The sequence below is a fragment of the Inquilinus sp. Marseille-Q2685 genome, from assembly GCF_916619195.1.
In the GTDB taxonomy this organism is placed as follows: domain Bacteria; phylum Pseudomonadota; class Alphaproteobacteria; order DSM-16000; family Inquilinaceae; genus Inquilinus.
In genome coordinates this window covers 1-56016 of sequence record NZ_CAKAKL010000001.1, presented here as the reverse complement: position 1 = coordinate 56016, position 56016 = coordinate 1, and the positions used below count along the sequence as shown (strand labels likewise).

Annotated in this window: 50 protein-coding genes; 33 read left to right on the top strand and 17 right to left on the bottom strand. The window is 70.3% G+C overall.

Annotated elements, in window-relative coordinates; translation table 11 throughout:
* Window positions 1–53: 53 nt before the first annotated feature.
* The 4 genes from LG391_RS00250 to LG391_RS00235 all read right to left on the bottom strand — a co-directional run bounded on the left by LG391_RS00250 (window position 54) and on the right by LG391_RS00235 (window position 4808).
* Window positions 54–899: a carbohydrate ABC transporter permease gene (locus LG391_RS00250; RefSeq protein WP_225764290.1), complete on the bottom strand. Its 846-nt coding sequence runs from the start codon at window positions 897–899 to the stop codon at window positions 54–56.
* A 3-nt stretch (window positions 900–902) separates the two neighbouring features.
* The gene (locus tag LG391_RS00245) at window positions 903–1859 is read right to left on the bottom strand and encodes a carbohydrate ABC transporter permease (RefSeq protein ID WP_225764288.1); all 957 of its coding nucleotides are present in this window, start codon (window positions 1857–1859) and stop codon (window positions 903–905) included.
* 187 nt (window positions 1860–2046) lie between these two features.
* Window positions 2047–3297, bottom strand: coding sequence for an ABC transporter substrate-binding protein (locus LG391_RS00240; protein WP_225764286.1), 1251 nt, complete (start codon window positions 3295–3297; stop codon window positions 2047–2049).
* A gap of 47 nt (window positions 3298–3344) precedes the next feature.
* Window positions 3345–4808, bottom strand: a complete 1464-nt coding sequence (locus LG391_RS00235) for an alpha-glucosidase/alpha-galactosidase (RefSeq protein WP_225764284.1) — start codon at window positions 4806–4808, stop codon at window positions 3345–3347.
* A 96-nt stretch (window positions 4809–4904) separates the two neighbouring features.
* Here LG391_RS00235 and LG391_RS00230 point away from each other — a divergent pair, with 96 nt between their 5' ends.
* Window positions 4905–5834 carry an AraC family transcriptional regulator gene (locus LG391_RS00230; protein ID WP_225764282.1) on the top strand — a complete coding sequence of 310 codons (930 nt, stop codon included), beginning with the start codon at window positions 4905–4907 and terminating at the stop codon, window positions 5832–5834.
* Here the strand turns inward: LG391_RS00230 and LG391_RS00225 are convergent.
* From LG391_RS00225 to LG391_RS00215, 3 genes are all read right to left on the bottom strand, one after another.
* On the bottom strand, window positions 5831–7153 hold the full coding sequence (locus tag LG391_RS00225) for a hypothetical protein (RefSeq protein ID WP_225764280.1): 1323 nt from the start codon (window positions 7151–7153) through the stop codon (window positions 5831–5833). The two genes, LG391_RS00230 and LG391_RS00225, sit on opposite strands and share 4 nt — an antisense overlap.
* A gap of 217 nt (window positions 7154–7370) precedes the next feature.
* The gene (locus tag LG391_RS00220) at window positions 7371–9503 is read right to left on the bottom strand and encodes a glycoside hydrolase family 3 N-terminal domain-containing protein (RefSeq protein WP_225764271.1); all 2133 of its coding nucleotides are present in this window, start codon (window positions 9501–9503) and stop codon (window positions 7371–7373) included.
* Window positions 9504–9627: 124 nt separating this feature from the next.
* A complete protein-coding gene (locus LG391_RS00215) occupies window positions 9628–11208 on the bottom strand; it encodes a DegQ family serine endoprotease (RefSeq protein WP_225764269.1) in 1581 nt (526 codons plus the stop codon).
* Window positions 11209–11622: 414 nt separating this feature from the next.
* Between LG391_RS00215 and LG391_RS00210 the strand changes: the two genes are divergently transcribed.
* Window positions 11623–11778 (top strand): hypothetical protein, encoded by a 156-nt coding sequence (locus LG391_RS00210; protein ID WP_225764267.1) that lies wholly within the window; start codon window positions 11623–11625, stop codon window positions 11776–11778.
* A 21-nt stretch (window positions 11779–11799) separates the two neighbouring features.
* On the opposite strand, the gene LG391_RS00205 is transcribed toward LG391_RS00210, so the two are convergent.
* Entirely contained in the window at window positions 11800–12393 is a 594-nt protein-coding gene (locus LG391_RS00205; RefSeq protein ID WP_225764265.1) for a hypothetical protein, read from the bottom strand.
* 240 nt (window positions 12394–12633) lie between these two features.
* Window positions 12634–15144, bottom strand: coding sequence for an FAD-dependent oxidoreductase (locus LG391_RS00200; RefSeq protein WP_225764263.1), 2511 nt, complete (start codon window positions 15142–15144; stop codon window positions 12634–12636).
* Window positions 15145–15343: 199 nt separating this feature from the next.
* Between LG391_RS00200 and LG391_RS00195 the strand changes: the two genes are divergently transcribed.
* Entirely contained in the window at window positions 15344–16330 is a 987-nt protein-coding gene (locus tag LG391_RS00195; RefSeq protein WP_225764261.1) for a D-2-hydroxyacid dehydrogenase, read from the top strand.
* A 153-nt stretch (window positions 16331–16483) separates the two neighbouring features.
* Window positions 16484–17473 carry an aldo/keto reductase gene (locus tag LG391_RS00190; protein ID WP_225764259.1) on the top strand — a complete coding sequence of 330 codons (990 nt, stop codon included), beginning with the start codon at window positions 16484–16486 and terminating at the stop codon, window positions 17471–17473.
* Window positions 17474–17645: 172 nt separating this feature from the next.
* Here the strand turns inward: LG391_RS00190 and LG391_RS00185 are convergent, their stop codons facing one another.
* Window positions 17646–18875, bottom strand: coding sequence for an aminotransferase (locus LG391_RS00185; protein WP_374200694.1), 1230 nt, complete (start codon window positions 18873–18875; stop codon window positions 17646–17648).
* Between the two features lie 168 nt (window positions 18876–19043).
* Here LG391_RS00185 and LG391_RS00180 point away from each other — a divergent pair, with 168 nt between their 5' ends.
* Window positions 19044–19184, top strand: coding sequence for a hypothetical protein (locus LG391_RS00180; protein WP_225764257.1), 141 nt, complete (start codon window positions 19044–19046; stop codon window positions 19182–19184).
* A 6-nt stretch (window positions 19185–19190) separates the two neighbouring features.
* Here the strand turns inward: LG391_RS00180 and LG391_RS00175 are convergent, their stop codons facing one another.
* Window positions 19191–19586: a helix-turn-helix domain-containing protein gene (locus LG391_RS00175; protein WP_225764256.1), complete on the bottom strand. Its 396-nt coding sequence runs from the start codon at window positions 19584–19586 to the stop codon at window positions 19191–19193.
* Between the two features lie 89 nt (window positions 19587–19675).
* Here LG391_RS00175 and LG391_RS00170 point away from each other — a divergent pair, with 89 nt between their 5' ends.
* Window positions 19676–20317, top strand: a complete 642-nt coding sequence (locus LG391_RS00170; protein ID WP_225764254.1) for a flavodoxin family protein — start codon at window positions 19676–19678, stop codon at window positions 20315–20317.
* A gap of 96 nt (window positions 20318–20413) precedes the next feature.
* Window positions 20414–21625: a lytic murein transglycosylase gene (locus LG391_RS00165; protein WP_225764252.1), complete on the top strand. Its 1212-nt coding sequence runs from the start codon at window positions 20414–20416 to the stop codon at window positions 21623–21625.
* A gap of 39 nt (window positions 21626–21664) precedes the next feature.
* On the opposite strand, the gene LG391_RS00160 is transcribed toward LG391_RS00165, so the two are convergent.
* Window positions 21665–21976 (bottom strand): DUF736 family protein, encoded by a 312-nt coding sequence (locus tag LG391_RS00160; RefSeq protein ID WP_225764251.1) that lies wholly within the window; start codon window positions 21974–21976, stop codon window positions 21665–21667.
* 373 nt (window positions 21977–22349) lie between these two features.
* Between LG391_RS00160 and LG391_RS00155 the strand changes: the two genes are divergently transcribed.
* From LG391_RS00155 to LG391_RS00145, 3 genes are read left to right on the top strand one after another with little or no spacing between them, the layout of a single operon-like run.
* The gene (locus tag LG391_RS00155) at window positions 22350–22994 is read left to right on the top strand and encodes a response regulator transcription factor (RefSeq protein ID WP_225764249.1); all 645 of its coding nucleotides are present in this window, start codon (window positions 22350–22352) and stop codon (window positions 22992–22994) included.
* 55 nt (window positions 22995–23049) lie between these two features.
* Window positions 23050–23607 (top strand): hypothetical protein, encoded by a 558-nt coding sequence (locus LG391_RS00150; RefSeq protein WP_225764248.1) that lies wholly within the window; start codon window positions 23050–23052, stop codon window positions 23605–23607.
* Window positions 23604–24893, top strand: a complete 1290-nt coding sequence (locus LG391_RS00145) for a sensor histidine kinase KdpD (protein WP_225764246.1) — start codon at window positions 23604–23606, stop codon at window positions 24891–24893. The genes LG391_RS00150 and LG391_RS00145 overlap by 4 nt, the downstream gene beginning before the upstream one ends.
* Here the strand turns inward: LG391_RS00145 and LG391_RS00140 are convergent.
* The 3 genes from LG391_RS00140 to LG391_RS00130 all read right to left on the bottom strand — a co-directional run bounded on the left by LG391_RS00140 (window position 24885) and on the right by LG391_RS00130 (window position 27793).
* Window positions 24885–25445 carry a GNAT family N-acetyltransferase gene (locus LG391_RS00140; protein WP_225764244.1) on the bottom strand — a complete coding sequence of 187 codons (561 nt, stop codon included), beginning with the start codon at window positions 25443–25445 and terminating at the stop codon, window positions 24885–24887. The genes LG391_RS00145 and LG391_RS00140 overlap by 9 nt on opposite strands.
* A 78-nt stretch (window positions 25446–25523) precedes the next feature.
* Entirely contained in the window at window positions 25524–26618 is a 1095-nt protein-coding gene (locus LG391_RS00135; protein ID WP_225764242.1) for an ABC transporter ATP-binding protein, read from the bottom strand.
* Window positions 26619–26647: 29 nt separating this feature from the next.
* Window positions 26648–27793, bottom strand: a complete 1146-nt coding sequence (locus tag LG391_RS00130; RefSeq protein WP_225764240.1) for a PLP-dependent aspartate aminotransferase family protein — start codon at window positions 27791–27793, stop codon at window positions 26648–26650.
* Window positions 27794–27883: 90 nt separating this feature from the next.
* Between LG391_RS00130 and LG391_RS00125 the strand changes: the two genes are divergently transcribed.
* The 5 genes from LG391_RS00125 (at window position 27884) to cysW (ending at window position 32068) form a co-directional block, all read left to right on the top strand.
* Window positions 27884–28081 (top strand): DUF3553 domain-containing protein, encoded by a 198-nt coding sequence (locus LG391_RS00125; protein ID WP_225764230.1) that lies wholly within the window; start codon window positions 27884–27886, stop codon window positions 28079–28081.
* A gap of 149 nt (window positions 28082–28230) precedes the next feature.
* A complete protein-coding gene (locus LG391_RS00120; RefSeq protein ID WP_225764229.1) occupies window positions 28231–29295 on the top strand; it encodes a sulfate/molybdate ABC transporter ATP-binding protein in 1065 nt (354 codons plus the stop codon).
* A 20-nt stretch (window positions 29296–29315) separates the two neighbouring features.
* On the top strand, window positions 29316–30314 hold the full coding sequence (locus tag LG391_RS00115; protein ID WP_225764227.1) for a sulfate ABC transporter substrate-binding protein: 999 nt from the start codon (window positions 29316–29318) through the stop codon (window positions 30312–30314).
* Window positions 30315–30327: 13 nt separating this feature from the next.
* On the top strand, window positions 30328–31182 hold the full coding sequence (gene cysT / locus LG391_RS00110) for a sulfate ABC transporter permease subunit CysT (protein WP_225764225.1): 855 nt from the start codon (window positions 30328–30330) through the stop codon (window positions 31180–31182).
* Window positions 31166–32068, top strand: a complete 903-nt coding sequence (gene cysW / locus LG391_RS00105; RefSeq protein ID WP_225764223.1) for a sulfate ABC transporter permease subunit CysW — start codon at window positions 31166–31168, stop codon at window positions 32066–32068. The genes cysT and cysW overlap by 17 nt, the downstream gene beginning before the upstream one ends.
* A 39-nt stretch (window positions 32069–32107) precedes the next feature.
* Here cysW and LG391_RS00100 read toward each other — a convergent pair whose 3' ends face one another.
* Window positions 32108–32944: an SDR family oxidoreductase gene (locus LG391_RS00100; protein ID WP_225764221.1), complete on the bottom strand. Its 837-nt coding sequence runs from the start codon at window positions 32942–32944 to the stop codon at window positions 32108–32110.
* Window positions 32945–33036: 92 nt separating this feature from the next.
* Here LG391_RS00100 and LG391_RS00095 point away from each other — a divergent pair, with 92 nt between their 5' ends.
* From LG391_RS00095 to LG391_RS00035, 13 genes are all read left to right on the top strand, one after another.
* Window positions 33037–33933, top strand: a complete 897-nt coding sequence (locus tag LG391_RS00095; protein ID WP_225764211.1) for a LysR family transcriptional regulator — start codon at window positions 33037–33039, stop codon at window positions 33931–33933.
* Between the two features lie 142 nt (window positions 33934–34075).
* Complete coding sequence (locus LG391_RS00090) at window positions 34076–35116, top strand: IS110 family transposase (protein ID WP_225764209.1); 1041 nt, start codon at window positions 34076–34078, stop codon at window positions 35114–35116.
* Window positions 35117–35593: 477 nt separating this feature from the next.
* Complete coding sequence (locus LG391_RS00085; protein ID WP_225764207.1) at window positions 35594–36706, top strand: NADH:flavin oxidoreductase/NADH oxidase; 1113 nt, start codon at window positions 35594–35596, stop codon at window positions 36704–36706.
* Between the two features lie 19 nt (window positions 36707–36725).
* The gene (locus tag LG391_RS00080) at window positions 36726–39068 is read left to right on the top strand and encodes a penicillin acylase family protein (protein ID WP_225764205.1); all 2343 of its coding nucleotides are present in this window, start codon (window positions 36726–36728) and stop codon (window positions 39066–39068) included.
* 165 nt (window positions 39069–39233) lie between these two features.
* The gene (locus LG391_RS00075; RefSeq protein ID WP_225764202.1) at window positions 39234–40295 is read left to right on the top strand and encodes a LacI family DNA-binding transcriptional regulator; all 1062 of its coding nucleotides are present in this window, start codon (window positions 39234–39236) and stop codon (window positions 40293–40295) included.
* A 64-nt stretch (window positions 40296–40359) separates the two neighbouring features.
* A complete protein-coding gene (locus LG391_RS00070; RefSeq protein ID WP_225764200.1) occupies window positions 40360–41634 on the top strand; it encodes an ABC transporter substrate-binding protein in 1275 nt (424 codons plus the stop codon).
* Between the two features lie 268 nt (window positions 41635–41902).
* Complete coding sequence (locus LG391_RS00065; protein WP_225764199.1) at window positions 41903–42751, top strand: carbohydrate ABC transporter permease; 849 nt, start codon at window positions 41903–41905, stop codon at window positions 42749–42751.
* Entirely contained in the window at window positions 42748–43596 is an 849-nt protein-coding gene (locus tag LG391_RS00060; RefSeq protein WP_225764197.1) for a carbohydrate ABC transporter permease, read from the top strand. Before LG391_RS00065 ends, LG391_RS00060 begins: the two co-directional genes overlap by 4 nt.
* Before the next feature lie 14 nt (window positions 43597–43610).
* Window positions 43611–44651, top strand: coding sequence for an ABC transporter ATP-binding protein (locus tag LG391_RS00055; RefSeq protein WP_225764195.1), 1041 nt, complete (start codon window positions 43611–43613; stop codon window positions 44649–44651).
* Window positions 44652–44691: 40 nt separating this feature from the next.
* Window positions 44692–45972, top strand: a complete 1281-nt coding sequence (locus tag LG391_RS00050) for an amylo-alpha-1,6-glucosidase (RefSeq protein ID WP_225764193.1) — start codon at window positions 44692–44694, stop codon at window positions 45970–45972.
* Between the two features lie 2 nt (window positions 45973–45974).
* Window positions 45975–47024 carry a zinc-binding dehydrogenase gene (locus LG391_RS00045; protein ID WP_225764191.1) on the top strand — a complete coding sequence of 350 codons (1050 nt, stop codon included), beginning with the start codon at window positions 45975–45977 and terminating at the stop codon, window positions 47022–47024.
* On the top strand, window positions 47021–48007 hold the full coding sequence (locus LG391_RS00040) for a Gfo/Idh/MocA family protein (RefSeq protein WP_225764179.1): 987 nt from the start codon (window positions 47021–47023) through the stop codon (window positions 48005–48007). Before LG391_RS00045 ends, LG391_RS00040 begins: the two co-directional genes overlap by 4 nt.
* A complete protein-coding gene (locus tag LG391_RS00035) occupies window positions 48007–49836 on the top strand; it encodes a glycoside hydrolase family 36 protein (RefSeq protein WP_225764177.1) in 1830 nt (609 codons plus the stop codon). Before LG391_RS00040 ends, LG391_RS00035 begins: the two co-directional genes overlap by 1 nt.
* Window positions 49837–49979: 143 nt before the next feature.
* Here the strand turns inward: LG391_RS00035 and LG391_RS00030 are convergent, their stop codons facing one another.
* Window positions 49980–50663, bottom strand: a complete 684-nt coding sequence (locus LG391_RS00030) for a GntR family transcriptional regulator (RefSeq protein ID WP_225764169.1) — start codon at window positions 50661–50663, stop codon at window positions 49980–49982.
* Window positions 50664–50829: 166 nt separating this feature from the next.
* Between LG391_RS00030 and LG391_RS00025 the strand changes: the two genes are divergently transcribed.
* The 5 genes from LG391_RS00025 to LG391_RS00005 form a co-directional block, all read left to right on the top strand.
* Window positions 50830–51867, top strand: a complete 1038-nt coding sequence (locus LG391_RS00025) for a 4-hydroxythreonine-4-phosphate dehydrogenase PdxA (protein ID WP_225764168.1) — start codon at window positions 50830–50832, stop codon at window positions 51865–51867.
* A 39-nt stretch (window positions 51868–51906) separates the two neighbouring features.
* On the top strand, window positions 51907–52890 hold the full coding sequence (locus LG391_RS00020) for a tripartite tricarboxylate transporter substrate binding protein (protein ID WP_225764166.1): 984 nt from the start codon (window positions 51907–51909) through the stop codon (window positions 52888–52890).
* A gap of 200 nt (window positions 52891–53090) precedes the next feature.
* Window positions 53091–53594 carry a tripartite tricarboxylate transporter TctB family protein gene (locus LG391_RS00015; RefSeq protein WP_225764164.1) on the top strand — a complete coding sequence of 168 codons (504 nt, stop codon included), beginning with the start codon at window positions 53091–53093 and terminating at the stop codon, window positions 53592–53594.
* Window positions 53595–53610: 16 nt separating this feature from the next.
* A complete protein-coding gene (locus LG391_RS00010) occupies window positions 53611–55128 on the top strand; it encodes a tripartite tricarboxylate transporter permease (protein WP_225764162.1) in 1518 nt (505 codons plus the stop codon).
* A gap of 326 nt (window positions 55129–55454) precedes the next feature.
* The coding region (locus LG391_RS00005) for a hypothetical protein (RefSeq protein WP_225767655.1) at window positions 55455–56016 on the top strand (562 nt) is incomplete at its 3' end.

The following is a 56016-nucleotide window of genomic DNA, read 5'->3' as shown; positions in this document are numbered from 1 at the left end:
GCGCGCCTCGCCATGACGGGTTATTTTTTTGGGAACGCTGGTGTACTCCGGCCCTACCCCTTCACCGCCCCGGCCGACAGCCCCTCGACCAGGAAGCGCTGGAGATAGACGAAGCCGAGCGCGATCGGCACCACGGCGAGGACCGAGGCGGCCATCAGCCCGCCCCAGTCGGTCAGATGCGAGCCCTTGAACAGCATGATGCCGGGCGTGAGCGTCCGCCGCGCGTCGCTGTTGATCAGCACATAGCCGAACATGAACTCGTTCCACGCCGTGACGAAGGCGAAGACCGCGGTGGCGAAGATGCCGGGCGCCGAGACCGGCAGCAGCACCCGCAGGATGAAGCCGGTGCGGGAGCAGCCATCGATCTCCGACGCATCCTCCAGCTCGCGCGGCACGGCGTCGAAGAAGCCCTTCAGCATGAAGGTGCAGAGCGGGATGGTGAAGGTGCAGTAGACGATGATCAGCGCCGCATAGGTCGACAGCAGGCCGAGGCGCTGCATCAGGATATAGAGCGGCACCAGCAGCAGCACGCCCGGGATCATCTGCGACAGCAGCAGCGCGCCGCCGACCAGGCGAGACAGCGTCAGATAGGCCCAGCGGCTGAGCGCGTAGCTGCAGAACACCGAGACAGTGATGGTCAGGATGGTCGACCCGGCGGCGACGATCAGGCTGTTGCGGAAATAGGTCAGGAACTCGCTGTCCAGCAGCACCCGGGTGAAGTTCGACAGGGTCGGCGCGTCGATCCAGAAGCTGGGGTCGGCGCTGCGCACCTCATCCACCGGCTTCAACGCCGTGTCGACCATCCACAGGAAGGGGAACAGGCTGTAGGCCGCGAACAGGATCAGCGTGCCGTAGGTCACGAGACTGCGCAGCGACCGCTGGGAGGAGCCGACGACCATGGCTCAGCCCTCGTTTCGGCGCCGGGCGACGCCGTAGTGGTAGACGAAGAACAGGGTGGCCAGGAACGCCATCGACATCGAGGCCACGGCGCAGGCGGCGCCGACGTCGAAATCCTGCATGGCGTAGCGGTAGATCATGATCGGCAGCGTCTCCGACGCGTTCAGCGGGCCGCCTTCGGTCATCACCCAGATGAAGTCGAAATTGATCGCGGTCCAGACGATGTGGATGAAGATCAGGGTCAGCGACACGGTGCGCAGATGCGGCAGGGTGATGACCCGGAAGCGGCGCCAGGCCCCTGCCCCGTCCACCGCCGCGGCCTCGTGCAGCTCGCGCGGGATCGCCTGCAGCGCGGCCAGCAGGCTGAGGGTGTAGAAGGGATAGCTGCGCCAGATGTTGACGAAGGTCACGGTCAGCAGCGCCGTGTCCATCTGGCCGAGCCAGGGATAGGGCGCGTCGAGCAGACCCAGCTTCACCATCCAGATGTTCAGGATCCCGTAATCCGGCGTCAGCATCCAGGTCCAGTTCAGCCCGGCGACGGCGATCGGGATCACCCAGGGGATGATGATCAGGCCGCGGAAGATCGCCCGGAACCGCACCGGCTGGGCCAGCGCCACGGCCGAGGCGAGGCCGAGCGCGTATTCGCCCGCCACCGACAGCCCGGTCCAGATGGCGGTGTTCCAGAGGGCCGGCAGGAAGTCGCCGTCCTCCCACACCGTCAGGTAGTTGTCCCAGCCGGCGAAGCCGGTGACCGAGGGATTGACCAGGTTGACGTATCGCAGGCTGTCCCACAGCACCCGCAGCAGCGGATAGGCGACCAGGACCAGGACCAGGATCGCGGCCGGCGCCAGGAAGACCAGCGCGGCGCGCCGGATCCGGGCGGCGCGGGTCGGGGGACGGCGGGTGTCGACAGGCCGCGGCGGCGCCGATGCGCGTATCCCGATCTCGGCCGCAGCCTTCATGACGCTAAATCTCCCTGGTGCTTCGTCACTGAAGGGCCGGAGCCCGCCCCCTCACCCGAAATCGCTCCGCGATTTCGACCTCTCCCCGAGGGAGAGGTAAGTTTCCCTCTCCTCGGGGAGAGGGAGGGGCCCGACGCCGAAGGCGGCGGGAGGGTGAGGGGGTGACGCCGGCCGAGCCCCCCTTCTGCTACGACGAGCTCAGCTCGCCGGACTGGCGCAGCGCGCGGTTGACCTGCTTGCCGAGCCAGGCGGCCACCTCGGCCGGATCCTCCTTCTTCAAGAGCACACGGCCGATCGATTCTTCCATCGCCCGGGTGATCTGGCCCAGCGCCACCGGCGGGAAGACCACGCCGGTCGGCGCCAGCGAGGAGAAGCCCTCGCCCCACACGCCGGGGCTGACCACATCCTTGCGGATCGAGGTCGTCGGCCGCCCCGCCGCCTGGTAGTCGCGGCCGGTCATGAAGGCGGCGAAGGCCCAGGCCTCCTTCGGGTGCTGCGTCGACTTGTAGAGGAAGAAGGGGTTGATCTCGAAGAAGGTCGCCGGCTTCAGCTTGTAGGGCGGCGGCGCCACCTTCACATCGGCCATGGTCTGCGGGTTCTGCTGGGCGCGCGACTGCATCCAGGCGCCATCGACCGCCATGGCGTATTTGCCGAGGGCAAAGTTGCTGTCCTCCTGCTCCCAGCCCCAGCCGGCGGCTTCGGGCTGCATCGCGCCCTCGTCCAGCAGGCGGCGGTAGAAGGCGAAGACCTCGGTGGCCCGCGCCAGCTCCGCCGGGTCGTCGGCCCAGCTGTTCTTGTAGCCGCCGTCCGGCTGGCGCCGGGCGATGGCGACGTCGTTCTGGGCCAGGTACATGACCAGTTCCTGCGGCGCCCGCACGCCGGTGCCGGCGATGGCGAAGCCGTACTGCCCGGTGGCCGCCTTGACCTTCTGGGCAGTCGCGATCAGCTCGTCCCAGGTCTTCGGCGGCTCGGCGATGCCGGCCTTCTTCAGCATCTCCTCGTGATAGAGCAGCGCGCGGATGCCGAGGTAATGCGGCATCGCCATCAGCTTGCCGTCGATGGTCAGCGCCTCGATCACGTTGGGATAGATCCCGTCGCGCCCCGGCCAGTCGGCGGCATAAGGGGTGAGGTCGAGCAGCGCGCCCATGCGGTACAGCTCGCCGAACCATTCCGCCAGGCCCCAGGAGATGTCGGGCGCGTCGCCGCCGGCGACCGCCGTCACCAGCTTGTCGTGCAGGGCCCCGAAGGCGATGTTCTGGGTCTCGATCCTGATGTCCGGATGCGCCTGCTCGAAGGCGGCGATCTGCGCCTGCATCGCCTTGGCGTCGGGCTGGGCGGGGTCCCACGCCACCCAGAAGCGCAGGGTCACCGGCTCGGCCATGGCGGGCAGCGCCAGCAGCACCCCCGCCAGCATGAGCACGATCCTGGTCAATCTCATCATCGCCTCCCCTCGTTGATGGTCCGCCGGGGCGTTGATCGCCCCGGTCAGCTCGCGGCCTTGGCCGTGGCCCGAGCCTCGCGCAGCTGGTCGACGCTGCGCACCGACAGGCGGGCGGCGCCGCCCCAGTCGCGCGTCGCCACGCCGCCGCGGGCCAGGCGCTGCTTCGCGCCGTCGATCGCCTCGGCGTATTGCGGCAGCCACCCCGCCCGGGCCACCAGCAGCTCGTCGACCATCTGCCAGACCTCGTCCGGGTTGCAGACGGCGCCGACCAGCGGGTCGTGCAGCACGGCCAGGCGCAGCAGATCGAGGTCGCCGGTCACTGCCGCCTTGACCGCCATGCGCTGGACGTTGACCGAGGCGCTGCAGGTGGCCGCACAGCCCAGCGGCAGCTCCAGCCCCGCGGCCATGTTCAGACCGAAGCGGTCGACGAAGCCCGGCGTCTCGACGATGCAGTCCTGCGCCAGGTTGGTGATCAGCCCCTCGTTGCGCCGGTTGAAATGGCCGCGATAGACCCGGCCGGTCTCCAGCGCCTCGATGATGTAGCTGCCGTGCTCGTCGGAGCGGCGGTAGTCGGACAGCGGCGCCCCGGCCTCGGACAGCCAGCGCGGGAAATCGGTCTCGAACCAGTTCCGCTGCTCGGTGCAGTGGCGCAGATAGCCGCCGGTCTCGCCGTTGATCCAGTTCGACAGGTCGATCCAGCGGTTGATCTCGTCCGGCCGCTTCCGATACCAGGGCAGGTATTCGCTGAGATGGCCGTTGCTCTCGGTCGAGTAGCAGCCGAAGCGGCGCAGCACGTCGATCCGGACCTTCTCTTCCTTGCTGTAGCGCGGGTGGCGCTCGAACGCCTCCAGCAGTTCCGCCGCCTCGATCTTCCGGCCGCGGAAGCGGATGTCGATGTACCAGGTCTGGTGGTTGATGCCGGCGCAGATGTAATCCACCTCGCGCGGATCCTCGGCCCCCAGCACCTCGGCGATCTGATGCCAGCCGTGCTGCACGCCGTGGCACAGGCCGATGGTGTTGGCGACGCCGCCATGCTCGATCGCGGCCCAGGTGTTCATCGCCATCGGGTTGGCGTAGTTCAGGAACCACGCCCCCTCCTCCGCCTCCGCCCGGATGTCGCGGCAGAAATCGAGGATCTGCGGGATGTTGCGCTGGCCGTACAGGATGCCGCCGGCGCAGATGGTGTCGCCGACGCATTGGTCGACGCCGTATTTCAGCGGGATCTCGATGTCGCTGGCGAAGGCCTGCAGCCCGCCGACCCGGACGCAGCTGATGACGTAGCGCGCGCCTTCCAGCGCCCGGCGCCGCTCCAGCGAGGTGGTGACCTTCGCCGGCAGGCGGTTGGCCTCGATGTCGCGGCGCAGGATCTGCGCCACCATGTCGAGGTTGTCGGCATTGATGTCGTGCAGCGCGAATTCGGTGTCCTGCAGCTCCGGCACCTTCAGCATGTCGCGCACCAGCTTCCGGGTGAAGCCGACGCTGCCCGCGCCGATCACGGCAACCTTCATCGCATCCTCCCAGGGCCTGACAGCCCCTCGGCAAGCCATTTCGTGCTATGGTCTATGGGGCCGGGAAAACCGGCGAAAGAGGAATTTCGTGCGATCATGGGACATTCCATGCTGTCGGCGCTGCGCGAGCGGCTCCCTGGCGGAGTCTCGGTGGTGTTCCCGAAGGACCGCTACCGGCTGCACGCCATGGTCACCAGCGCCGGATACGACCGCTGCACCGACCCCGGCTACGACTGGCACGGGCTGAAGCGCGGCGACGCGCCCTTCGTGCTGCTGCAGCACACCATCGGCGGCCGCGGCCATCTGCGGGTCGAGCGCAGGCGCTGGGAGCTGCGGCCGGGCCAGACCATGCTGCTGCGCTTCCCGCACGACAACCGCTACTGGCTGGGCCGAAACCCGGAATGGGAGTTCTTCTGGCTGTGCCTGAACGGCCGCGAGGTGCTGCGGGTGTGGCGCGAGGTCATCGCAGCCCACGGCCCGGTGGTGATGCTGCCGGACGGAGCGGTCGAGCGGCTGGCGGGCTTCTGCCTGTCGGCGCTGCAGGGCGAAGCCGCCAGCCCGGCCCGCGCCTCCGCCCTCGCCTACAGCGCCGCCATGGGGCTGGCCGAGGAGCTGCTGCCTTGGGGCGAGATGCCGGCGGCGTCGCCCCGGCCGGCGGCGATCGAGCGCGCCGTGTCGCTGTGCGCCGGCCAGCCGGCCGAACGGATCGACGTCGCCCGCATGGCCAAGGCAGCGGGTTACAGCCGCTATCACTTCAGCCGGGTCTTCGCCGCACATGAAGGCACGACGCCGGCCCGCTACCTGCTGCGCCTGCGCATGGAGGAGGCGGCGCGGCTGCTGCATGTCGACGAGGCGCCGGTCAAGGTGATCGCGCAGCGCTGCGGCTTCGACGACGCCAACTACTTCCCCAAGGTGTTCCGCCGCTTCTACGGCATCGGCCCGCGCGACTTCCGCCGCAGCGGCATGTATGCCGGGGCGATGCGGGCCGGCCGGGGGGACGAGGCCGGCCCGCCGCCTCCGGCCTAGCCGGCGTTGCCGCCGCCGGCGATGGCCGACGGCTTGCCGCCGACGGGGATGTCGAGCCCCTGCTTCAGGCTGTTCAGGTAGAATTCGCGGATGCGGCCGTTCTCCGGGTCGCTGACGAAGGCACTGTTGCCGATGACGGCGACGGCCGGTGCGGGCGCCGCCGCGTCCCAGGCGCAGTCGAAGGCCGGGACGGCGACGAACTCCGCCACCTCCTTCCACTCCGGCGCGATCTCGTAGACGCGCAGCTTGCCGTCCTGGGTCAGATTGACGACGCGCTTGCCGTCGCTGGTCAACTCGTACTGGCACACCGCCTGGCCGTCGGGGATCTGGAACACGTCCTCGGCCGTCAGCGTCTCGGCCTTCGGGTCGATCCGCAGCAAGGCGGCGAACGGACGTCCCTGGTCGCCGCCGTAGTTCGCGACCAGGTGCTGTCCCGCCGGGCCGGCCTTGATCGTGCTGGCGCGGCGGCCGTCGGGATAGGCGAGCTTGCGCGCGCCCCACGCCCCGTCCGGCCCCTTGCCCACGACCAAGACGCCGCCGTCGCTGGCGGCATCGCCCTCGATCTCGGCATTGCAGCCGAAGACATGGACGTCCTGCAGCCCGGCATGGCCGTGGAACTCCTTGCACGACCTGTCCGGGTCCGCCGTGTCGTTGAAGGACGCGACCGGCTTCCAGCCCTGCGCCCTGTCGAGGATCTGAAAGCCGTTCGGCCGCGACGACACGGTCTTGTCGTCGCCCTTGGCATAGGCCTCCTTCGACACCGAGACCAGGAACCGGTCGCCGCCGAGCGGCACGGCGATGCCGTGCTGCGGCGCGGGCGCCGGCCAGACGGTGGTCTCGACGGTGTCGTCGTCCAAGGCGTCGAGCCGGATCGCCACCACCTTCGGGTCGCTCTCGCCCAGCCAGGGGCGCTGCCCGTCATAGAAGACCGTCAGCCACCCCTGCTCCGACACGACATGGGACGGCTTGTCGCCGGTGAGGGCCAGGTCGAGCAGCTTCACCTCGCCCTTCTCGATGTCGAAATGGTCCTCGTGCGATTCATAGAACAGGCCGCTGTCCAGGAACCGGATGGTGCCGGCTTCGTCGCCCGTGCGGATCACGACGAAGCGGCCGCCTTCGGTCGCGATCAGCGTCGGGTCGGCCTTCGACACCTCGAAGCTGTGCGTCACCTTCGCGGAGTCCAGGTCGAGCACGCTGACGACGGGCTTCTCGTGGTCGGCGAAGACCAGACGGCCGCGCGACACATGCTCATGGGCGGAAGCGTCGGCAGAGAGCGCGGCCAGCAGCGCTGCGGCGGCGGACAATCGGGATGCGGTCATGTCGGGCGGGCTCGTGGAATTTGTGATTTGAATTTATGTTATATCATAACAGAACAAGGCAACAAGACACTGCTCGCGTTCCATTCACCGTCATGGCGAGCCGGCGAAGCCGACGTGGCCATCCCAGGGGGTTGGTGCGAGCGGCTCTGGATGGCCCACGCCCCTTCGGGGCTCGCCATGACGGAACGGACTGGGGGTTGGTCCCGAGACTCCCGCCTCAGACCTCGACCCGGATCGTTGCCGACAGCAGTTCGGCGCGATCGGCCCTGGTGCCGACCAGGATCTCGATCTCGCCGGCCTCCAGCACCGGCTTGAGATCGAGGCCGGGGAACTGCAGCGCCTCGGCCGCCAGCGGCAGGCGCAGCAGCTGCTTCTGGCCGGGGGCCAGAGCCGCCTTGGCCATGCCCTTCAGCTCGAGGAGCGGCCGGGCCACGCTGGCCACCGGATCGCGGGTGAACAGGAACACCGTCTCCTCCCCCGCCACCCCCCCGGTGTTGGTCACCGCCACCTCGACCGTCAGCGTCTCGCCGGGGCGCAGCACCGGGGCGGAGACACGCAGGTCGCCGAGGGCGAAGCGGCTGTAGGACAGGCCGTGGCCGAAGGGGAATTCCGGCGTCGACGGCAGGTCGATGTATTTGCTGGTGTAGTGCTGGTCTGGGTCAGTCGGGCGGCCGGTGTTGCGCTCACCGAAGAAGATCGGCACCTGGCCGACATCGCGCGGCCAGGTCACCGGCAGCCGGCCGGAGGGGTTGACCGCGCCGGTCAGCACGTCGGCGACAGCATGGCCGGCTTCGTGGCCGAGGAACCAGGTGGCGGCGACCGCCGCCGCGCGCTCGAACAGCCAGGGCAGCATCAGCGGGCGGCCGGAGGTCAAGAGCGCCACCACCGGCACGCCGAGGTCGAGCACCGCCTCGGCCAGGTTGCGCTGGCGGCCCGGCAGCCCGGGCCGGGCGCGGCTGGCGGCCTCGCCGCTCATGATCGCCGCCTCGCCGACGCACAGCAGCACGATCTCGGCGCCGCGCGCGGCCTCGACCGCCGCGGCGATGCCGGCGTCGCCGCCGGTCTCGATCTCGGTGCCCGGGACATAGGCGATCTCGGCCTGCGGCAGGGCGGCCTTGATGCCCTCGAGGATGGTCACCGCCTCTTCCCACCACCCGGCGCCGGCCCAGGAGCCGAGCATCTCCGTCCGCGCATCGGCCAGCGGGCCGATCACGGCGATGCGCTTCGCCGTCGGCGCCAGCGGCAGCACGCCCTTGTTGGTCAAGAGCACGATCGACTTCGCCGCCGCTTCGCGCGCCAGGCGCCGCCGCTCCGCCGCGTGGAAGGCGTCGGGCACGGCGACGACGCGGCGATAGGGATCGGCGAACAGGCCCAGCCGCTGCTTCAGCCGCAGCACCCGGCGGACCGCGTCGTCGATCTCCGCCTGGGTGACCAGGCCGCGCTGCAGCGCCGTCGGCAGGCCGGCGGCGTAGGCGCCGCTCATCATGTCCATGTCGACGCCCGCCTTCAGCGCGAGCGCCGCGGCCTCGACCGCATCGGCGGCGACGCCGTGGGCCAGCAACTCCATGATCGCGTTGTAGTCGCTGATCACCGCGCCCTCGAAGCCGAGCTCGCCGAACAACGTGCCACGCAGCAGGCGGGCGCTGGCGGTCATCGGCACGCCGGCGACGTCGTTGAAGGACGGCATCACCGTGGCCGCTCCGGCGGCGACGGCGGCGGCGAAGGGCGGCAGGTAGACCTCGCGGATCGCCCGGTCCGACACCTCGGCCGAGTTGTAGTCGCGGCCGGCGAGCGCGGCGCCGTAGGCGAGGTAGTGCTTGGCGCAGGCCGCCACCGCGCCGGGCGCCGAGAGGTCGGCGGTCTGGTAGCCGCGGACCTTGGCCTCGGCGATGCGGCTGGCGAGCCAGGGGTCCTCGCCAGGGCCCTCGGAGATGCGGCCCCAGCGCGGGTCGCGGGCGATGTCGAGCATCGGCGAGAAGACGAGGTCGAGGCCGTCCTCCGCCGCCTCCATCGCCGCCTCGCGGGCCGTGTGCTCCCACAGCTCGGGCGAGAACAGCGCCGCCTCCGCCAGCGGGATCGGGAAGATGGTGCGGTGGCCGTGGATGACGTCGAAGGCGAAGAGCAGCGGGATCTTCAGCCGCGTCTCCTCCACCGCCATCCGCTGGGTCTCGCGCACCCGCTCCGGCCCCCAATGGTTGAACAGGCTGCCGATGCGGCCGGCGCGGATGCCCTCGGTGACGTCGCCCGGCAGCCCCGGCCCGGTGATCGCCAGGGTCGACGACATCATGGTGAGCTGGCCGATCTTCTCGTCGAGCGTCATCGCCGCGAGCAGGGTTTCGATCCGATCCACAGCCGACTCCGCCTAGCCGCCTCCCCGGGAGGCCCGCCCGGGATGAAGACAAAAAAAACGGGCGCCGGAAAGGGGAAACCGGCGCCCGAGTCGAGGGGAAGAATGAAGAAGGCCGAGACTGGGATCAGGCCTTCGGCAGCTTCAGCGCGACGAAGCGCTGGTCGCCCTGGCGGTTGATCAGCAGCATCACGGCGTTGCGGTCGGCCTCCTTGGCCGCCTTGACCTGCTTGGCCACCTCGGACGGGGTCTTCACCGTCTCGCTGCCGACCCGGACGATGACGTCGCCGGGGCCGACCCCGGTCTCGCGCGCCGGGCCGTCCTCGCGGATGCCGGTGACGAGCACGCCCTCGACCTCGTCCGGCACGGCGTATTCGCGGCGCACCTTCGGCGTCAGGGCCGAGAGCGACAGGCCGAGCTGGTCGTCGACCGCGGGGCCGTTCTCCTCGGCGCTGGCGACCTTCTCCTGCGAGGCCGGCAGCTTGGCGATCTCGACCGAGACGGTCTCGGACTTGCCGTTGCGCAGCACCTCGACCGGCACGGTCTTGCCGGCGGCGGTGTCGGCGACCAGGCGCGGCAGGTCGGACAGCTGGTTCACCGGCTTGCCGTCATAGGTGGTGATCACGTCGCCCTGGTGCAGGCCGGCCTTCAGCGCCGGGCTGTCGTCCTGCACGTCGGCGACCAGGGCGCCGCGGGCCTTGTCGAGGCCGAGCGCCTCGGCCATCTCCGGCGTCACCTGCTGGATCTGTACGCCGAGCCAGCCGCGCTGGACGCTGCCATGCTCGCGGATCTGGGTGATCACCGTCTTGGCCAGGTTCGACGGGATGGCGAAGCCGATGCCGACCGACCCGCCCGACGGCGAGTAGATCGCGCTGTTGATGCCGATCACCTTGCCGCTTGTGTCGAAGCTGGGGCCGCCCGAATTGCCGCGGTTGATCGGCGCGTCGATCTGCAGGAAGTCGTCGAACGGGCCGGAATGCAGGTCGCGGCCGCGGGCCGAGACGATACCCGCCGGGACGCTGCCGCCGAGGCCGAACGGGTTGCCGACGGCGACGACCCAGTCGCCGACCTGGGCCGCGTCGCTGTCGCCCCACTCCACCGCGGTCAGCTTCTTGTCGGTGTCGATCTTGAGCAGGGCGAGGTCGGTCTTCTCGTCGGTGCCCACGACCTTGGCCGGGATCACGGTGCCGTCATTGAGGGTGACGCTGATGTTGTCGGCGTCCTTCACCACGTGGTTGTTGGTGACGATGTAGCCGGCCGGGTCGATGATGAAGCCTGAGCCGGCGCCATGGATCACCTGGTCGCTCTCTCCGCCGCCGCCGCGCGGGCCGCGACGGCGGGGCTGCTGCTCGTCGAAGAAGCGCTTGAAGAACTCGTCGAAGGGCGAGCCGGGCGGGAACTGGCGCATCCGCGGGCCGTTGCCGCCCTCGTCCTCATCGGCCATCTGCGAGGCCGACGGACGCTCGGTGGTCGAGACATTGACCACGGCCGGCGTCACCTGGCGCACCAGGCCGGCAAAGGAACCGGGAGCGGACGGGACGATCGAGGTCTGCGGCTCGGTCTGGTTCTGCGCCACCGCCGGATGGTCGAAGGTCAGGACAGCCCCGACCGGCACGCCGATCAGGGCCGTGCCGAGCAGCAGCGCCGCCGTCATCCGGCGGAGGCCGGTCCGAGGGCCGCGATCGTCGGAACCGAAGGGGGTCTTCATCTGCATCATCTCCACCACTGTCCAAAGCGCCGGGCCGCGATCGGTCGGCATGTGATGCACAAGATGGGATGCCGGCGTTTAACCTCCTGTTTCGACGCCATTAATTCGGCTTAATATTGATCCGCCGCGGGGCGGCCCGGCAAAGCTGTCGGCGTCCTGCCCCCAACCTTAACGAAAAGTATGTTGCCGGCCTGACCCTCGAGGCGCAGAACCAGACCATGGTTTCGGCCAGTGCCGGCAGTGCGCATCAGCGCCCCGCCAGCATCCGACGACCAACTGTCGGCGCGACCCTTGTGTCGTCCATGCCGGCAACTGGGAGAACCGAACGGTTGTTCTTGGCGCCGGTCGGACCCATATCCCGAATTATCGGCCGATACAGTCGTCATCCGTCAGGATGGGCCGGAGAAAGATGCGATGGTGACAGCATTCCTGGTCGTCTGGGCCGTGGTCGGCCCCTCCGTCGGCCTTGCCGTCGGCGCCTGGTGGTGCAGCCGCGAGCGGGAGGAGCCGGACCGGCTCGGTTCCCGCCATGCGGTGCCGTCTACCGAACGATCGCTGGGGTGGCGCTGACCGGCGGCCGCGCCGCAGCCGTCAGATGATGGTCAGGATCGACTGAAGCTCGGCCGGATCGATCTCGGGCTGCGGGTCTCCCCAATGCGCCGGCGTCTCGTCCGAGATCTGGCTGAGGACGTGCACGCGGACATCGCGGCAGCCGTCGATCCGCTGCTGCACGGCGGCATCGGCCGGCCAGACGGTGGCGACCAGCATCAGCACGTAGGCGAGATCGTCGGTCGCGTCGGAGAGCGGCAGCAGCAGGGTTCGCTTGCGGACGCTGTCGAGCCCGTCGGACAGCGCGAATTCGGCGTAGAGCGGCCGTTCGGAGAGCTGGACCGACATCAGCGCCCGGCGCATCGCCTCATGGCGCTCGCCGGTGCACAGCTCCTCCAGCGGCCGCCCGGGCAGGCTGCGGTCCGAAGGCAGCCCCGCGCCCTGGGCGTCCAGAGCGAAGCGGAACGTTCCCTCGCACGGCATCCAGGCCCACAGCAGGATCGGCGGCGGCAGCCGGCTCAGGCTGGCGAAGATCATGTCGTCACAGGCCGGAAGCCGGCCCTTCGCCGCGAGCTGGCCCCATATCCGGTAGACCGTCCGCAACTGCCGGTCCGCGATCGCCTCGTCGAACGCCACGCTAACCATCCCCCCACAGGAAGCTCGCCGCACACGCGAGAAAACTCTGCTCTCACATCCTAAACTATGCATCCCCCAATTGGAGGATGACATTGAAAGTTTTGATACAGCCGACGACGATTCGTCGAGACCGTTACCGCGGCGCAACGATGTTGTCATAGATCCCGGCTCTGCGGCGCATCATTCCATGCGGCCGCAGAGCCGAAAGAGGGGAAGTTTGATCCGCGGCTCGGCAGGCCCTCAGGCCCGCAGCCTCTCGTTGTTCGGGTCGAAGGGCGATTCCTCGATCACCACGGCGCGGTGCGGCTTGCCGAGGATGATCACGTCCAGCTCGGTGCCGATCTCTCCGAGATCCGGCCGGACCATCGCCAGGGCCAGGGACTTGCCCAGACGCCAGCCATAGCCGCCCGAGGTGCAGCGGCCGACCAGTTCGCCGCCCCTGGTGATCGGCTCGTTGCCGCGGGCGTCGGCGTCGGTGACGTCGAGCACCTCCAGGGTGACGAAGCGGTTCCGGAAGCCGCGCTCGCGCCAGGCCACCAGCGCGTCGCGGCCGATGAAGTCGCCCTTGTTCGGATGGACGAACCGGTCGAGCCCGGATTCCAGCGCCGCGTATTCGATCGACAGTTCGCGCGGGATCAGGCGGTAGGACTTCTCCAGCCGCAGGGAGTCCATCGCGCGGATGCCGAAAGGCTTGAGGTCGAACTCGCGGCCGGCATCCATCAGCAGGTCGAAGATGGTGTTCTGCATCTCGATCGGGTGATGCAGCTCCCACCCCAGCTCGCCGACGAAGTTGACGCGCAGCGCCTGGGCCTGGGCGATGCCCACATTGATCGGCTTGCCCGACAGCCAGGGGAAAGCGGCGTTCGACAGGTCGGTGTCGGTGACCTTCTGCAGCAGGTCGCGGGAATGCGGGCCCGCCAGCACGAAGACGCCGGTCTGGGTGGTGATCTTCTGCAGCTCGACCGAGCCGTCGCGCGGCCGCAGCTTCTGCAGCGTGTCCCAGTCGTGCCGCTCGAAAGCGCCGGCGCCGACCAGGTAGTAGCGGTTCGGCCCTTCGCAGTAGATCGTGAACTCCGACCGCACGCCGCCGTTCTTCGACAGCAGATGCGCCAGCGTCATGCGGCCCGGCTTCTTCGGCACCCGGTTGGCGACGATGCCGTCTAGCCAGGCGGCCGCGCCCGGCCCGCCGACCGTGTATTTGGCGAAGGCCGACATGTCGAGCAGGCCGACCTTCTCGTGCACATGCCGGGCCTCGCGGCCGACGAACTCGAAGTAGTTCGAGCGGCGGAAGCTCCACTTCTCGCGGATCGGCTCGCCCGGCACCACCGGCGGGTGGTTCTCGTTGACCAGCGTGTCCGGCTTGTTGAGGTCGGCCTCGCTGAGGCTGTAGCCCTCGGGCGCGAACCAGTTCGGCCGCTCCCAGCCGTAGACGGTTCCGAACACCGCGCCGAGCGCCTTCATCCGGTCGTAGCAGGGCGCCCGCTTCAGCGGCCGCGCCGCCGCCCGCTCCTCGTCCGGGTAGTGGACGGTGAAGACGTTGGCGTAGGCCTCCTCGTTCTTGGTGCGGAGATAGCCGCGCGAGGCGTAGGGGCCGAAGCGGCGCGGGTCGACGCCCATCATGTCGATCGAGGGCTCGCCCTCGACGATCCACTCGGCCAGCTGCCAGCCGGCGCCGCCGGCGGCGGTGACGCCGAAGCTGTGGCCCTCGTTCAGCCAGAAGTTCCGCAGGCCCCAGGCGGGCCCGATGATCGGGCTGCCGTCCGGGGTATAGGCGATGGCGCCGTTGTAGACCTTCTTGACCCCGACCTCGCCGAAGGCCGGCACGCGGGCGATCGCGGTCTCGATATGCGGCGCCAGCCGCTCCAGATCCTCCTGGAACAGCTCGTATTCCGACTGGTCGTCCGGCCCGTCGACATAGCAGCAGGGCGCGCCCGGCTCATAGGGGCCGAGGATGAAGCCGCCGGCCTCCTCGCGCAGGTACCAGGAGCTGTCGGCCTCACGCAGCACGCCCATCTCCGGCAGGCCCTGGCGGTGCCGCTCCTGCACCGCCGGATGCGGCTCGGTGACGATGTACTGGTGCTCGACCGGGATCACCGGCACGTCCAGTCCGACCATGGCGCCGGTGCGGCGGGCGAAGTTGCCGGAAGCCGAGACCACATGCTCGCAGGTGATGTCGCCCTTGTCGGTCTTGACCAGCCATTCTCCGGACGGCGTCTGCTCGATGCCGAGGACGGTGGTGAAGCGGTAAATTTCGGCCCCCATCGTCCGGGCGCCCTTGGCGAAGGCCTGGGTCAGGTCGGCCGGCTGGATGTAGCCGTCATCCGGATGCTGGATCGCGCCGATGATGCCGTCGGTCTCGCAGAGCGGCCAGATCTCCTTGACCTGGGCCGGGGTCAGGATGTTGACCTTGACCCCGATCGTGTCGGCCACGCCCTTGTAGTACATGAACTCGTCCCAGCGGTCCTTCGTCCGGGCGAGGCGGATGTTGGAGACCTGGCGGAAGCCGACATGCTGGCCGGTCTCGGCCTCGAGCGCGTTGTAGAGCCTGACCGAGTATTTGTGGATCTGCCCGACCGAGTAGCTCATGTTGAACAGCGGCAAGAGGCCGGCGGCATGCCAGGTCGAGCCCGAGGTCAGTTCCCTGCGCTCGATCAGGACGACGTCCGTCCAGCCCTTCTTGGCCAAGTGATAGAGCGTGCCCACGCCCACCACGCCGCCGCCGATCACCACCACGCGCGCTGTCGACTTCATCTTCGAACCGCTCCCTGCGGGCCCATCCGGCCATCCTGACGCGAGTGTCCGGGCGGGGCCGGTTCCGGGCTAACCCAGCCGCGACCTGTGATGTCGCAGGCCCGCCAAACGCCGGCCCCGGACATCGGGCATGTCGCAATCGGACTGGCCGTCGGCGTCGGGATCGGCATGCTGGCGGCAGATTCCCGCGAGGCCCGACATGACGCTGCCGCCGAACCCGAAGATCGTCTTCCTCGACCGCGAGACCCTGGCCCCGGCGATCCGGCTGCGGCCGCCCGCCTTCCCGCATCGCTGGGAGGAGCATCAGCGGACCGCGCCGGAGCAGGTGCAGGAGCGGCTGCGGGGCGCGAGCGTCGCGGTGATCAACAAGGTGCCGCTGCGCGAGCCGGTGCTGGAGCGGCTGCCGGACCTCCGCCTGATTGCGGTCGCCGCCACCGGCACCGACTGCGTCGACACCGCCTGGTGCGACCGCCACGGCATCGCGGTCTGCAACATCCGCGGCTATGCCGTGCACACGGTGCCGGAGCATGTCTTCGCCCTGATCCTGGCGCTGCGCCGGTCGCTGCTGCCCTATCGCCGCTCGGTCGAGGCCGGGCGCTGGCAGGAGGCGAAGCAGTTCTGCTTCTTCGACCACCCGATCCTGGACCTGCACGGCGCCCGGCTGGGGCTGATCGGCGGCGGGTCGCTGGGCAGCGCGGTGGCGACGATCGGCCGCGCCTTCGGCATGGACGTGGTCTTCGCCGGCCGCAAGGGCGACGCGGCGCCAGCCGATGGGCGCGTTCCGTTCGACGAGGTGATCGAGACCAGCGACGTGATCTCGCTGCACTGCCCGCTGCGGCCGGAGACGCGCGGCCTGATCGGCGCCGCGGAGTTCGCCCGGATGAGGCCGGAGGCGCTGCTGATCAACACCGCCCGCGGCGGGCTGGTGGACGAGGACGCGCTGACCGAGGCGCTGCGGACCGGCCGCATCGGCGGTGCCGGCTTCGACGTGGCGATGCCGGAGCCGCCGCCGACCGATACGCCGCTGATGAAGCTGTTGGATCTGCCGAACTTCATCCTGACCCCGCATGTCGCCTGGGCCGGCCGCAACGCCATGCAGGCCCTGGCCGACCAGTTGATCGACCTGATCGACGCCTTCCAGCAGGACAAGCCGTTCAACCTGGTGGCGGGCGCGCCGAAGGGCTGACGTCCGGACCTTGGACCACCGACGAGCTTGGCCTTCCGCCGTATGCGAGGCAGACTGACCGGAAACGGCCCGTCCGCGCCGGCATCCCCTGCCCCGCCGCGGCCGCCCCCGCAGAACGCGCCACCAGACCAGCCTGATCGGAAGGACGGACGCATGACGACGGTTCCCAGCATCGCGCATCGCCGGCTCGGCGGCCTCGATGTCTCCGCCATTGGGCTCGGGCTGATGCCGCTCTCGGGCGTCTACGGCGCCGCCGACGACGCGGCCTCGGAAGACCTCATCCGCCGCGCCATCGACCTCGGCGTCGACCATCTCGACAGCGCCGACATGTATGGCTGGGGCCACAATGAGGAGCTGCTGGGCCGCGCCATCAAGGGCCGGCGCGACCGCGTGGTGCTGGTCACGAAGTTCGGCCAGATCCGGCGCGACGGCCAGCCGAACGGCGTCGACGGCCGGCCCGAATACGTGGCCCAGGCCTGCGAGGCCAGCCTGCGGCGTCTGGGCGTCGACATCATCGACCTGTACTACCAGCACCGGGTCGACCCGGCGGTGCCGATCGAGGAGACGGTCGGCGCCATGGCCCGGCTGGTCGAGCAGGGCAAGGTCCGCCATCTCGGCCTGTCCGAGGCCGGGGCGGACACCATCCGCCGGGCCCATGCCGTGCATCCGATCGCGGCGGTGCAGACCGAATACTCGCTGCTGTACCGGGCCGAGGCGGAGGCGACGCGGGCGGTCACACGGGCGCTCGGGATCGGCTTCGTCGGCTATTCCCCGCTCGGCCGCGGCTTCCTGGCCGGCGCGATCCAGGACATCTCGCAGATCGACGGCCGCCGGGCGGCGCATCCGCGCTTCCAGCCCGAGAACTTCGCCCACAACCGTGCCCTGGTCGACCGTTTCGAGGCGCTGGCGGCCGAGAAGGGCTGCGCGCCGTCGCAGCTGGCCCTGGCCTGGGTGCTGGCCCAGGGCGACGACGTGGTGGCGATCCCCGGCACCCGGTCGATCGCGCGGCTGGAGGAGAATCTCGGCGCCCTGCAGGTGACGCTGACGCCGGAGGACCTGGCCCGTCTGGACGCCGCGATCCCGCCCGGCGCCGCCGCCGGCACGCGCTATCCCGCCGCCGGGATGACGTCGGTGCAGATCTGATCACAACGGCCGGAAATATTGACCCGTCATGGCGAGCCCCGAAGGGGCGTGGCCATCCAGGGCGGCTCGCACCGGCCCCTGGATCGCCATGTCGCTTCGCTCCTCGCGATGACGAGGAAGGGACTGGAAAGGTTGGTTCAGAGCTCGCTGGTATGAGGCTCCCCCGCTCCGATCACGACGCCCGGCGCCAGCCCTCCCCGCCTTCGCGCCAAGCGCCGAGGCGTGCGACCGCCGTCTCGAGCGTTTCCTGCCGCTTGGCGAAGCAGAGGCGGATCAGGCGGCGCATGTCGCGGCCGGCATAGAAGGTGCTGACCGGCACCGCGGCGACGCCGGATTGCCGCAGCAGCGCGTCGCAGAAGGCGATGTCGTCGCCGGCCGGGTCGAGCCCGGCGATGTCGACGCAGAGGAAATAGGTCGAGGGGCAGTCCAGCACGTCGAAGCCGGCGTCGCGCAGGCCGTCGGCCAGCAGGTCGCGGCGCTGCTGCAGCGTCGCGCGCAGCCGGTCATAGTAGCCGTCGCCGAGCCGCAGCCCTTCGGCCACCGCCGCCTGCAGCGCCGGCGGGGTGGTGAAGGTCAGGAACTGGTGGGCGCGGGCGACCGGGGCCAGCAGGTCGGCGTCGCCCATGACGTAACCGACCTTCCAGCCGGTGACCGAGAAGGTCTTGCCGGCCGAGCCGATGCGCAGGCAGCGGCCCCGCGCCTGCGGCAGCGCCATCAGCGGCAAATGGCGGCGGCCGTCGAAGGTCAGGTGCTCGTACACCTCGTCGCAGATCGCGACCAGGTCGTGCCGATCCAGCAGGCCGGCGATGAAGGCCAGCTCGTCCCGGTCGAAGATCTTGCCGCAGGGGTTCATCGGCGTGTTCAGCACGATCATCCGGGTGCGCGGCGTGATCGCGTCGGCCAGCTCCTGCCGCGGCAGGTCCCAGCCCGGCGGCTGCAACCGCACCGGCACCGGCACGCCGCCAGCGCGGCGGATCATGGTGCCGTAGCAGTCATAGGCCGGCTGGAAGACGATCACCTCGTCGCCCGGGTTCAGCAGGCCGAGGAAGCAGTCGCCGATCGCCTCGGTGGCGCCGGAGGTGACCAGCACCTCCCGCTCCCAATCGAGGTCGAGGTCCCAGAAGCGCCCGGCATGCTCCGCCACCGCCTGGCGCAGCGCCGGTACGCCGAGCATCGGCGGGTATTGGTGCGGGCCGGAGCGCAGGGCCGCGATCGCGGCCTCGACCAGCTCCGGCGGCTCCAGCGCCTCCGGGAAGCCCTGGCCGAGATTGATCGCGCCCAGCTCCGCCGCCAGGCGGGACATGGCTTCGAAGACGGAGGTGCCGCAGTCGCGGAAGATCGTGTTGACCATGATCGGCGACGTAATCACGCGGCCGATCCGTGCGTCCAGAAGATTCTCCATCAAACATGAAGTCTCTGGATCAATACACAGAATTATTCAGTTCATTCTGCGGCCGGGAACCGACCGGCGGCTCCTCCTTCAGGGCATCGGCGAATTTCCGCATCAGCCGATAGCCGAACGGCGGGCGCGATGTAAGAGTCGGCCGGCACGGTCGGGCCGGAGGCACGTATGGATTGGGAGCCGATTTCCGAGGCAGAGGACGAGCTGGAGCGCGTGATCCGGGAGCTGATGGAGATCGTGCGCACCGGCTACGGCATCGGCGGCCGGTTCGGACCGCCGAGACCGGGCCCCGCGCCCGGCCACGGATAGACCGCCCTACTCCTCCGCCTCCCGCTTGTCGAACGCCTCCCGGGCGGCATCCAGCGCCGGGAAGTTGCGCTCGGCCCAGCGGTCCAGGGCCGTCAGGGTCTCGCTCAGGGATTCGCCGAGGGGGCTGAGCCGGTATTCGACGCAGGGCCGGGCGGTGTGGAAGTCCTGGCGCAGCACGAGGCCGTTGCGCTCCAGGTCGCGCAGGGTCTGGGCCAGCATCTTCTGCGAGATGCCGCCGATCCGGCACAGCAGGGCGGCATTGCGCATCGGCCCGCCGGCCAGGGCGGAGAGGATCAGCACCGACCATTTCGACGCGACCAGCTCCAGCGCGTGGCGGGCCGAGCAGGTCTCGTCGAAGACATCCGGCATGGAGGCCGGTTCGGCGGAATCCGGAGGCGCCATGGTTACCTCGAGGTGCGTAATTGCGGGCCGGGGGCCCTTTCCCGATACATGGAACCGTATCGCGGATTGCAAGCCTCGTGAGGAGACGGATGAAGGTCCTCATTCTCAGCTCCAGCCCCCGGCGCGAAGGGAACTCCGCCGTCCTCGCCGGAGCGGTCGCGGCCGGACTGGCCGAAGCCGGCCATGTCGCCGAAACGGCCCATCTGGCCGACGAGATCGGCGCCTTCCTGCGCGACTGCCGGCAGTGCCGCCGGCCGGACGGCAGCTGCGCCATCGACGACGGGTACAGGTCGCTGTTCCTCGACCGGTTCCTCGCCGCCGACGGGCTGGTCCTGGCCACGCCGATCTACTGGTACGGCATGTCGGCCCAGCTCAAGGCCTTCTTCGACCGGATGTTCTGCTACGTCGCCGCCTCCTACCCCGAATCCGAAAGCGTCAAGGCGCGGATGACCGGCAAGCGGATCGGCCTCGTGCTCAGCTCCGAGGAGGCCTATCCCACGGTCTCCGCCGCCATCGTGCAGCAGATCCGGGAATACAGCCGCTACACCCGGTCGCGATTCGCCGGGGTGGTGCATGGCTACGGCAACGCCCGCGGCGAAGTGCGGCGCGACCCGCTGGACCCGCTGGCCGAGGCCCGCCGGCTGGGGCGCGGCTTCTTCGACCGCTATGCCACCGACTACGAGATCGACACCGACCGTCCCGCCCGGGTCTGGCCCGAGGCGGCGGCCTGACCGGGCGCCCTCGCGCGGGTTGTGCCCGCCGCCCGGATGGGACAGGATCGCGCCGCCGCGCCACGGCGCGCAGATTCCATCGCGTGGAGGAAGGGTATGACGTCTCGCCTGTTCGGATCCGGCCGGAATGTCGGGGCGGCGCTGCTCGGCCTCCTGCCGCTCCTGGCCGCCGGCCCGGCCCTGGCCGATTTCGGCTCCTGCGTCGCCGGCCTGGCCGACGCCGCAGCGAAGGCCGGGGTCGACCGCGACGTCGCCGCCCGCGCCTTCGACGGGCTGACCCAGCCGGACGACAAGGTGCTGCGCTTCTCGCAGGCGCAGCCGGAATTCGTGACGCCGATCTGGGACTACCTGGCCTTCCTGGTCGACGACCAGCGCATCGCCGACGGCCGGGCGATGATGTCGAAATACGGCCGCGTGCTGCAGCAGGCGGAGCAGCGCTACGGCGTCGATCGCACCGTGATCGCCGCGGTCTGGGGCGTCGAGAGCGACTACGGCAAGGAGCGCGGCAACTATTTCCTGCCGCATGCCCTGGCCACGCTGGTCTGCGCCGGCGAGCGGCGCACCGATTTCTGGCGCGGCGAGCTGATGGCGGCGCTGAAGCTGGTCAGCGCCGGCGACCTGCGGCTGGACGAGCTGTACGGATCCTGGGCCGGCGCCTTCGGCCAGACCCAGTTCATCCCCTCGACCTATCAGCGCCTGGCGGTCGATTTCGACGGCGACGGGCGGCGCGACCTGGTCAATTCGGTGGCCGACGCGCTCGGTTCCACCGCCAACTCCCTGAAGCGCTCCGGCTGGCAGCAGGGCCAGCCCTGGATGATCGAGGTCAAGGTCCCGGCCGGCTACAACGGCCCGACCGGACGCAAGGAGAAGGACCCGCTGTCGGCCTGGGCCCGCCGCGGCGTGGTTCGCGCCGACGGCGCGCCGCTGTCCGGCAACGCCCAGGCCGGCCTGCTGCTGCCGGCCGGGCCACAGGGGCCGGGCTTCCTGGTGTTCCGCAACTTCGACGCCATCTACTCCTACAACGCCGCGGAATCCTACGCGCTCGCCATTTCCCACCTCGCCGACCGGCTGGCCGGCGGGCCGGCGCTGCGCACGCCGTGGCCGACCGACGATCCCGGCCTGTCGCGGGCCCAGCGCCTGCGGCTGCAGCAGCTGCTGCTGGCCCAGGGCTACGACATCGGCGGCCAGGCGGACGGCAAGATCGGCCCGGCCACCCGGGCCGCGATCTCGGCGGCGGAGCAGCGCCTGGGCCTGCCGCAGACCGGCCGCGCCGGGCTCAAGGTGTATCGCGCATTGGGCGGACAGTAGCCGGGGAGGGCGTAGGGGCCGGCGCGGCGCCGGCCCGCCTCAGTGCGACCAGAACAGGTCGAAGCGGTCGTCGTCCTGGTCCGACTGGCACAGCGTCGCGTGGATCGGCCGGGAGACGTGCGGGTCGCGGATCTGCACGTTGTAGGAGACCGGCTGCTCCTCCCGCCGGCAGGCCCAGGCGCCGCCGATCTCGTTCTCGCCGGAATAGATCAGGAGGTCGGGCGCCTTCGGGCTGTCCGCCGCCCGCGGGTTCGGGACCAGCCGGATCCGATCCTGGAACAGCAGCGTCCTGACCGGCCCTTCGATGACATCGCGGTTGCGGTAGAGCGTGCCGATGCCGATCGTGGTCATGACGGGTCCTCGGTGACGGGGTTGCGCATCGCCGCGGCCCGGAGCGCGAGGCGTTCCGTCCGCCCCCTGCCAGGGGGTGGCGAGCACAAGATGCCACAAAGGAACTCGGCCGGCGCACCAAGGTTCCAGTTGACAAAAGATGTCACGTTTTTTAGTAAATTTTCCATCCGCGCGACACTTCCACAAACGACAACATGCGGAATCACGACCGTGATCGACTTATCACTTCAGGCCTGATTCCGGGGTCAAAGAAAGGGGGGGCATCACCCCTTTTTCGCCAGCGAGATCAATGGCATTCGAGACGAATCCTGGCCTAGCGCGCGGTGGACAGCCGGACTACGATCCTCGGGGACCCATCGTGGAAGATCTCGTCATGACGGCTGGTGATCAGACCTCACGCGCGCTGGTGATCGAGGACCAGGATCTGATGCGCCTGGCCTTGATCAACGAGTTGAAGGCAGCCCTGCGGGACTGCATCGTCCAGGGTGCCGCGACCTGGGAAATCGCATCCGGCCTGCTGCGGGAGCACAGTTTCGACCTGGTGATCATCGACCCGGGCCTGCCCGGCTTCGACCCGACCTCGCCGCAGCACCGGCTGGCCGTGGTCAAGGCGGTGATCGACGCCTCGCCGGACGCGCTGCACATCGTCGTCACCGGATCGGACTCCGTCGAGGAGGGCGAGGCCTGCCGGATGCTCGGCGCCAACGCCTATGTCGGCAAGACCGGCCTCGACCGGGACACGCTCTCCAGCATCATCGACGAGATCTCGGACACCCGCTTCTCGCTGTCGCTGTCCGCGGTCAAGACGGTGACGCCGGAATTCTACTATTCCGGCCTGACCCCCCGGGAGCAGGAGATCATCGATTTCATGCGCAACCGGCCGAAGGGCGTCAAACGCAAGGAGATCTACGAGAAGATGGGCGACCGGTTCGGCATCGACCCCTACACGGTCGAGAAGTACTATAAGCAGGCGCGCGCCAAGCTGCTGAAGAACGGGCTGTTCCCGAAAGGCGCCTGAGCATGACCGCCCCGCCCGCCCGCCTTTCTTCCCCTGCCCCGCCGCGGTCACGCTGATGCTTCGTACCCTCCGCATGGCGCTGCCCGCCGCCGCCATGCTGGCCATGACCTGCGGCGCGGTCGCGGCCCCGGTCGGCTACGAGGACCCCCACATCCTTCGGATCGAGAGCTCTCCCGGCCAGGCGATCGCGTCCTACACGCCGGAGCAGATCAAGGCCGCCTTCCCGCAGCGGGTGATCGAGACCGGAACGCCGTGGAGCGAAGCCGGGGAGACCATCCGCTACCGCGGCCCGGACCTGAAGGAGGTCCTGGCGCGGAGCGGGCTGGGCGATGCCGAGAGCATCGAGGTCTTCGCCTACGACGATTTCATCACCACCCTCCGGATGGACGAGATCAAGCAGTACGAGCCGATCCTCGCCATCGAACGGGGCTGCACCGCGACCGACCACAAGAACGGGCGATGCGCGGACGGCCAGGATTACAGGGCGTTGGACCTGGCGGATTCCGGGCCCTATTCGATCATCTGGCCGCTCGACCAGCTGCCCAGATCCAACACGGCCGGACGAAACGCGATCTGGGTCTGGTTCGTCGTCGCCCTGCGGCCCGGCTCATGAGGGCGCTGCGGCGATGGCTGGACGTCGTGCCCTATGTCGCGCTGGCCGTCGCCATCCTGCTGGGCTCCTGGTCGTTCATGCAGTCGGAGCACTATCGCGAGGAGACCGACATCCTCCTCATGCAGTCCTACGAGGTGCAGTGGCGAGGGTCCCAGATCCGCGAGCGGCTGGCCAACATCGTCGGGCTGCTGCGGCTGTCGATGGCCACGGGGGAGCGGGAGCCGCAGCTGGCGCAGGAGGTCGGCCTGCTGCAGTTCAACATGGTGGCGCTGCGCAACCTGCAATACATCGACCACTTCCTCGAGCCCCAGGACTTCTCCAGGCTCGACCGCAGCATCCAGATCATCCGCACCCGGATCCTGCCGAATCTCAGCGCGTCGGCGAACGACCAGGAGACGCTGGCCCTGCTGGCCGACATCCAGCAGGACATGTTCCAGGTCTCGGGCACGACCGGCGCCCACAGCCGCACCCTGAACGAAACCGCGCACATCGCCGAGAGCGCCCTGCGCAACACGGCGATCTTCGTCATGGCGCTGGCCGCCGTGATCGTGGTCGGGGTGATCATCCACCAGCAGTCGATGATGGCGCGGCGGAAGGACCAGCAGATCCGCTCCTTCGCCTCGCTCTTTGCGCATATGACGCGCTCCCGGGTCGCGGCGCTGGCCCTGTTCATCAAGGGGCTGCGTGACGGCCAGACCCCCGATCCGGAGATGGTCGCCGCCGCCTCGCGGGCGGCGACGGAACTGGACAGCATCAACAACGGCCTGCTGAGGATCGCCTATTCGGCGAAGCCGACCGGGAGCGTGGCGCTGCAGAGCATCCTGGACGCCCTCTCCCATGATCATGCGGGCCGGATCCAGTTCGACGTCCCCGAGGAGGCACGGGCGGCGCTGGTGGCGTCGCCGCAGTTCCACCTGATCCTCGATGAGCTGGTCCGCAACGCCGAGCAGGCCGTCGCCGCGGCCGGGAAGCCGGAGTCGCCCGTCGTCCTGCGCGCCAGGCTGACGCGACGCTTTCCCCTCGGGCGCCGCCTGGTTCTCGAGGTGATCGACGAGGGCCTCGGCATGTCGCCGGCGGTCCGGGCGAAGGCGGCGGAGCCGTTCTTCTCGATGCGGGCCGGCAGCCATGTCGGCCTCGGCCTGACCGGCTGCGCCGAGATGGTGAAGGCCCTCGGCGGCCGCTTCCGGATCGAATCCGAGGAAGGCTGCGGCACCTCGGTGCGGATCTTCTACCCGCTTCGCCGCAAGGCCGGGACCACCGAGCAGGCCCGCCCGGTGTCAGCCTGACAGCCGGTTCCACTCCTCCTGCAGCATGGCGAAGATCAGTTCGTCGCCCCAGACGCCGTTGAACCGGTCGTTCTGGATCAGATGCGCCTCCTGCCGCATGCCGAGCCGCCTGAGGACGTTGATCGACCCGGTGTTCAGCGCGTCGCAGCGGGCAAAGATGCGGTGGAAGTCGAACCGGCCGAAGCCCAGGCCCAGCACCGCCCGCGCCGCCTCGGTGGCATAGCCGCGGCCGGCCGCCTCCGGCGCGAAGGTGTAGCCGATCTCGGCCTGCCGGGCCTCGCGGCTGACCCATTTCAGCACCACGTCGCCGAGCAGGGCGCCGGTCTCGCGGGATGTCACCGCCAGCACCAGCTCGTCGCCCTCGCCCTCGAACTTCAGCGCGCCGAACCGCTCCAGCGCCGCCCGCGACTGCTCCGGCGTGCGCGGGTTGCGGTACAGGTAGCGCGCGACCTCCGGCAGGCGGTGATAGCCGTGGAAGGCCTCGAAATCCTCCGACACGAAGCGCCGGAGGATCAGCCTCTCGGTCTCGCCCGGCACGATCGGATCCGGCATGCGGGGTCCCTAGGTGAGTCGGCGGGGATGATTCCTCCTACAACCGGAGCGGCCGGACACCCAATAATTTCGAGCAAGTCACACGGTCAGCGCCCGGCAGTCGGCAGCGGACCAACCGACGGTCACCGCCTCGCCCGGCGCCAGGGCCGGCCGGCCATCGGCGTTCGGCAGCTTGAGCACGAAATCGTCACGGCCCAGCAGCGACAGCCGGGCGCGGGTGTGGTCGCCGTGGAAGATCAGCTCCTCGATCCGGGCCGGGAAGCGGTTCGGCCCGGCCTCGGCGCCGGGCGCCAGCCGCACCCGCTCCGGCCGGATCGACAAAGTGGCGCGGGCTCCCTGCCCCGCCGCCCCGACCGGCGTCGCCAGCACCGAGCCGCCGCCATCGACCGCCACGGTGCACTGCCCGCCCGCCAGGGTCTCGACCGTCCCGGCCAGCCGGTTGTTCTCGCCGATGAACTGGGCGACGAAGGCAGTCTCCGGCCGGTCGTACAGGTCGTCCGGCGCCGCCAGCTGGTCGATCCCGCCCTCATGGAACACGGCGATGCGGTCCGACATGGTCAGCGCCTCGCCCTGGTCGTGGGTGACATAGACCACGGTGACGCCGAGCGAGCGGTGCAGGTGCTTGATCTCGAGCTGCATATGCTCGCGCAGCTGCTTGTCGAGCGCGCCGAGCGGCTCGTCCATCAGCACCAGCCGCGGCTCGAACACCAGGGCGCGGGCCAGGGCGACGCGCTGCTGCTGCCCGCCGGAGAGCTGGGCCGGCCGGCGGCCGCCGAAGCCGGCCAGCTTGACCATGTCGAGCGCGCGCTCGACCCGCTTCTCGGCATCCGCGCCGCCGATGCCGCGGACCTTGAGCGGGAAGGCGACGTTCTCGCGCACCGTCATGTGCGGGAACAGAGCGTAGTTCTGGAACACCATGCCGATGTCGCGCCGCCAGGGCGGCAGCGCGTCGATCGCCTTGCCCTCCAGCAGGATGCGGCCGCGGGTCGGCGTCTCGAAGCCGGCCAGCATCATCAGCGTCGTGGTCTTGCCCGAGCCGGAGGGGCCGAGCAGCGTCAGGAACTCGCCCTGCCGGATGGCGAGATCCAGCCCGCGCACCACCAGCGTCTCGCCGTCATAGGTCTTGGCCACGTCGACGAATTCGACGAAGGCCCCCGCTTCCCTGTCCGCCATGCCGTCCCTGTTCTTCCTTGTTCGTGCGCCTACCCGTCCAGCGCCTGTTCCAGATCCGCGATCAGATCCTCGACCGCCTCGATGCCGATCGACAGGCGCAGCAGGTCGTCGGGCACGGTGCCGTCCTCCTTCTCGATCGTGGCGCGGTGCTCGATCAGGCTCTCGACCCCGCCGAGCGAGGTGGCGCGGATGAAGATGCGGACGCGGGAGACCGCGCGCAAAGCCGCGTCGCGGCCGCCGGTCAGGCGCAGCGACAGCATGCCGCCGAAGCCGCCCTCCATCTGCCGCGCCGCGACGGCGTGGCCGGGGAAGCCCAGCAGGCCGGGGTAGCAGACCTGCGCCACCGCCGGATGGCCGTCGAAGCGCTCGGCGATGCGCTGGGCAGAAGCGCTGGCGGCGCGCACCCGCACGAACAGGGTGCGCATGCCGCGCAGCAGCAGCCAGGCCTCGAACGGGCCCAGCACCGGTCCGGCCAGGAAGCGGATGCGGCCGATGCGCTGCCACAGCGGTCCGTCCGCCGCCGTCACCACCGCGCCGGCGACCACGTCGGAATGGCCGTTCAGGTATTTGGTGGCGGAATGGACGACGAGGTCGGCGCCATGCGCGATCGGCCGGCACAGCGCCGGCGAGGCCGAGGTGTTGTCGACCGCGAGCAAGGCCCCGGCCGCATGGGCGACGGCGGCGGCGCCGGCGATGTCGGTGACCGACCAGACCGGGTTGGCCGGGGTCTCGACGAAGACCAGCTTCGTCGCCCCGGGCCGGACCGCGGCGCGCAGGGCGTCGAGGTCGCCGGTGTCGACCCAGTCGCAGGCCAGGCCCCAGGGGACCAGAACCTCGCGCAGCAGCTTGGCCGTGCCGAAATACATGTCGCGCGAGCAGACGACGTGGTCGCCCGGCGCCAGCGCCTGGAACAGGGCCGCGATCGCCGCCATGCCGGAGGCGAACAGCATCGCCCCGGCCCCGCCCTCCAGCCGCGCCAGCAGCGCCTCGGCCTGCAGATAGGTGGGGTTGTCGTCGCGGCTGTAGCCGCGGCCGCCGACCTGGGCATAGGCGGCGTCGCGGGCATAGGTCGAGGACGGGTGGATCGGCGGCACGATCGCGCCGGTGTCGCCGCAGAGATAGCCGTCGAGGCGGGCGGCGAGGGTTTCGGGGCGGCAGGGCGGCCGATCGACCATGGGAACTCCGAGGTGCATTCCGGGTGTAACTCCCCTGACGCGGCCCTGCAATCCGTGGCAACGTGGCCGTGAGGCCGTGGGAGCTTGTCGATGGCGTTCGAGAACGGGTTCGGGATCGATCTGGGGCTGGCGCCCGGTATGTGGGTGCGGCACCCCGACCAGCCCGATTGGGGCCCCGGTCAGGTGCAGTCGGTGATCGGCAGCCGGATCACGGTGAATTTCGAGAACCGCGGCAAGGTGCTGATCGACGGCTCGGTCGTCCAGTTGGAGCCGGTCGAGGAGGCGTAGCCCCCCTCGTTGTCAAGCCCGGCAATGACGATATTCTTTTGTTCAATCTCTCAGACCTATCCGCACCATGCCGGATTTTCCGCTGGCATGCGTTTTACGTTCCGCTATGATGGAAGCCCTTTATTTACAGTAAAATACAGGCAAAATCGATGCGCGTCGAGCTTCGCGGAATCGAGAAGCGGTTTCAGGAGTTCACCGCCCTGTCGGGGATCGGCCTCGACATCGAGGCGGGGCATCTCTGCGCCCTGCTCGGCCCTTCCGGCTCGGGCAAGACGACGCTGCTGCGCATCATCGCCGGGCTGGAGCACGCCGATGCCGGCACGCTCAGGATCGGCGGCACCGACATGTCGGCGGTCGATGTCCGCGACCGCCAGGTCGGCTTCGTGTTCCAGCACTACGCCCTGTTCCGGCACATGAGCGTGCTGGACAATATCGGCTTCGGCCTGAAGGTGCGGCCGCGCCAGACCCGGCCGGAGGCCGAGGCGATCCGCGCCCGCGCCAAGGAATTGCTGGCCCTGGTGCAGCTGGAGAAGTTCGGCGACCGCTACCCCGACCAGCTGTCCGGCGGCCAGCGCCAGCGCGTGGCCCTGGCCCGGGCGCTGGCGATCGAGCCGCGCATCCTGCTGCTGGACGAGCCCTTCGGCGCGCTCGACGCCCGGGTACGCAAGGACCTGCGCCGCTGGCTGCGCGAGCTGCACCAGACGCTGAAGCTCACCACCGTCTTCGTCACCCACGACCAGGAGGAGGCGCTGGAGCTGGCCGACCAGGTGGTGGTGATGGATCACGGCCGGGTCGAGCAGATCGGCAGCCCCGGCGAGGTCTATGAGCGGCCGGCGACGCCCTTCGTCTACGAGTTCCTGGGCCAGGCGGTGCGGCTGCCCTGCCGCATCGGGCCCGACCGGGTCGATGTCGAGGGCGCGGTGCTGCCGCGCCCGGCCTTCTATGCCGGGCCCGAGGGCGAGGGCGAGATCTTCGTCCGGCCGCACGACCTCTTGCCGCACGACACCGCGGCAGAGGCCTTCCCGGTCGCGGTCCGCGCCGTCAACGTCGTCGGACCGCTGGTGCGGGTCGAGGCGGTGACCCAGCACGGCGCGATCCCGATCGACCTGGAGTGGCACCGGCGCCAGCTCGCCGCCCGCCTGCCGGCCCCAGGCGAGACGCTGCGCGTCGCCGCCAGCCATTTCGGCCTGTTCCCGGCGCGCCGCGCTGCCTGACTTTTTCCGTGGAGCACAGAATGAAGCGTTCCCTCCTGGCGCTGGCCATGGCGGCCGGGCTGCTGAGCGGCGGTGCGGCCGCGGCCCAGACCACCATCCTCAACGCCTCCTTCGATGTCGGGCGCGAGCTGTTCGTCGACATCAACCCGGCGTTCCAGACCTATTGGAAGGGCAAGTCCGGCCAGGAGGTGACGGTCGAGCAGTCGCATGCCGGCACTTCGAAGCAGGCGCGGTCGATCCTGGAGGGGCTGCAGGCCGATGTCGTCACCTTCAACCAGGCGACCGACATCACCGCGCTGGAGAAGGGCGGCGCGGTCAAGCCGGGCTGGCAGTCGGCCTTCCCGAACGGCGCCTCGCCCTACTACTCCTTCCCCGCCTTCCTGGTGCGGAACGGCAACCCGAAGGGGATCAAGGACTGGGGCGACCTGGCGCGCGACGACGTGCAGATCGTCTTCCCGAACCCGAAGACCTCCGGCAATGCCCGCTACACCTATCTCGCCGCCTACGCCTGGGCGCTGAAGGCCAATGGCGGCGACCAGAAGAAGGCGCAGGAGTTCGTCAAGACCGTGCTGTCGCACGTCCCGGTGTTCGACACCGGTGGGCGCGGCGCCACCACCACCTTCGTCGAGCGCGAGACCGGCGACGTGCTGATCACCTTCGAGGCCGAGACCCGCGGCATCCAGAAGGAATACGGCGACCGCGGCTTCGAGGTGGTGGTGCCGCCGACCAGCCTGAAGGCCGATTTCCCGGTGGCGGTGGTCGACAAGGTCGTGGAAGCCCGCGGCACGGCGGAGCTGGCCAAAGGCTATCTCGACTTCCTGTACCAGCCGGCGGCCCAGGAGATCCTGGCCGAGCATTTCTACCGCCCGACCCTGGCCGAGGTCGCGGCCAAGCATGCCGACCAGTTCCCGGCGGTGACGCTGGCCACGGTCGACGAGGTGTTCGGCGGCTGGGACAAGGTGAATGCCGAGCATTTCGCCTCCGGCGGCATCCTCGACACCGTGTTCGTGAACCGGTGAGCCGCGGCGCCATATGACCAGCGTCGCCCTCGCCGCCCCCCGTCCCGCCCGGCGCCGGGTGCTGCCCGGATTCCGGCTGACGCTGGGCTGCACGCTGGTCTACCTGGTGCTGATCGTGCTGCTGCCGCTGGGCGCCCTGGCGCTGAAGGCGGCCAGCCTGACGCCGGCCCAGTTCCTCGCCATCGTCACCTCGCCCCGCGCCCTCGCCAGCTACGAGGTGACGCTGGGCATGGCGCTGGCGGCGACGCTGTTCAACGGCGTGGTCGGGCTGCTGCTGGCCTGGGTGCTGGTGCGCTACCGCTTCCCCGGGCGGCGGCTGCTCGACGCCATCGTCGACCTGCCCTTCGCCCTGCCGACCGCGGTGGCCGGCATCGCCCTGACCGCGCTGTTCGCCAGGAACGGCTGGTTCGGCGCGCCGCTGGCGGCGCTGGGCATCCCGGTCGCCTACACCCCGCTGGGCATCGCCGTGGCCATGGCCTTCACCAGCCTGCCCTTCGTGGTGCGCAGCGTGCAGCCGGTGCTGGAGGACCTGGACGAGGGCGTCGAGGAGGCGGCCCGGACGCTGGGCGCCGGCGACTGGTCGACCCTGCGGCATGTGGTGTGGCCGGCGATCCTGCCCGCCTTCCTGGCCGGCTGCAGCCTGGCCTTCGCCCGCAGCCTGGGCGAGTTCGGCGCCGTCATCTTCATCGCCGGCAACCGGCCGATGCAGACCGAGATCACGGCGCTGCTGGTGTTCATCCGGCTGGAGGAATACGACTATGCCGCCGCCGCGGCGCTGGCGATGACCATCCTGGCCGCCGCCTTCGTGCTGCTACTCGCCACCAACCTGCTCCAGGCCCGGTTCCTGCGCCATGTCGATCGCCGTTGACCGCGACCCGGCCGCGGCCGTGACCACGAGCGCCGCCGTCGCCAGGCCGCGCCGATCGCCCTGCATCGGCGAGGGGCGCTGGACCCGGCGCATCCTGATCGGCCTCGCCCTGCTGGCCGCGGCCCTGGTGCTGGTGGCGCCGATCGCGGTGATCTTCGCCCAGGCCTTCTCCGCCGGCCTGGCAGTCTTCGCCCGCAACATCGGCGAGCGCGAGACGCTGCACGCCATCGGGCTGACCGTGACCACGGCGCTGATCGTGGTGCCCATCAACACCGTGTTCGGCATCATGGCGGCCTGGGCGATCGCCAAGTTCCAGTTCCGCGGCCGGCGCCTGCTGACCACGCTGGTGGAGATCCCGTTCTCGGTGTCGCCGATCGTGGCCGGCGTCGTGTACCTGTTCCTCTACGGCGCCAACGGCCTGTTCGGCCCCTGGCTGCAGGACCACGGCATCCGCCTGATGTTCACCCCGGTGGCGATCGTGCTGGTGAGCCTGTTCGTCACCTCGCCCTATGTGGCGCGCGAGCTGATCCCGCTGATGCAGGCGCAGGGGCGCGACGAGGAGGAGGCGGCGGCGACGCTGGGCGCCAATGGCTGGCAGACCTTTTTCCGCATCACCCTGCCGAACATCAAATGGGCGCTCTTGTACGGCGTGGTGCTGTGCAACGCCCGGGTGATGGGCGAATTCGGCGCCGTCTCGGTCGTCTCCGGCCACATCCGCGGCCAGACCAACACGCTGCCGCTGCAGATCGAGCTGCTGTACAACGACTACAACGCGGTCGGCGCCTTCGCCGCCGCCTCGACCCTAGCGCTGCTGGCCTTGGTGACGCTGGCGGCGAAGGCGCTGGTGGAGCGGCATAGTCGTCGGTCTGGCAGACCTGGCCACTGACAGTCGGACGTAGGTTGGGTTCGCGGACGCGAACCCAACCTACGACGCAGGCGTCATCCGCTCGCGCATGAAGGCCATGTACTCCGCCTCCGAGGTCTCGCGCCGAGCGCGGACCAGCGGCTTGATGTCCTCGGTGGCGACATAGCGCAGCTGGTCGGTGCCGTCGGTGGCCGCGGTCCAGATCACCTCGGCCACCTCCTCGCTGGTCGAATCCGCGCGGGCGGCGCGCAGCCCGGCGAAGAGGCGCGTCGCTCCCTCCAGGAAGGGCTCGTAATCCGGCAACTCGGCCGACTGCCCGGCCTCGGCGGCGCTGCGCTCGCCGAAGCGGGTCTTGGTGACGCCGCCGGGCTCGACGATCTTCACCGCGATGCCCAGCGACGCCAGCTCGTAGGACAGCGCCTCGGAAAAGCCCTCCAGCGCGAATTTCGAGGCGCAGTACAGCGAGATCATCGGCAGGGTGAACACCCCGGCGCCAGAGCTGATGTTGACGATCGTCCCGGCCCGATTGGCCCGGAAATGCGGCAGCAGGGCGCGGGTCACGTCCATCACGCCGAAGACGTTGACGTCGAACTGCTCCTGGATCTTCTCGCGCGGCGCGGCCTCGAACACGCCGAACAGCCCGAAGCCGGCATTGTTCACCAGCACGTCGATGCGGCCGAACCGGCCGATCGCCTCGGCCACCGCGGCGTCGATGCTGGCCGGGTCCTGCACATCCAGCCGGGTGACGAGGACATTGTCGCCGAGCACGGCCAGGGCGGCGCCATCCCCGGGCCGGCGCATCGTGGCGACGACGTTCCAGCCGCGCGAGGCGAACAGGCGGGCCGTGGCCTCGCCGAAGCCGGTGGAACAGCCGGTGATGAGAACGGTGTGCGTCATCGAAATCTCCTGAGTGAGACCTCGATATGCCCCTGCCCCGCTGTTGTGATAATCCGCTCAATCCTGGACAAGTTGATGAAAGCAGCCGGACAATGGCGGATCTGACCCTGAGCGAGCTGGCAGCGCTGGGCGCGGTGGCGACCCAGCGCAGCTTCCGCGCCGCGGCGGCGGAGCTGGGGCTGTCGCCCTCCTCCCTGAGCCACCGCGTCGCCAGCATCGAGCGGCGGCTGGGCGTGCGGCTGTTCAACCGCACCACCCGCAGCGTCGCGGTGACCGAGGCGGGCGAGCAGTTCCTGGCCCGGATCCAGCCGGCGCTGCGCGAGATCGCCGAGGCGGTGGAGACGGTTAACCGGTTCCGCGACACGCCGGCCGGGCTGCTGCGGCTGAACAGCTCCGAAGGCGGGTCGGCGCGGATCCTGCCGATCGTGCTCGACTTCATGGCCGCAAATCCGGAGATGCGGGTCGACCTGGTCACCGAGGGCCGGATGATCGACATCGTCGCCGCCGGCTTCGACGCCGGCATCCGCCTAGCCGAGGCCGTGCCGCAGGACATGGTCTCGGTGCCGCTGGGCATCGACGAGGCGATGATCGTGGTCGCCGCGCCGGGCTATCTGGAAGCACGCGGCGTGCCGCGGGCGCCGGCCGACCTGTTCGCGCATGAATGCATCCGCGCCCGGCTGCCGAGCGGCGCGATCCTGCGCTGGGAGTTCGAGCATCAGGGCGAGGAGATCCGCATCGACCCGCCCGGCCGGCTGACCATCGGCAGCCCGGAGCTGAGCCACCAGGCGGCCGTGGCCGGCGCCGGGCTGGCCTTCGTCAGCGCGCGCACGGCGGCGCCGGATCTGGAGTCAGGGCGGTTGCGGCAGGTGCTGGCGGACTGGACACCGCCCTTCCCGGGCCTGTGCCTCTACTACCCGCGCCAGCGCCTGCCCTCGGCCGGGCTGAGGGCGTTCGTCGCCCACTTCCAGAAGGCACGGAGACAGCGCTGATGCCCCTTCCCGTCATGGCGAGGCGCGGAGCGCCGTGGCCATCCAGGGCGGCTCGCACTGGCCCTGATGAGGTGGACGGCCCCCGAACGGCATCAGCGTGCCAGGATGAGGCTGTCAAAGATCTCATCGAAGGAGGCCGTCCGTGGTCGAGATTACGCGCATCGGAATGGATACGTCGAAGAGTGTTTTCCAGCTGCATGGGGTGGATGCCGAGGAGCGGGTGGTGCTGCGGAAGAAGCTGCGGCGGCGAGACGTGCTGGCGTTCTTCGCCAAGCAGCCGCCGTGCGGGGTGGGGATGGAGGCCTGCGGCGGGTCACATTACTGGGCCCGCGAGCTGCAGGCCCTGGGCCATCAGGTGGAGCTGATCCCGCCGCAATACGTGAAGCCCTATGTGCCGCGCGGCAAGCACGACGCGGCGGATGCCGAGGGGATCTGCGAGGCGATGAGCCGGCCGAAGGTGCGGCAGCGCCTGGTGCCGGTGAAGAGCGCCGAGACCCAGGCGGCTTTGATGCTGATCGGGCTGCGCGACCGGCTGGTGCGGCAGCGGACCCGGCTGGTCAACACCATCCGCGGCTATGCCACCGAGTTCGGGCTGGTCGCCGCCAAGGGCCCGGCCAAGGTCACGACGCTGCTGCGGCGGATCGAGAGCGAGGCGGCGGTGCCGGAGACGGCGCGGGCCCTGTTCGCCGGGCTGGCCGCCGAGCATGCCCGGCTCAAGGCGCGGATCAAAGAGGCCGACGCCAAGCTGATGGCTTGGCACCGGCAGGACGAACAGAGCCGTCGCCTGGCCGAGATCCCCAGCATCGGGCCGATCGGCGCCAGCCTTCTGGTGCTGAAGGCGCCCGACCCGCAGCGCTTCCGCTCCGGCCGCGACTTCGCCGCCTGGATCGGCCTCACGCCGAAGAACCACTCCACCGCCGGCAAGCAGCGATTGGGCGTGATCACCCGCGCCGGCGACGAGACCTTGCGCAGCCAGCTCGTGGGCGGCGCCACTTCCCTGATCCGGCAGGCCCGCCGCGGCACCAGCCGCTGGGCCCCGCCCTGGCTGCTCGCGCTCCTCGCCCGCAAGCCGCCCAAGCTCGCCGCCGTGGCGCTGGCCAACAAGGTCGCCCGCATCGCCTGGAAGCTGATGGTCTCCGGCGAGCGCTATCGCCTCCAACCCACCGCAACCCTCGGCGCCTGAGAGCTCCGCCGGGAGCGGACAGCCCTCCCGGGCTCGCCCGCTCCCGCCGAGGCCGGACCTTGCAAGCAGACGAGCAGATGATTGGGATCGATCGATCCAAAGCGGGAGACACTCCGTGCCATCCAGTGGCGCCTCGACGTCTCGCCCCTGTCTGGGTCTCCCGCCGTGGATATCATCTTGGCCAGCGGTCCTCGCGACCGCACTCAACAGGCCGGACATATGGATGCAAGCGATCCGCTCCCAGCCCTCGCCCGAATGCCTTGCAGGCAGGGGGCCGTCCACATATGGCCACGTCGGCTTCGCCTCCTCGCCATGACGAAGATGGTTTCGTTGGGCTGCCGAGAATAAGGGCCGCATCGCGATCCCGTCGGATCTGCCCTGCGCCGATGGCTGGTGCGGATCGAAAGACCTGACATAACATTCAACGCGACGCCGTCGACGTTCACGTCCCTCCCGTAACCGATCGAGCGATCACCCATGTCCGCTCTCTTCTCCCCGCTTGCCCTCGGCCCGGTCCCGCTGCCCAACCGGATCGTGGTGGCGCCGATGTGCCAGTATTCCGCCGATGACGGCAGCGCCACCGACTGGCACCTGCAGCACTGGATGAACCTCGCCATGTCCGGCGCCGCGCTGGTGGTGGTGGAGGCGACCGGCGTCGAGCGCCGCGGCCGCATCACCCATGGCTGCCTCGGCCTCTATTCCGATGCCAATGAGCGGTCGATCGCCCGCGCCCTCGCCGCGGCCCGCGCCGTCGCCCTGCCCGGCACCCGCTTCGGCATCCAGCTGGCCCATGCCGGGCGCAAGGCGTCGACCCAGCGCCCGTGGGAGGGCGGCCGCCCCCTCGGCCCCGACCAGGATCCCTGGCCGACCGTCGGCCCCTCCCCCCTGCCCTTCGACACCGGCTGGCACACGCCCGAGGCGCTGGACGAGGCCGGACTGGAGCGGGTCAAGGCCGCGTTCGTCGCGGCCAGCGAACGCGCCGTGCGGCTGGGCTTCGATGCGATCGAGCTGCACATGGCCCATGGCTATCTGCTGCACAGCTTCCTGTCGCCGCTGTCGAACTGGCGCGACGACCGCTGGGGCGGCGACGCCGAGCGCCGGCGCGCCTTCCCGCTGGCGGTGGCGCAGGCGGTGCGCGACGTGGTGCCGGCCGGCATCGCGCTCGGCGTCCGCGTCAGCGCCTCGGAATGGGTCGAAGGCGGCTTCGGCGTCGAGGAGGCCGCGGTGCTGGCGGCCGGGCTGAAGGCGATCGGCTTCGATTTCATCTGCGCCAGCTCCGGCGGCAACGCCGCCCATGCGCGCATCCCGACCGGCCCCGGCTACCAGGTGCCGCTGGCCCGCGAGATCCGGCAGAAGAGCGGCCTGATCACCCGCGCCGTCGGGCTGATCGTCGACCCGCACCAGGCGGAGGACATCGTCGCCCGCGGCGATGCCGACCAGGTGGCGCTGGCCCGCGCCGTGCTGGACGATCCGCGCTGGGGCTGGCACGCGGCCGACGCGCTCGGCGCCGAGCTGACCCTGCCGCCGCAATACCGCCGCGCCGGCGCCCCGGCCTGGCCCGGCCGCAAGCTGCTGGAAGCCGCGGAATAAGGGAGAGGCCCGGAACGCCATGACCGACACCATCGCCGTTCCGGGCCTGGCCGCCCCGGCCGAGATCCTGGTCGACCGCTGGGGCATCCCGCATCTGACCGCCGGCAGCCTGGACGACCTGTTCTTCCTGCAGGGCTTCAACGCCGCCCGCGACCGGCTGTGGCAGATCGACCTGTGGCGCAAGCGCGGCCTGGGCCTGCTGGCCGCCGATTTCGGCCCCGGCTACCTGGCCCAGGACATCGCCAGCCGGCACTTCCTCTACCGCGGCGACATGGCGGCGGAATGGGCGAGCTACGCCGAGGATGCGCAGGCGATCTGCACCCGCTTCGCCGCCGGCATCAATGCCTATGTCGATCTCGTCGAGCGCGAGCCGGAGCGGCTGCCGGAGGAGTTCCGGCTGTTCGGCACCAAGCCGGCGCGCTGGCAGGCGGAGGATGTGGTCCGCATCCGCAGCCACGGCCTGACCCGCAACGCCCTGTCGGAGCTGGCGCGCGCCCATGTGCTGGCGGGCGCCGACGCCGCCACCGACCGGCTGCGCAAGGCGGTCGAGCCGCCGGTCGAAGTCGGCCCGGTGCCGGGCTTCGACCCCGCGGCGGTGCCGCCGGACGCGCTGCAGCTGTTCCGCCTGGCCATGGCGCCGGTGACCTTCCCGCCGGAGCGCCTGGCCGCGACCCTGGAGGAGGCGCCTCTGTGGCGGGTGGCCACCGATCTCGGCGAGGTGCTGCGCGCGCAGGAGCATGAGGGATCGAACAACTGGGCGGTGCATGGCAGCCGCACCGCGACCGGCCGGCCGATCCTGGCCGCCGACCCGCACCGCACCCATGCCGTGCCGTCGCTGCGCTACCTGGTGCACCTGACCGCGCCGGGCTTCGACGCGATCGGCGCCGGGGAGCCGTCCGTGCCCGGCATCATGATGGGCCACAACGGCACCGCCGCCTTCAGCCTGACCATCTTCGGTGCCGACCAGGAAGACGTCTATCTGTACGAGACGAAGCCCGGCGATCCGGACTCCTATCGCTACGGCGCGGGCTGGGAACGGATGCGGACGGTGGAGGAGCGCTTCGCCGTCAAGGGCGCGCCGGAGCAGCTGCGGACCCTGCGCTTCACCCGGCACGGCCCCGTGGTCCACGCCGATCCGGCGCGGCGCAGCGCGGTGGCGGTGCGGTCGGTGTGGTTCGAGCCGGGCTCGGCCGCCTATCTCGCCAGCCTGTCCGGCATGCGCAGCCGCAGCCTGGCCGAATTCCGGGCGGCGATGCGGCGCTGGGGCGCGCCGTCGGTGAACCAGGTCTATGCCGACACCGCCGGCACAATCGCCTGGCTGCCGGCGGGCCATGTGCCGCGGCGGCCGAACTGGCGCGGCCTGGCGCCGGTGCCGGGCGACGGCAGCCATGAATGGGACGGCATGATGGACCCGGCGCTGATGCCGGTTCTCGTGAATCCTCCCGAGGGCTTCGTCGCCACCGCCAACGAGCTGAATCTGCCGCCGGACTGGCCGCATGACGAGCGGCCGGTCGGCTTCGAATGGCTGGAGGCCAGCCGGGCCGTGCGCATCCGCGAGGTGCTGGCCGGCCAGGACCGCCACAGCCTCGCCGACTCGCAGGCGTTGCAGGCCGATACGCTGTCGGTGCCGGCGCGGCGGATGCAGCGCCTTCTGGACCCGCTCGAGGCCCGCGACGCGGATGTCGCGCGCGGGTTGGGCCTCCTGCGCGGCTGGGACGCCCGGCTCGACGCCGGCTCGGCCGCCGCGGCGCTGTTCGAGCTGTGGTGGACGAAGCACCTGAAGCCGGCCCTGTTCGCCCGCCTCGTACCCGACCCGGCGATCCGCCGGCTGCTGGCGCCGGGCGACGTCGCCGGCATCCTGGCGGCGCTGGAGGCGCCGGATGCGCGCTTCGGCGCCGATCCCGCCGCAGCCCGCGACGCGCTGCTGCTGGACAGCCTGGCCGAAGCGGTGCGGGACGCGGCCCGGCGCCTGGGTGGTGACCCGTCGGCCTGGCGCTGGGGCGACCTGCACCATGGATATTTCGAACACCCGGCCAGCGCCGCGGCGCCCGACCGCCGCGCCGGGCTGGATGTCGGCCCGCTGCCGAAGGGCGGCAGCGGCGCCACGGTCATGCACGCCGCCTACCGCCCGGACGATTTCCGGGTGATCACCGGCGCCTCGGTCCGCATCGTCATGGATGTCGGCGACTGGGACCGCAGCACCTGCATCAACACCCCCGGCCAGTCCGGCGACCCCCGCTCGCCGCACTACCGCGACCTCGCCCCGCTCTGGGCCCGCGGCGGCCAGGTGCCGCTGCTGTACAGCCGCGCGGCGGTGGAAGCGGCGGCGGAACAGCGGATCGCGCTGGTGCCGCAGCCATAGGGCCCGGATCGCAGGCCAGCCCTTAGCCATCGCCGCCACGGAGCAGATAGGGCACGGCCTTGACCGGATTTCGAATCCGCGGCACAGTTCCAAAACGTTTTGGGAATCATTTGAGCGCGACCCAAAACGTTTTGAGCCCGATTGCGGGACAGGGAGGCCTGCTGGGTGACGGCGAAGCGGCAGATCCGCCTGAAGGAACTGGCGTCGAAGCTCGGCCTGTCGCCGACCACGGTGTCGCGCGCCCTCGCCGGCTATTCCGACGTCAGCGCCGAGACCCGCCGCCGGGTCGAGGAAGCCGCCCGCACCCATGGCTATGTCGCCAGCCGCATCGGCCGCATGCTGGTCTCCGGCCGCACCAACTTCGTCGCCGTGCTGCTGCCGATCAGCGCGCACAACTTCATGGACGATTTCCTCGGCCAGTTCCTGTCCGGCGTCGCCGACGGGCTGGCCGGGCGCGGCCGCGACCTGTTCCTGGCCGCCGTGCCGCGCGGCCAGGACGACCTGACCGTGCTGAAGCATGTCGTCGACGGCGGTCATATCGACGCCGTGGTGATCAACCGCGTGACCCGCGACGATCCGCGGGTGCGATACCTGATCGAGCGCCGCTTCCCCTTCGTCGCCCATGGCCGGCTGCTGGACCCGCCTTCGGCCTATCCCTGGTTCGACACCGACGGCGAGGCCGCCTTCGCCGACCTCGTCGACCGGCTGCACGCGCTGGGCCACCGGGAGTTCGCGCTGCTGGGACCGGGCGAGCCCTACAGCTACGCCGCGTTCCGGCGGCGCGGCTTCGAGGCCGCCCTGGCCGGACACGGTATCCGCCTGGCGCCGGACCGGCTGCCGGCGGTGCCGGTCGCCGACAACGCCGCCGCCATCGCCGCGTCGCAGCGCCTGTTCGCCCAGGCTCCGCGGCCCACCGCCATCATCGGCATGACCGACCGGCTGGCGCTGGCGGTGACGGAAGCGGCGCAGGAGGCCGGCTTGAGCATCCCCGGCGACCTGTCGGTGGTCGGCTTCGACGACGTGCCGATCGCCGCCTATGCCCGGCCGCCCCTGTCGACCTTCGCCCAGGATATCGAGCGCAGCGCCGCCTTCATCGCCGACATGGTGGTCGACGCCATCGAGAAGGGGCCGGACGGCGTGCAGCCTCGCCTGGTCGAGGCGAGGTTCGTCGCCCGGGCCAGCCACGGCCCGGCCCCGAAGCCACGGAAACGCGCTCGGCCTGTGTGACCAGGTTCGGCGTGAACCGGACCGGCGTCCCGAGGCCGGCCGCAGACAAAGAGGGAGGACAGGAATGCCCATCCGGACCACAGCCGCCGCCGTCGCCGCCGGCCTGCTCGGCCTCGGCCTGGCCGGCACCGCCGGCGCCCAGGACATCCTCTTCTGGTCGACCCAGGCCACGCCGGTCGAGGAATCGCAGGCGATGCGCGAGAGCGTCCTGGCCGGCTTCGGCAAGCCGGTGACCTATTCGGCGCAGGAGCCGGGGCCGTTCATGACCCGCATCCAGGCCGAGCTGAAGGCCGGGTCCGGCGCCATCACCGTGATCGGCGGGCTGCACGGCGAGTTCGCCAGCGTCCCGGACGGGCTGGTGGACCTGTCTGGCATCGTGCCCGACGGCGCGATCAACAAGGCCTATCTCGACCTCGGCAAGCTCGGCACGGCCGAGCAGAAATACCTGCCCTGGATGCAGGCGACCTACGTCATGGTCGCCAACAGGCAGGCGCTGCAGTACCTGCCGCAGGGCGCCGACATCAACGCCCTGACCTACGACCAGCTGGCCGCCTGGGGCAAGGCGATGGCCGAGGCCGCCGGATCGCCCAAGATCGGCTTCCCGGCCGGGCCGAAGGGGCTGATGCACCGCTTCTTCCAGGGCTATCTGTACCCGTCCTACACCGGCTCGCCCGTGGTGAAGTTCAAGTCGCCCGAGGCCGAGCGGATGTGGACCTCGTTCCGCGACTTCTGGACCACCTCGGTCACCCCGGCCTCGACCGGCTACGCCTTCATGCAGGAGCCGCTGCTGACCGGCGAGGTCTGGGTCGCCTGGGACCATGTCGCCCGGCTGAAGGACGCGCTGAACCAGAAGCCGGACGAGTTCGTGGTGTTCCCGGTGCCGGCCGGCCCGGCCGGGCGCGGCCACATGCCGGTGCTGACCGGCATCGGCATCCCGAAGACCAGCAACGCGCCGGAGGACGCGAAGGCCCTGGTCGCGCATATGGAGAAGCCGGAGAACCAGATCGCGACGATGAAGGCGACGGGATTCTTCCCGGTGGTCGAGGTCAAGCTGCCGGAGGACGTGCCGACCAGCATCAGGATGCTGCAGCCGGTGGTGGCGGCGCAGAGCGCGGCCAAGGATTCCCTGCCGGTGCTGCTGCCGATGGGGCTGGGCGACGCCGGCGGCCGCTACAACAAGGTGTTCAGCGACACCTTCCAGCGCATCGTGCTGTCCGGCCAGGACGTGCGCGAGGTGCTGGACCAGCAGGCCCAGGCGCTGCAGGCGATCTTCGACGAGAAGAACGCCCCGTGCTGGGCGCCGGACCCGGTCGGGACGGGTCCGTGCAAGGTGCAGTGATGGCCGGGGCCATGATTTTCATCCTCCCCCTCCCCTTGCGGGAGGGGGCTAGGGGGAGGGGTTTGGCGCCGCCGGCACCGATGCCGAACGGGTGTTGTAACCCGGTCGTTGTCCTGGACGATCAGACATCGGCTCTCTTCGATCGATACCCCCTCCCCCTACCCCCTCCCGCGAGGGGAGGGGGAGAGTGGAAGGCTGGGGCCGCTTTGATTGATGGCCTGACCATCGGCCTGCCCCACCCCGCCGCGCCTGACCGACGGAGCCCGCCATGAGCGACGCCCGCTTCCTGCCCTACATCCTGCTGGCCCCGGCCACCGTGTTCCTGGTCGGCTTCTTCCTGGTGCCGTTCGGCCAGGTGGCGGTCGAGGCCTTCACCCAGTACGGCCAGATCTCCTTCGGCAACTTCCGGTCGATCGCCGCCGACTGGAAGTTCTGGCCCTCGGTGCGCAACACCTTCGTGCTGACGCTGATCCTGGTGCCGCTGCAGATCGCCCTGGCATTGGCCATGGCCAGCCTGGTGATGGCGCTGAAGCGCGGCCGCGACGTGGCGCTGTACATCTTCACCATCCCGCTCGGCATCTCCGACCTCGCCGCCGGGCTGATCTGGCTGGCCATCCTGGAGCAGAACGGCTTCCTCAACAGCGTGCTCTATTACGTCGGCCTGATCCCGGGCCCGAAACTGCTGCTGAGCTACCAGAGCATCGTCGCCCTATTCGTCGCCATCATCATCGCCGAGCTGTGGCGGGCCACCGCCATCGTGCTGGTGATCCTGGTGGCCGGCATGTCGCTGATCCCGAAGGAATACTACGAGGCGGCGGAGGTGTTCGGCGCCGGCCCGTGGAAGCGCTTCGTCCGGATCACCCTGCCGCTGCTGCGGCCCAGCCTGCAGACCGCGCTGATCCTGCGCACCATCCTGGCCTTCGAGGTGTTCGCCATCGTCCTGGTGCTGGCCGGCAACAACCTGCCGATCCTGATGGGCGAGACCTTCAACTGGCAGTTCGCGCTGCAGGACCGCGCCGGGGCCTCGGCCTACGCCATGGTGATCCTCGGCATATCGATCGCCTTCACCCTCTTCTTCCTGTGGGCGCTGGGCGAGAAGAAGGAGGCGGTGCGATGACCGCGACCACCCCCGATACCGTCGCCATCCCGGCCGCAGGGACCGAAGCGCCGAGCCGCTGGGGCATCCGTCTCTCGACCATCGTCCTGTGCCTGTGGGTGCTGGTGCCGCTGTACCTGCTGGCCGTGAACGCCTTCAACGCGCGCGAGGCGGTGACGGGCTGGCCCAAGGCCTTCGTCCCGACCTTCGATTTCGACAGCCTGTCCTTCTTCTGGAACTACGCCGGCGTCGCCCGGGCGCTCTTGAACTCCATACTGGTCGCCGGGCTGACCATGCTGCTGTCCATCGGCATCGGCGCCCCGGCCGGCTACGCCCTGGCGCGCTTCCGCTTCCGCGGCAAGGGCAGCTTCCGCCTGCTGGTGCTGATGACCCGGGCCTTCCCGCTGCCGCTCCTGGCCCTGCCGCTGGCGGTGTTCTACATCCGCACCGGCCTCGACGACACGATCTGGGGCCTGGCGCTGGTGCACACCGTGCTGGCCCTGCCCTTCGCCATCCTGATCACCTTCTCGCTGTTCACCAGCATCCCGGTGGAGCTGGAGGAGGCGGCCTGGACGCTGGGCTGCACCCGCTTCCAGGCTTTCCTCAAGATCGTCGTGCCGCTGGCCCTGCCCGGCATCGCGGCCTCCGGCGTCTTCGCTTTCGTCACCTCCTGGAACGAGGTGTTCGCCGCCTCGGTGCTGACCGTGCAGAACCAGACCCTGACCGCCTTCCTGCTGACCAGCCTGGACGTCTCGCCCCTGCCCCTGAAATTCGCCGGGGCGCTGGTGCTGGTCGTCCCCGCGCTGGTCTTCCTGTTCCTGATCCGCAAGTACCTGTTCTCCCTCTGGGGCATCGCCAACCGCTGACCGGAGTTCCGACCATGGCAGACATCGAGATCAAGGGCGTCGAGAAGCGGTTCGGCAGCTACACCGCGCTGCACGCCGTCGACCTCACCATCCGCGACCAGGAGTTCCTGGTGCTGCTGGGCGCCTCGGGCTGCGGCAAGACCACGCTGCTGCGCATCATCGCCGGCCTCGAGACCGCGACTTCGGGCGAGGTGCGGATTGGCGGCCGGCGGGTCGACGGCCTGGCGCCGCGCGACCGCGGCATCGCCATGGTGTTCCAGAACTACGCGGTGTTCCCGCACATGACGGTGTTCGAGAACATCGCCTTCGGCCTGCGCATGAAGAAGGTGCCGGAGGCCGATGTCGCCCGGAAGGTCGGGCGCGCGGCGGAGCTGATGCATATCGGGCAGCTGCTGCAGCGCTATTCCGGCCAGCTGTCGGGCGGCCAGCGCCAGCGCGTCGCCGTGGCCCGGGCGCTGGCGGTCGAGCCCGCCGTGCTGCTGATGGACGAGCCGCTGTCCAACCTGGACGCCCTGCTGCGCCTGGAGATGCGGGCCGAGCTGAAGGGCGTGCTGCAGGAGAGCCGGACGACGACCATCTACGTCACCCACGACCAGGTCGAGGCGATGAGCCTGGCCGACCGGATCGCGGTGATGAACCAGGGCCGCATCGTCCAGGCGGCGCGGGCGACCGAGGTCTATGCCGACCCGGCGACCCGGTTCGTCGGCAGCTTCATCGGCAACCCGCCGATGAACTTCCTGCCGGCCGAGCCGAACGGCCAGGGCATCAACGTCGCCGGGATGACATTGCAGCCGCCCAGGGCTGCGGCGGGCCGGATCGAGTTCGGCATCCGCCCCGAGGATGTCGAGATCCGTGCCGACGGTCTGCCCGGCGCCGTCCGGGTGGTGGAGCCGCTGGGCCCGCACAAGCTGCTGACCGTGGACGTCGCCGGCCATCTGTTCCGCGCCGTGGTCGACAACGAGCATGCGGTCGAGCCCGGCCAGGCGATCAGCCTGCGGCCGAAGCCCGGCCGCGGCCGCTGGTTCGACGCCGAGACCGGCCACGCTTTGCAATGATCCCCCTTCCCTCCTTCCCGAGCCTTACCGGAGCCCAGCCGTGACCTTCGACGACAGCACCGCATTCGAACGGGCGGCGACCGTTCTGTCCGAGAACGACCGCGGCACCTACACCGTGCCGACCAAGGGCCTGTACCCGTTCCAGTGGAACTGGGATTCCTGCCTGACCGCGCTGGGCCAGCGGCATATCGACGAGGCCCGGGCCTGGACCGAGATCGAGACCCTGGCCGAGCACCAGTGGCCGGACGGGATGATCCCGCACATCGTCTTCCATGTGCATGACGACGGGTATTTCCCGGGCCCGGACGTCTGGCGGACCGGCCGGCCGACCCCGACCTCCGGCATCACCCAGCCGCCGGTGATGGGCTTCGTGCTGCGGCGCCTGTACGAGCAGGCCAGGGACAAGGTGCTGGCCGAGGAGAAGGCGCGGATGCTGATCGGCGCGGCCGATGCCTGGCACCGCTGGTTCTACGCCGCCCGCGACCCGCAGGGCACCGGGCTGGTCGCCCTGCTGCACCCCTGGGAATCCGGCCGCGACAATTCCTGCGACTGGGATGCCGCCCTGGCGCGGGTGCCGACCGACGGGGTCGAGCCCTATCAGCGCCGCGACACCAGCCATGTCGATCCCTCGCAGCGTCCGCACAAGGCGGAATACGACCGCTATCTGTGGCTGGTGCAGCGCTTCCGCGGCCTCGGCTGGGATAATGCGAAGCTGCACGACGCCTCGCCCTTCCGGGTCGTCGACCCCGGCTTCAACGCCATCCTGATCCGCTCCGACGAGGACATCGCGGCGCTGGGCGAAACCTTCGGAATGACGGGGCTTGCCGCCGCCGCACGGGCCCGGGCCGTCAAGGCCCGCGCCGCCTTCGAGCGGCTGTGGAGCGAGCAGCACGGCCAGTATCTCTGCCTCGACCGTGTGACCGGAGAACTGATCGAGAGCCGCACCGTGGGCGGGCTGCTGCCGCTGTTCGCGGGCCTCGGCACGCCGGAGCGGCAGCGCGCCCTGGCCGCCCGCATCGCCGAATGGCGCGGCCAGACCCGCTTCGGCATCGCCAGCCACGACCCGGCCGATCCGCGCTTCGAGCCGAAGCGCTACTGGCGCGGCCCGGTGTGGCTGATCGTCAACTACCTGGTCGCCGACGGCCTGGCCCGCTGCGGCCTGGCCGAGGCCGCCGACGCCGTGCATCAGGACAGCCTGCGGCTGATCGAGGGCGGCTTCGCCGAATACTACGACCCTGTGACCGGCGAGGGGCTGGGCGGCGGCAACTTCACCTGGACCGCCGCCATGGTCGCCGAGCTGGTGCGGAAGCGGGCCGCCTGACCATGCCGGCCGCCCTGCTGCTGCGCGGCCCGCGCACGCTGGATTTCGAGACCTTCGACCACCCGCCCCTGGGTCCGGAGGAGGTGCGGATCCGCACCCTCTTCTCCGGCGTCAGCGCCGGCACCGAGCTGTCGCAGTACCGCGGCTCCAACCCCTTCATGGCGAAGCGCTGGGACGAGGCGAGCCGCCTGTTCCGCGCCGCCGACGCGCCGAGCTGGGACTATCCGGTGCGCAACCTGGGCTACGAGGAGGCCGGCGAGATCGTCGAGGTCGGCCGCGGCGTCGCCGACCTGCGGCCCGGCCAGCGCGTCTACGGCACCTGGGGCCACCGCACCCACCATGTGGCGCCACGCGAGGCCGTGATCGGCCGGCTGCTGCCGGAAGGCGCCGACCCGCGGATCGGCATCTTCTCGCATATCGGCGCCGTGGCGCTGAACGGCGTGCACGACGCCGAGATCCGGATCGGCGACGTCGTGGTGGTGTTCGGCCTCGGCGTGCCCGGACAGATCGCGGCGCAGGCGGCGCAGGCCTCCGGCGCCCATGTGATCGCGGTCGACCCGGTGGCGTCGCGGCGCGAGACGGCGCTGCGGCTGGGCGCGGCGGAGGCGCTGGACCCCGCGGCCGGCTCGGTCGCCGAGATCGTCAAGGAGAAGACCGGCGGACGCGGCGCCGATGTGGCGATCGAGGTGTCGGGCGTCCCGGCCGCGCTCGCCGAGGCGATCCGCACCGTCGCCTATTCGGCGCGGGTGGTCGCCCTCGGCTTCTTCCAGGGCGAGGCGCGCGGCCTGTTCCTGGGCGAGGAGTTCCACCACAACCGGGTGCAGCTGGTCTGCTCCCAGATCTCCGGCGTCGCCCCCGGCGCGAGCTATCGCTGGTCGAAGCCGCGGCTGTGGCAGACGGCGGTGCGGCTGCAGCATGAGGGCCGGCTGGACCTGCTGCCGCTGATCACGGAAGAGGTGCCGTTCCGGCAGGCGCCGGCGCTGTTCGAGCGGCTGGACCGCGGCGATCCGGACACGCTGCAGACCGTGCTGACCTTCGGAGGCGACGAATGACGCCGCTGCGCGTCGGCATCCTCGGCGCCGGCGGCATCGCCGCCCGCCACGCCGCGGCGATCGCCGCGCATCCGGAGGCGGCGACGCTGGTCGCCTGCTGCGGCCGCGATCCGGACAAGGCCGCCGTCTTCGCCGCCGCGCATGGCGGCCGGGCCTATGCCGACCGCGAGCGCATGCTGGACGAGGCGGAGCTCGACATCCTGATCGTCGCGCTGCCCCCCTTCGCCCATTCCGACGAGGTCGAGAGCGCCGCGCGGCGCGGCATCCACCTGCTGCTGGAGAAGCCGATCGCGCTGGACGGTGGCCATGCCGACCGCATGGTGGCGGCGGCCGAGGCCGCCGGGATCACGACCCAGGTCGGCTTCATGGGCCGCTTCGGCGCCGCGGTCGAGCGCTGGGCGGAGCTGGCCGCCGCCGGCGAGACCGGCCGCCCCGGCCTCTATTCCGCCCGCTTCCACTGCAACGCGCTGCACGCGCCCTGGTGGCGGGAGAAGGCGAAATCCGGCGGGCAGATGGTGGAGCAGCTGATCCACATGATCGACCTGGCGCGCTACCTGCTGGGCGACCCGGCGACGGTCTATGCCCGCACCGCGACCTTCTTCCACCGCGGGGTCGAGCGCTACGACAGCGACGATCTGAGCGCCATGCTGCTGGGCTATGACGACGGCCGCGTCGCGCTCCTGAACGCCACCAACGGCGCCGTACCCGGCCGCTGGGAGAAGGAGATCCATCTGGTGGCGGAGCGGATGACCGGCCATTTCACCGACTGGAACACCGCGACGCTCACCCGCACAGAGGGCGAACCGGCGGCGGAACGCATCGCCGGCGACCGCGACGTCTTCGCCGCCCAGCTTCTCGACCTTGTCGACGCCATCCGCAGCGGCTGCCCGGCCCGCACCCCGATCCGCGACGGCGCCCGGTCGCTGCACCTGGCCCTGGCGGCGCTGCGCTCCGCCGAGGAGCGGCGCGAGGTGAGATTTTGATGCGGTTCGACGCCGACGCCCTCGCCTTTCAGGGGTCCTCCATTCGACTGGCGGAGATCGTGCCCGTCATTGACGGCGAGGCGGTGCACGGGGTGCCGACCATCCGGCATGAGGCCGGCGGCTGGACCGCGGAATGGCCCGCCGAAGGAGGCAGCTTCCGGCTGGAGGTCGAGCGCCGCGACTTCGGTGGGACGCCCGGCTTCGCCTTCCGCTTCGTGCTCGACGGCCGGCCGCCCGAGCAGCCGTTGACGGCCCTCGGCATCGAGATCGGCCGCGCTGGGCCGGCCCGAGCCTGTCTCCGCACCGGCTATCACAGCTGGGACGGCAGCTTCTTCGTCACACACGACCGCCTCGCTTCCGGCGACGAGAAGGCCGCGACCGGATACGCCATGACCCAGCTGCTGCCGCGCGAGGGCGACGGCGGGACAGTGCTCGGCGCGCTGCGCCACGACCGGTTCCAGCACCGCTTCGGCTTCCGGCCGGCGGCGGACGGCTTTGCCATCACCCTCGAAGCCCTCTGGGATCACGCCCCGCACGATGGCAACGCCGTCTCCGAATGGTTCGCCCTGTTCGATCATGCGGCGGTGGAGGAAGGCCTGCGCGTCTGGGCCCGGGCGGTGGCCGAGGCCTCGCCGCTGCCGCCGCGCATCGCCGGAGAGCGCATCACCGGCTGGTGCTCCTGGTACAACCTCTACGCCGCGATCACCGAGGAGAACCTGCTCGACCACCTGGAGGGCGCGCGGCAGGCGAAGGCCGAGGGGCTGCCGCTGCGCGTGTTCCAGATCGATGACGGCTTCACGCCGGAGATGGGCGACTGGCTGGAGGTGAAGCCGCAATTCCCGCGCGGCATGGCCCCGCTGCTGGCCGACATCGCCGCCGCCGGCTTCGTCCCCGGCCTGTGGATCGCGCCCTTCCTGGTCGGCAACCGCAGCCGGCTCTACCGCGACCATCCCGACTGGGTGGTGCGCCGGCGCGACCGTGAGGCGCCCGTCGTCTACTCCAAGTTCTACGGCGAGTTCCGCTGGCACAAGCGCAGCGAGGAGTATTACGTCCTCGATGTCACCCACCCGGAGGCCGAGGCCTATATCCGCGGCGTGTTCCGGATCTGGGCGCGGCATTGGGGCTGCCGCTACTTCAAGACCGACTTCATGAATGCGGGGTCGGAGTTCGGCCCCGACCGCGCCCGCTGGCACCGCGGCGGGCTGACCCGGATCGAGGTGTGGATGCGGATGGCCCGGCTGATCCGCGAGGAGATCGGCGACGCGCTGTGGCTCGGTTGCGGCTCGCCGATCTTCGCCCCCATTGGGCTGGTCGACGCCATGCGCATCGGCCGCGACATCGGCGTGTCCTGGAGCGGTCATCAGTCCGCGGAATCGCTGCTGCGCGACCAGACCACCCGCAGCTTCGCCAACGGCATCCTGTGGCAGGCCGACCCCGACTGCATCCTGCTGCGCGACCGCTTCCACGAGCTGTCGGACGCCGAGGCCGACTCCCTGGCACGGTTCGCCGGCCTCGCTGGCGGCGTGCTGATGACCAGCGACCATCTCGGCGAGCTTTCCCCGGCACGCAAGGCGCTGCTGCGCGAGCTGCTGGGGGACGGCCGGGCCCGGCCCTGCGACTTCCCGCGCCTCGGCGCCGCCGTCGGCCGGCCGGATCCGGACGGGCTCGGCGACCTGATCGTGCAGCGGGTGAGCGGCCTCCCGGGCGGCGACCTGGTCAGCCTGTTCAACGCCGGCGACCGGCCGTTCGAGGGCACGGTGCCGGCATCGGTCACCGGAGGCGCCGCCCGCACCGTCTCCCTGCGTCCGCACGAGACGCTGGTGCTGTAACGGCTCTCAGGCCGCATCCTTCCTGTCATTGCCGGGCTTGACCCGGCAATCCAGAGGGTGTCGAGACCTTCTGGATGCCTGGGTCAAGCCCGGGCATGACATTGAAAAGAGGTCATGAAGGCCCTTCCATCGGCCCCACGCTCTCAGATCGCGTCCCGCACCCGGTTCCAGCTCTCCGCCATGTGGCGGCTGAGGATCGCGGCCAGCCGCTCCGGGTCCCGGGCTTCGAGGGCGGCGATCATCTCCTCGTGATCGGCCACGGCCGCGGCCCATTTCTCCTCGCTGCCGTTACCGATGAAGCGGATTCGCTTCAGCCGCGACTGCAGGATGCCGTGCACCGTCACCAGCGCCGCGTTGCCGGACAGGCGCAGGATGGCGGAGTGGATGGCCTGGTTGAGCTTGAAATATTCCAGCCGCTCGCGCCGGCGGTAATGCTCCAGCATCCGGTCGTGCAGCGCGCGGATCTCGCGGATGCCGGCATCCGAGGCATCGGCGCAGGCCAGCCGGCCGGCTTCGGCCTCCAGCAGGCCCAGCACCGCCAGCATGTCCTGCACCTCTTTGGCGGAGAAGCGCTTGACCACGGCGCCACGGCCCGGGACCAGGTCCAAGAGCCCCTCGCTGGCCAGGTATTTCAGCGCCTCGCGCAGCGGCGTGCGGGACACGCCGAGCTGCGCCCCCAGCTGGCCCTCATGGATGCGCGCGCCGGGCGGCAGCACGCCTTCGATCACCATGTCGCGGATGCGGCCGACGATCTGGTCGTGCAGCGACGGGCGGGCGATCGGGCCGCCCGGGCTGTCGGCCAACGCGTCCTGCAGATCCAGTTCCATCCCGTCCTCTCGCCCCGCCGGCGGCATCGCCCGGCCTGGCCAGGATGGCGAAGAACCCCTCCGGACGTCAATCTCAGCATTCTGCATGCAGAGTGCAGCATGCTTGATGTGTGCATGCATGCCTGCTATGGTCTCCTCCAGAAGCAAGAAGATCTTGGGGAGCACCGTGGCAGCCCAGCCCGACATCCGGCCGACCGAAGCCTCCGCCCGTCCCGTCATCGCCTTGGCGATGGGCGATCCCGCCGGGATCAGCCCGGAGCTGACCGCCCGGCTGCTGGCGCTGGACGAGATCCGCGCCGCCGCCCGCTTTGTCGTGTTCGGCGACCGCCGCATCCTCGACGCCGGGGCCCGGACGGCCGGCGTCACGCTGGACCTCGAGGTGATCACCGAGGAGAAGGCGCCGGACGACCGGCCAGTGCTGGTTGACCTGCGCCACCTCGACCCGGCCGAGGTGACGCCGCGCGAGGCGACGCTGGCGGGTGGCAGATTCGCGTCCGAGAACTTCCGCCGGGCGCTGCAGCTCGCCGCTTCCGGTGGGGCCGACGCGGTGTGCTTCACCCCGTTCAACAAGCAGGCGATGCGCTATGCGTATCCCGGCTACGACGACGAGATCCGCTTCGTCGCGGACGCCATCGGCTGGTCCGGCGCCGCCCGCGAATTCAACATCCTGGACACGATCTGGAATGCGCGGGTCACCTCGCATATCCCGCTGTCGGCCGTGGCCGCGGCGATCACCGCGGACGGCATCCGGGCCGAGCTGGCGCTGACCGCCGGCTGCCTCCGCGCCGCCGGGATCGACCGGCCGCGCATCGCCGTGGCCGGGCTGAACCCGCATGCCGGCGACGGCGGCAATTTCGGGCGCGAGGAGATCGAGGTGATCGGCCCCGCGGTCCGCGCCGCGGCGGCGGAGGGCCTGGACGTCGTCGGCCCCTACCCGGCCGACACCGTCTTCCTGCGGGCGCCGAAGGAAGGCTGCCACGCGGTGCTGACCATGTATCACGACCAGGGGCAGATCGCGATGAAGCTGATGGGCTTCGACCGCGGCGTCACCATGCTGGGCGGCTTCCCCTTCCCGATCTGCACCCCTGCCCACGGCACCGCCTACGACATCGCCGGCCAAGGCGTCGCCGATATCGGCGCCAGCCGCGCCGCGGTGCTGCTGGCCGCCCGCATGGCGGCCCGGAGGCGCGCCCCGGCCGGCTGATCCGGCCCGTCAACCACACGCAAAGGGAGGAGAACGAAGATGCTCAAGCAACTGACCCTGGCGCTGGCCGCGCTGCTGCCGGTGGCGTCCGCCCAGGCCTGGGAACCCCAGAAGCCGATCGAGTTCGTCGTCACCTCCGGCCCCGGCGGCGGCACCGACAGCTTCGCCCGCGCCGTGCAGGCGATCATCGTCAAGCACAAGCTGCTGGACCGGCCGATCGTCGTCACCAACAAGGGCGGCGGCAGCGGCGCCGAAGGCTTCGTCTACGGCAAGGGCGCCGCCGGCGATCCGCACAAGCTGGTGTTCGGCACCAACAACGAATACCTGCTGCCCTTCGTCGCCAACCTGCCCTACGCGCCGGAGGACCTGACCCCGGTGGCGGCGATGGCGATGGACGAGTTCGTGCTGTGGGTGAACGGCGAGTCGCCCTACAAGTCGGCGGCCGAGCTGCTGGCCGCGGCCAAGGAGAAGCCCGGGGCGCTGAAGTTCGGCGGCAGCCAGTCCAAGGATGTCGACCAGACCCTGGTCACCATGGTCGGCGAGGCCACCGGCGCCCGCTTCACCTACGTCCCGTTCAAGAGCGGCAACGAGGCCGCGGTGCAGCTGGCCGGCGGCCATATCGACGGCAACACCAACAACCCGAACGAGAATCGCGGCCAGTGGCAGGCCGGGATGGTGCGGCCGCTCTGCGTCTTCAGCACCCAGCGCCTGCCGGCTGGCCCGAAGGTGTCGGGCGACCTCGGCTGGGCCGACATCCCGCTGTGCCGCGACGAAGGCATCCCGATCGACAGCTACCAGATGCCGCGCGCGGTCTGGCTGCCCGGCGGCGTGCCGGCGGAGGCGACGGCCTTCTACACCGACCTGCTGCGCAAGGTCAGCGAGACGCCGGAATGGCAGGACTACCTGACCAAGAGCTCGCAGAGCGGCCGGTTCCTGACCGGCGAGGAATGGCAGGCCTATATCCGCGCCGAGCAGGACCGCGTACGCGCGGTCTACCAGAAGCAGGGCTGGCTCGCCGGCTGACGGAGGGCGCCTCTCCGCAAGGGGAGATCTTTTCAGAATTTCCAACACCGTCATTGCGAGCGCAGCGAAGCAATCCAGGGCCGCTCGCACCAACCCCTGGATTGCTTCGTCGGCTTCGCCTCCTCGCAATGACGGTGAGGAAGGGGTGTTTTGAAAAGGTCCCGCAAGGAGAGGGGAACCATGAAAGGGCCTGACAGGTGATGTCTGAGCATCATAAGCCTGAGAGCCGCGGCATCTCCCGCTTCGCGATGGAATGCGCGGCCTCCGCGGCCACCGGGGCGGTCGGCGCCGCGGTCACAGTCGGCGGGCTGCAAAGCGGCATCGGCTGGAACGAGGCCGGGCCCGAGCCCGGGACCTTCCCCTTCGCCGTCGGCCTGATCATCGTCGCCGGCAGCCTCGGCACGCTGGTGCAGACGATCCGGTCCCGCGATGGCGGCGTGTTCCTCGACGGCGTGCGGCTGCGCCGGGTGGCTGCCTTCTTCGGGCCGATGGCGGCCTTTGTCGCGCTGTCCATACCGCTCGGCCTCTATGTCGCCTCCGCCCTCTATCTCGCCGGCGTGATGGCGCTGCAGGGAGGCTACCGGCTGCGCAGCGCCGTGCCGGTCGGGCTCGGCGTCGCCGCCCTGCTGTGGCTGGTGTTCGAGACCTGGTTCCAGGTGCCGCTGCTGAAGGGCCCGGTCGAGGCCTGGCTCGGCCTCGCCTGACATCCGGAGACCTCCCGTGGACAACCTCGCCCATCTCGTCGACGGCTTCGGCACCGTCCTGAGCGGCTATCACCTGATGCTGATGGTGCTGGGCGTGATGCTCGGCATCCTGGTCGGGGTGCTGCCGGGCCTCGGCGCGCCGAACGGCGTGTCGCTGCTGCTGCCGCTGACCTTCGCCATGGACCCGGTCTCGGCCATCATCCTGTTGAGCTGCATGTATTGGGGCGCGCTGTTCGGCGGCTCCACCACCTCGATCCTGTTCAACATCCCGGGCGAGCCCTCCTCGGTCGCCACCACCTTCGACGGCTATCCGATGGCGCGGGCGGGCCAGGCGGCGCGGGCGTTGACCCTGGCCTTCCTGTCGGCCGGGTTCGGCGCCCTGGCCGGGGTGGTGGTCATCACCCTCCTGTCCGGCTGGGTGGCGCAGTTCGCGCTGCGCTTCAGCTCGCCGGAGTTCTTCGCCGTCTACTTCCTGGCCTTCGCCTCCTTCGTCGGCATGGGCAGCGGGTCGCCGGTGAAGACCATCGTGTCGATGATGCTGGGCTTCGCCTTCGCCACGGTCGGGATGGACACCGTCTCCGGCAATCTGCGGCTGACCTTCGGCCTGGCCGACCTGATCAAGGGCATCAGCTTCCTGGTCGCGGTGATCGGCCTGTTCGGCATCGGCGAGCTGATCCTGACCATGGAGGAAGGGCTGCGCTTCGACGGCATCCGCGCCCGGGTGGGCTTGCGCGACGTCGGCCGCGCCATGCGCGAGCTGCCGCGGCAATGGCTGGCGCTGCTGCGCAGCGTGCTGGTCGGCTGCTGGATGGGCATCACCCCCGGCGGCCCGACCGCCGCCAGCTTCATGAGCTACGGCCTGGCCCGGCGCTTCGCCCGCCGCAAGGAGGGCTTCGGCAAGGGCGACCCGGCCGGCATCGTCTCGCCCGAGGCCGCCGACCATTCCGCCGGCACCTGCGCCATCCTGCCGATGCTGGCGCTGGGCGTGCCGGGGTCGGCCACCGCCGCGGTGATGATGGGCGGGCTGATGATCTGGGGCCTGACGCCCGGCCCGATGCTGTTCATCGATCAGCCGGACTTCGTCTGGGGCCTGATCGCCAGCATGTATCTGGGCAATGTCGTCGCCGTCGCCTTGGTGCTGGCGACCGTGCCGGTGTTCAGCGCCATCCTGCGCATCCCCTTCGCCGTGATCGGGCCGGTGATCGTGGTGGTGTGCTTCGCCGGCGCCTACACCGTCGCCAACTCGCCCTTCGACATGGGGCTGGTGCTGGCCTTCGGCATCGCCGGCTACGTCTTCAAGCGGCTGGACTACCCGATCGCCCCCCTCGTGCTGGCCATGGTGCTGGGCGACAAGGCGGAAGACGCGTTCCGCCAATCGATGATCATGTCCGGCGGCGACCTGTCGGTGTTCTGGTCGAACGCCCTGGTCGGCAGCATCGCCACGCTCGGCCTCGTCATGCTGGCCTGGCCGCTGATCGGCCGCGTGCTGGGCGCGGCGCGGCCGGGTCGCCTGTTCCGCATCCGCACGCACTGATGGACAGGCCCACTTCGCCGCACTCGCGGATCACCCGCCCCCGGCCTTGATCCGCAGGAAATGGTCGGGCGCGCCCATCTGGCCGCCCTTCAGCGCGATCTCGAGCCCCGCCAGGGCCGGATCGTCGTCATGGGCCTCGAACAGCGCCGCCCCGGGGACGGTCGGCGCCAGCGCGATCTCCTCCTCCCCCCGCGGGAGGGGGCAAGGGGGAGGGGTTTGGCACCGCTGGAATCGATTTCGAAGGTGTCGGACGCCCGGATCCGGCCTGCAGGCCGGGACCACGATCGCAGTAGTATTATCGGTCACGCACGTTCATGCTATGTTCCATGGACGCGACGCAGACCGATCGGACATCGGAGGCCCCGCCCGCTCTTCAGGAGGAGCGGGCGGCACGGCATCTGCGCATGCTCGCCCGGGCGGCGGACGTCCATATGGAGATCATCGAGGCCACCCGCACGGAAGCGGTGGAGGCGCCGCAGCCCGGCGTCGACTATGGCCAGCGGATCGCCGTCGTGACCCGGTCGCTGCGGCTGACCCTGCTGTTGGAGGACAAGCTGTCGCGGCAGGTGGAGGAGAAGCGCAAGGCGGCGGCGCAGCGGGAGGCGGCGCAGGAGGACTGGCACGGGCTGCGGGTGCAGCTGGCGATGATGGCGGCGGCCTATGAGATGTCCGAGGACGGCGAGGAGGCCGACCGCCGTGAAGCCGAGATGCATGAGCGGCTGGAGCGGCCGGAGGTGGTGGAGCTGATCGAGGCCAGCCGGCCGGAGGTGGCGGTGGCGGCGCTGTGCCGGCGCTGGGGCTACCCGGTGCGGGTGGAGCAGTGGCTGGAGATGGCCGACGAGGCGATGGAGGAGCTCGGCTTCCTGCCGCCGCAGGACGGCGAGGACG

Coding starts and splice junctions, on each gene's coding strand:
- LG391_RS00250 (WP_225764290.1), bottom strand. CDS start 899: ATGGTCGTCGGCTCCTCCCAGCGGTCGCTGCGCAGTCTCGTGACCTAC.
- LG391_RS00245 (WP_225764288.1), bottom strand. CDS start 1,859: ATGAAGGCTGCGGCCGAGATCGGGATACGCGCATCGGCGCCGCCGCGG.
- LG391_RS00240 (WP_225764286.1), bottom strand. CDS start 3,297: ATGAGATTGACCAGGATCGTGCTCATGCTGGCGGGGGTGCTGCTGGCG.
- LG391_RS00235 (WP_225764284.1), bottom strand. CDS start 4,808: ATGAAGGTTGCCGTGATCGGCGCGGGCAGCGTCGGCTTCACCCGGAAG.
- LG391_RS00230 (WP_225764282.1), top strand. CDS start 4,905: ATGGGACATTCCATGCTGTCGGCGCTGCGCGAGCGGCTCCCTGGCGGA.
- LG391_RS00225 (WP_225764280.1), bottom strand. CDS start 7,153: ATGACCGCATCCCGATTGTCCGCCGCCGCAGCGCTGCTGGCCGCGCTC.
- LG391_RS00215 (WP_225764269.1), bottom strand. CDS start 11,208: ATGAAGACCCCCTTCGGTTCCGACGATCGCGGCCCTCGGACCGGCCTC.
- LG391_RS00210 (WP_225764267.1), top strand. CDS start 11,623: ATGGTGACAGCATTCCTGGTCGTCTGGGCCGTGGTCGGCCCCTCCGTC.
- LG391_RS00200 (WP_225764263.1), bottom strand. CDS start 15,144: ATGAAGTCGACAGCGCGCGTGGTGGTGATCGGCGGCGGCGTGGTGGGC.
- LG391_RS00195 (WP_225764261.1), top strand. CDS start 15,344: ATGACGCTGCCGCCGAACCCGAAGATCGTCTTCCTCGACCGCGAGACC.
- LG391_RS00190 (WP_225764259.1), top strand. CDS start 16,484: ATGACGACGGTTCCCAGCATCGCGCATCGCCGGCTCGGCGGCCTCGAT.
- LG391_RS00185 (WP_374200694.1), bottom strand. CDS start 18,875: ATGGAGAATCTTCTGGACGCACGGATCGGCCGCGTGATTACGTCGCCG.
- LG391_RS00180 (WP_225764257.1), top strand. CDS start 19,044: ATGGATTGGGAGCCGATTTCCGAGGCAGAGGACGAGCTGGAGCGCGTG.
- LG391_RS00175 (WP_225764256.1), bottom strand. CDS start 19,586: ATGGCGCCTCCGGATTCCGCCGAACCGGCCTCCATGCCGGATGTCTTC.
- LG391_RS00170 (WP_225764254.1), top strand. CDS start 19,676: ATGAAGGTCCTCATTCTCAGCTCCAGCCCCCGGCGCGAAGGGAACTCC.
- LG391_RS00165 (WP_225764252.1), top strand. CDS start 20,414: ATGACGTCTCGCCTGTTCGGATCCGGCCGGAATGTCGGGGCGGCGCTG.
- LG391_RS00160 (WP_225764251.1), bottom strand. CDS start 21,976: ATGACCACGATCGGCATCGGCACGCTCTACCGCAACCGCGATGTCATC.
- LG391_RS00155 (WP_225764249.1), top strand. CDS start 22,350: ATGACGGCTGGTGATCAGACCTCACGCGCGCTGGTGATCGAGGACCAG.
- LG391_RS00150 (WP_225764248.1), top strand. CDS start 23,050: ATGCTTCGTACCCTCCGCATGGCGCTGCCCGCCGCCGCCATGCTGGCC.
- LG391_RS00145 (WP_225764246.1), top strand. CDS start 23,604: ATGAGGGCGCTGCGGCGATGGCTGGACGTCGTGCCCTATGTCGCGCTG.
- LG391_RS00140 (WP_225764244.1), bottom strand. CDS start 25,445: ATGCCGGATCCGATCGTGCCGGGCGAGACCGAGAGGCTGATCCTCCGG.
- LG391_RS00135 (WP_225764242.1), bottom strand. CDS start 26,618: ATGGCGGACAGGGAAGCGGGGGCCTTCGTCGAATTCGTCGACGTGGCC.
- LG391_RS00130 (WP_225764240.1), bottom strand. CDS start 27,793: ATGGTCGATCGGCCGCCCTGCCGCCCCGAAACCCTCGCCGCCCGCCTC.
- LG391_RS00125 (WP_225764230.1), top strand. CDS start 27,884: ATGGCGTTCGAGAACGGGTTCGGGATCGATCTGGGGCTGGCGCCCGGT.
- LG391_RS00120 (WP_225764229.1), top strand. CDS start 28,231: ATGCGCGTCGAGCTTCGCGGAATCGAGAAGCGGTTTCAGGAGTTCACC.
- LG391_RS00115 (WP_225764227.1), top strand. CDS start 29,316: ATGAAGCGTTCCCTCCTGGCGCTGGCCATGGCGGCCGGGCTGCTGAGC.
- cysT (WP_225764225.1), top strand. CDS start 30,328: ATGACCAGCGTCGCCCTCGCCGCCCCCCGTCCCGCCCGGCGCCGGGTG.
- cysW (WP_225764223.1), top strand. CDS start 31,166: ATGTCGATCGCCGTTGACCGCGACCCGGCCGCGGCCGTGACCACGAGC.
- LG391_RS00100 (WP_225764221.1), bottom strand. CDS start 32,944: ATGACGCACACCGTTCTCATCACCGGCTGTTCCACCGGCTTCGGCGAG.
- LG391_RS00095 (WP_225764211.1), top strand. CDS start 33,037: ATGGCGGATCTGACCCTGAGCGAGCTGGCAGCGCTGGGCGCGGTGGCG.
- LG391_RS00085 (WP_225764207.1), top strand. CDS start 35,594: ATGTCCGCTCTCTTCTCCCCGCTTGCCCTCGGCCCGGTCCCGCTGCCC.
- LG391_RS00080 (WP_225764205.1), top strand. CDS start 36,726: ATGACCGACACCATCGCCGTTCCGGGCCTGGCCGCCCCGGCCGAGATC.
- LG391_RS00070 (WP_225764200.1), top strand. CDS start 40,360: ATGCCCATCCGGACCACAGCCGCCGCCGTCGCCGCCGGCCTGCTCGGC.
- LG391_RS00065 (WP_225764199.1), top strand. CDS start 41,903: ATGAGCGACGCCCGCTTCCTGCCCTACATCCTGCTGGCCCCGGCCACC.
- LG391_RS00060 (WP_225764197.1), top strand. CDS start 42,748: ATGACCGCGACCACCCCCGATACCGTCGCCATCCCGGCCGCAGGGACC.
- LG391_RS00055 (WP_225764195.1), top strand. CDS start 43,611: ATGGCAGACATCGAGATCAAGGGCGTCGAGAAGCGGTTCGGCAGCTAC.
- LG391_RS00045 (WP_225764191.1), top strand. CDS start 45,975: ATGCCGGCCGCCCTGCTGCTGCGCGGCCCGCGCACGCTGGATTTCGAG.
- LG391_RS00040 (WP_225764179.1), top strand. CDS start 47,021: ATGACGCCGCTGCGCGTCGGCATCCTCGGCGCCGGCGGCATCGCCGCC.
- LG391_RS00035 (WP_225764177.1), top strand. CDS start 48,007: ATGCGGTTCGACGCCGACGCCCTCGCCTTTCAGGGGTCCTCCATTCGA.
- LG391_RS00030 (WP_225764169.1), bottom strand. CDS start 50,663: ATGGAACTGGATCTGCAGGACGCGTTGGCCGACAGCCCGGGCGGCCCG.
- LG391_RS00020 (WP_225764166.1), top strand. CDS start 51,907: ATGCTCAAGCAACTGACCCTGGCGCTGGCCGCGCTGCTGCCGGTGGCG.
- LG391_RS00015 (WP_225764164.1), top strand. CDS start 53,091: ATGTCTGAGCATCATAAGCCTGAGAGCCGCGGCATCTCCCGCTTCGCG.